Source organism: Sphingobacterium sp. GVS05A (genome assembly GCF_019969845.1).
Classification (GTDB): Bacteria; Bacteroidota; Bacteroidia; order Sphingobacteriales; family Sphingobacteriaceae; genus Sphingobacterium.
This window is the reverse complement of record NZ_JAHXYR010000005.1, coordinates 230,686-288,356: the sequence shown is the minus strand read 5'-3', so window position 1 is coordinate 288,356 and position 57,671 is coordinate 230,686. Positions and strand designations below refer to the sequence as shown.

General features: G+C 39.1%; 60 protein-coding genes and 1 pseudogene (2 of these 61 only partly in view). 27 read left to right on the top strand and 34 right to left on the bottom strand.

Annotated features, from left to right (window positions below):
• Together LC454_RS14695 and LC454_RS14690 are read right to left on the bottom strand one after the other, a co-directional pair.
• Positions 1-536: the 5' end (the start) of a response regulator gene (locus LC454_RS14695; protein ID WP_223583249.1), read on the bottom strand. The gene continues 3,064 nt to the left of window position 1, outside the view; 536 of the gene's 3,600 nt are visible here — the first part of the coding sequence; it begins with the start codon at positions 534-536; its stop codon lies off the left edge, out of view.
• Positions 526-2,010, bottom strand: a complete 1,485-nt coding sequence (locus tag LC454_RS14690) for an ATP-binding protein (RefSeq protein WP_223583248.1) — start codon at positions 2,008-2,010, stop codon at positions 526-528. Before LC454_RS14690 ends, LC454_RS14695 begins: the two co-directional genes overlap by 11 nt.
• 216 nt (positions 2,011-2,226) lie before the next feature.
• On the opposite strand from LC454_RS14690, the gene LC454_RS14685 reads away from it, so the two are divergent.
• The 4 genes from LC454_RS14685 to pdeM are packed head-to-tail and all read left to right on the top strand — an operon-like array spanning position 2,227 to position 7,904.
• Positions 2,227-3,210: a ligase-associated DNA damage response exonuclease gene (locus LC454_RS14685; protein ID WP_223583247.1), complete on the top strand. Its 984-nt coding sequence runs from the start codon at positions 2,227-2,229 to the stop codon at positions 3,208-3,210.
• Positions 3,207-4,787, top strand: coding sequence for an ATP-dependent DNA ligase (locus LC454_RS14680; protein ID WP_223583246.1), 1,581 nt, complete (start codon positions 3,207-3,209; stop codon positions 4,785-4,787). Before LC454_RS14685 ends, LC454_RS14680 begins: the two co-directional genes overlap by 4 nt.
• Position 4,788: 1 nt before the next feature.
• Positions 4,789-7,251: a ligase-associated DNA damage response DEXH box helicase gene (locus LC454_RS14675; RefSeq protein WP_223583245.1), complete on the top strand. Its 2,463-nt coding sequence runs from the start codon at positions 4,789-4,791 to the stop codon at positions 7,249-7,251.
• Positions 7,248-7,904, top strand: coding sequence for a ligase-associated DNA damage response endonuclease PdeM (gene pdeM, locus LC454_RS14670; RefSeq protein ID WP_223583244.1), 657 nt, complete (start codon positions 7,248-7,250; stop codon positions 7,902-7,904). Before LC454_RS14675 ends, pdeM begins: the two co-directional genes overlap by 4 nt.
• Here pdeM and LC454_RS14665 read toward each other — a convergent pair whose 3' ends face one another.
• From LC454_RS14665 to LC454_RS14650, 4 genes are all read right to left on the bottom strand, one after another.
• Positions 7,905-8,867: a helix-turn-helix transcriptional regulator gene (locus LC454_RS14665; RefSeq protein WP_223583243.1), complete on the bottom strand. Its 963-nt coding sequence runs from the start codon at positions 8,865-8,867 to the stop codon at positions 7,905-7,907.
• 120 nt (positions 8,868-8,987) lie between these two features.
• The gene (locus tag LC454_RS14660; RefSeq protein ID WP_223583242.1) at positions 8,988-9,779 is read right to left on the bottom strand and encodes a heme ABC transporter ATP-binding protein; all 792 of its coding nucleotides are present in this window, start codon (positions 9,777-9,779) and stop codon (positions 8,988-8,990) included.
• Between the two features lie 32 nt (positions 9,780-9,811).
• On the bottom strand, positions 9,812-10,843 hold the full coding sequence (locus tag LC454_RS14655; RefSeq protein WP_223583241.1) for a FecCD family ABC transporter permease: 1,032 nt from the start codon (positions 10,841-10,843) through the stop codon (positions 9,812-9,814).
• Between the two features lie 5 nt (positions 10,844-10,848).
• Positions 10,849-11,706: a hemin ABC transporter substrate-binding protein gene (locus LC454_RS14650; RefSeq protein WP_223583240.1), complete on the bottom strand. Its 858-nt coding sequence runs from the start codon at positions 11,704-11,706 to the stop codon at positions 10,849-10,851.
• Between the two features lie 311 nt (positions 11,707-12,017).
• Between LC454_RS14650 and LC454_RS14645 the strand changes: the two genes are divergently transcribed.
• The 9 genes from LC454_RS14645 to LC454_RS26430 all read left to right on the top strand — a co-directional run bounded on the left by LC454_RS14645 (position 12,018) and on the right by LC454_RS26430 (position 20,541).
• Positions 12,018-14,396: a TonB-dependent receptor gene (locus LC454_RS14645; protein ID WP_317196262.1), complete on the top strand. Its 2,379-nt coding sequence runs from the start codon at positions 12,018-12,020 to the stop codon at positions 14,394-14,396.
• Positions 14,397-14,446: 50 nt separating this feature from the next.
• Entirely contained in the window at positions 14,447-15,202 is a 756-nt protein-coding gene (locus tag LC454_RS14640; RefSeq protein ID WP_223583239.1) for an HmuY family protein, read from the top strand.
• Positions 15,203-15,231: 29 nt separating this feature from the next.
• Positions 15,232-15,819: a hypothetical protein gene (locus LC454_RS14635; RefSeq protein ID WP_223583238.1), complete on the top strand. Its 588-nt coding sequence runs from the start codon at positions 15,232-15,234 to the stop codon at positions 15,817-15,819.
• A gap of 292 nt (positions 15,820-16,111) precedes the next feature.
• Positions 16,112-16,900 carry an HmuY family protein gene (locus LC454_RS14630; RefSeq protein ID WP_223583237.1) on the top strand — a complete coding sequence of 263 codons (789 nt, stop codon included), beginning with the start codon at positions 16,112-16,114 and terminating at the stop codon, positions 16,898-16,900.
• Between the two features lie 124 nt (positions 16,901-17,024).
• Positions 17,025-17,735 (top strand): hypothetical protein, encoded by a 711-nt coding sequence (locus tag LC454_RS14625; RefSeq protein ID WP_223583236.1) that lies wholly within the window; start codon positions 17,025-17,027, stop codon positions 17,733-17,735.
• 82 nt (positions 17,736-17,817) lie between these two features.
• Positions 17,818-18,621 carry a hypothetical protein gene (locus tag LC454_RS14620; RefSeq protein WP_223583235.1) on the top strand — a complete coding sequence of 268 codons (804 nt, stop codon included), beginning with the start codon at positions 17,818-17,820 and terminating at the stop codon, positions 18,619-18,621.
• An 83-nt stretch (positions 18,622-18,704) separates the two neighbouring features.
• Positions 18,705-19,712 (top strand): hypothetical protein, encoded by a 1,008-nt coding sequence (locus tag LC454_RS14615; protein WP_223583234.1) that lies wholly within the window; start codon positions 18,705-18,707, stop codon positions 19,710-19,712.
• A 102-nt stretch (positions 19,713-19,814) separates the two neighbouring features.
• On the top strand, positions 19,815-20,378 hold the full coding sequence (locus tag LC454_RS14610) for a biliverdin-producing heme oxygenase (RefSeq protein WP_223583233.1): 564 nt from the start codon (positions 19,815-19,817) through the stop codon (positions 20,376-20,378).
• A gap of 28 nt (positions 20,379-20,406) precedes the next feature.
• On the top strand, positions 20,407-20,541 hold the full coding sequence (locus LC454_RS26430) for a hypothetical protein (protein WP_262903083.1): 135 nt from the start codon (positions 20,407-20,409) through the stop codon (positions 20,539-20,541).
• 461 nt (positions 20,542-21,002) lie between these two features.
• On the opposite strand, the gene LC454_RS14605 is transcribed toward LC454_RS26430, so the two are convergent.
• The 6 genes from LC454_RS14605 to LC454_RS14580 form a co-directional block, all read right to left on the bottom strand.
• A complete protein-coding gene (locus tag LC454_RS14605; RefSeq protein WP_223583232.1) occupies positions 21,003-21,392 on the bottom strand; it encodes a hypothetical protein in 390 nt (129 codons plus the stop codon).
• Between the two features lie 91 nt (positions 21,393-21,483).
• Complete coding sequence (locus LC454_RS14600) at positions 21,484-21,738, bottom strand: hypothetical protein (RefSeq protein ID WP_223583231.1); 255 nt, start codon at positions 21,736-21,738, stop codon at positions 21,484-21,486.
• A gap of 621 nt (positions 21,739-22,359) precedes the next feature.
• Positions 22,360-23,865 carry a hypothetical protein gene (locus tag LC454_RS14595; RefSeq protein WP_223583230.1) on the bottom strand — a complete coding sequence of 502 codons (1,506 nt, stop codon included), beginning with the start codon at positions 23,863-23,865 and terminating at the stop codon, positions 22,360-22,362.
• Positions 23,866-23,924: 59 nt separating this feature from the next.
• On the bottom strand, positions 23,925-24,434 hold the full coding sequence (locus tag LC454_RS14590) for an STM3941 family protein (RefSeq protein ID WP_223583229.1): 510 nt from the start codon (positions 24,432-24,434) through the stop codon (positions 23,925-23,927).
• A gap of 133 nt (positions 24,435-24,567) precedes the next feature.
• Positions 24,568-25,227, bottom strand: a complete 660-nt coding sequence (locus tag LC454_RS14585; protein ID WP_223583228.1) for a hypothetical protein — start codon at positions 25,225-25,227, stop codon at positions 24,568-24,570.
• A gap of 272 nt (positions 25,228-25,499) precedes the next feature.
• Positions 25,500-26,798 (bottom strand): GH36-type glycosyl hydrolase domain-containing protein, encoded by a 1,299-nt coding sequence (locus LC454_RS14580; protein ID WP_223583227.1) that lies wholly within the window; start codon positions 26,796-26,798, stop codon positions 25,500-25,502.
• A 697-nt stretch (positions 26,799-27,495) separates the two neighbouring features.
• On the opposite strand from LC454_RS14580, the gene LC454_RS14575 reads away from it, so the two are divergent.
• The 4 genes from LC454_RS14575 (at position 27,496) to LC454_RS14560 (ending at position 30,626) form a co-directional block, all read left to right on the top strand.
• Positions 27,496-27,816 carry an ArsR/SmtB family transcription factor gene (locus LC454_RS14575; protein ID WP_120257324.1) on the top strand — a complete coding sequence of 107 codons (321 nt, stop codon included), beginning with the start codon at positions 27,496-27,498 and terminating at the stop codon, positions 27,814-27,816.
• Between the two features lies 1 nt (position 27,817).
• Positions 27,818-28,282, top strand: a complete 465-nt coding sequence (locus LC454_RS14570) for an SRPBCC domain-containing protein (protein ID WP_223583226.1) — start codon at positions 27,818-27,820, stop codon at positions 28,280-28,282.
• Positions 28,283-28,310: 28 nt separating this feature from the next.
• A complete protein-coding gene (locus LC454_RS14565; RefSeq protein WP_223583225.1) occupies positions 28,311-28,892 on the top strand; it encodes a YdeI/OmpD-associated family protein in 582 nt (193 codons plus the stop codon).
• A gap of 174 nt (positions 28,893-29,066) precedes the next feature.
• Positions 29,067-30,626 (top strand): sulfatase, encoded by a 1,560-nt coding sequence (locus LC454_RS14560; RefSeq protein WP_223583224.1) that lies wholly within the window; start codon positions 29,067-29,069, stop codon positions 30,624-30,626.
• A 160-nt stretch (positions 30,627-30,786) separates the two neighbouring features.
• Here LC454_RS14560 and LC454_RS14555 read toward each other — a convergent pair whose 3' ends face one another.
• The 3 genes from LC454_RS14555 to LC454_RS14545 all read right to left on the bottom strand — a co-directional run bounded on the left by LC454_RS14555 (position 30,787) and on the right by LC454_RS14545 (position 32,462).
• Entirely contained in the window at positions 30,787-31,476 is a 690-nt protein-coding gene (locus LC454_RS14555; protein ID WP_223583223.1) for a hypothetical protein, read from the bottom strand.
• A gap of 117 nt (positions 31,477-31,593) precedes the next feature.
• Positions 31,594-32,118: a hypothetical protein gene (locus tag LC454_RS14550; RefSeq protein ID WP_223583222.1), complete on the bottom strand. Its 525-nt coding sequence runs from the start codon at positions 32,116-32,118 to the stop codon at positions 31,594-31,596.
• Between the two features lie 44 nt (positions 32,119-32,162).
• Positions 32,163-32,462, bottom strand: coding sequence for a hypothetical protein (locus LC454_RS14545; RefSeq protein WP_223583221.1), 300 nt, complete (start codon positions 32,460-32,462; stop codon positions 32,163-32,165).
• 138 nt (positions 32,463-32,600) lie between these two features.
• On the opposite strand from LC454_RS14545, the gene mazG reads away from it, so the two are divergent.
• The 4 genes from mazG (at position 32,601) to kdsB (ending at position 35,945) form a co-directional block, all read left to right on the top strand.
• Positions 32,601-33,413 (top strand): nucleoside triphosphate pyrophosphohydrolase, encoded by an 813-nt coding sequence (mazG, locus tag LC454_RS14540; protein WP_223583220.1) that lies wholly within the window; start codon positions 32,601-32,603, stop codon positions 33,411-33,413.
• A gap of 77 nt (positions 33,414-33,490) precedes the next feature.
• Positions 33,491-34,489 carry a tryptophan--tRNA ligase gene (gene trpS, locus LC454_RS14535; protein WP_223583219.1) on the top strand — a complete coding sequence of 333 codons (999 nt, stop codon included), beginning with the start codon at positions 33,491-33,493 and terminating at the stop codon, positions 34,487-34,489.
• A gap of 15 nt (positions 34,490-34,504) precedes the next feature.
• On the top strand, positions 34,505-35,122 hold the full coding sequence (locus tag LC454_RS14530) for a deoxynucleoside kinase (protein WP_120257315.1): 618 nt from the start codon (positions 34,505-34,507) through the stop codon (positions 35,120-35,122).
• 79 nt (positions 35,123-35,201) lie between these two features.
• Positions 35,202-35,945 carry a 3-deoxy-manno-octulosonate cytidylyltransferase gene (gene kdsB, locus LC454_RS14525; RefSeq protein ID WP_223583218.1) on the top strand — a complete coding sequence of 248 codons (744 nt, stop codon included), beginning with the start codon at positions 35,202-35,204 and terminating at the stop codon, positions 35,943-35,945.
• A gap of 4 nt (positions 35,946-35,949) precedes the next feature.
• Here the strand turns inward: kdsB and LC454_RS14520 are convergent, their stop codons facing one another.
• The 3 genes from LC454_RS14520 to LC454_RS14510 are packed head-to-tail and all read right to left on the bottom strand — an operon-like array spanning position 35,950 to position 38,570.
• Complete coding sequence (locus LC454_RS14520) at positions 35,950-36,855, bottom strand: aldo/keto reductase (RefSeq protein WP_223583217.1); 906 nt, start codon at positions 36,853-36,855, stop codon at positions 35,950-35,952.
• A complete protein-coding gene (locus tag LC454_RS14515) occupies positions 36,842-37,576 on the bottom strand; it encodes an FKBP-type peptidyl-prolyl cis-trans isomerase (RefSeq protein ID WP_223583216.1) in 735 nt (244 codons plus the stop codon). The genes LC454_RS14520 and LC454_RS14515 overlap by 14 nt, the downstream gene beginning before the upstream one ends.
• Positions 37,577-37,583: 7 nt before the next feature.
• A complete protein-coding gene (locus LC454_RS14510) occupies positions 37,584-38,570 on the bottom strand; it encodes a glycosyltransferase family protein (protein WP_120257311.1) in 987 nt (328 codons plus the stop codon).
• Positions 38,571-38,744: 174 nt separating this feature from the next.
• Between LC454_RS14510 and LC454_RS14505 the strand changes: the two genes are divergently transcribed.
• Positions 38,745-39,698 carry a zinc dependent phospholipase C family protein gene (locus LC454_RS14505; protein WP_223583215.1) on the top strand — a complete coding sequence of 318 codons (954 nt, stop codon included), beginning with the start codon at positions 38,745-38,747 and terminating at the stop codon, positions 39,696-39,698.
• Between the two features lie 227 nt (positions 39,699-39,925).
• Entirely contained in the window at positions 39,926-41,812 is a 1,887-nt protein-coding gene (locus LC454_RS14500) for a TonB-dependent receptor plug domain-containing protein (RefSeq protein ID WP_223583214.1), read from the top strand.
• Positions 41,813-41,982: 170 nt separating this feature from the next.
• Here LC454_RS14500 and LC454_RS14495 read toward each other — a convergent pair whose 3' ends face one another.
• The 3 genes from LC454_RS14495 to LC454_RS14485 form a co-directional block, all read right to left on the bottom strand.
• Positions 41,983-42,696: a ThuA domain-containing protein gene (locus LC454_RS14495; RefSeq protein WP_223583213.1), complete on the bottom strand. Its 714-nt coding sequence runs from the start codon at positions 42,694-42,696 to the stop codon at positions 41,983-41,985.
• Between the two features lie 135 nt (positions 42,697-42,831).
• Positions 42,832-43,899, bottom strand: a complete 1,068-nt coding sequence (aroB, locus tag LC454_RS14490) for a 3-dehydroquinate synthase (protein WP_223583212.1) — start codon at positions 43,897-43,899, stop codon at positions 42,832-42,834.
• A gap of 50 nt (positions 43,900-43,949) precedes the next feature.
• The gene (locus LC454_RS14485; RefSeq protein ID WP_120257306.1) at positions 43,950-44,156 is read right to left on the bottom strand and encodes an RNA-binding S4 domain-containing protein; all 207 of its coding nucleotides are present in this window, start codon (positions 44,154-44,156) and stop codon (positions 43,950-43,952) included.
• 95 nt (positions 44,157-44,251) lie between these two features.
• Between LC454_RS14485 and LC454_RS14480 the strand changes: the two genes are divergently transcribed.
• The 3 genes from LC454_RS14480 to xpt all read left to right on the top strand — a co-directional run bounded on the left by LC454_RS14480 (position 44,252) and on the right by xpt (position 48,165).
• Complete coding sequence (locus LC454_RS14480) at positions 44,252-45,448, top strand: proline dehydrogenase family protein (protein WP_223583211.1); 1,197 nt, start codon at positions 44,252-44,254, stop codon at positions 45,446-45,448.
• Between the two features lie 308 nt (positions 45,449-45,756).
• Complete coding sequence (locus LC454_RS14475) at positions 45,757-47,535, top strand: AMP-dependent synthetase/ligase (protein WP_223583210.1); 1,779 nt, start codon at positions 45,757-45,759, stop codon at positions 47,533-47,535.
• Between the two features lie 54 nt (positions 47,536-47,589).
• The gene (gene xpt / locus LC454_RS14470) at positions 47,590-48,165 is read left to right on the top strand and encodes a xanthine phosphoribosyltransferase (RefSeq protein ID WP_223583209.1); all 576 of its coding nucleotides are present in this window, start codon (positions 47,590-47,592) and stop codon (positions 48,163-48,165) included.
• Between the two features lie 69 nt (positions 48,166-48,234).
• Here the strand turns inward: xpt and LC454_RS14465 are convergent, their stop codons facing one another.
• Positions 48,235-48,720, bottom strand: a complete 486-nt coding sequence (locus tag LC454_RS14465) for a hypothetical protein (RefSeq protein WP_223583208.1) — start codon at positions 48,718-48,720, stop codon at positions 48,235-48,237.
• Between the two features lie 179 nt (positions 48,721-48,899).
• On the opposite strand from LC454_RS14465, the gene mnmE reads away from it, so the two are divergent.
• Positions 48,900-50,279: a tRNA uridine-5-carboxymethylaminomethyl(34) synthesis GTPase MnmE gene (mnmE, locus tag LC454_RS14460; RefSeq protein ID WP_223583207.1), complete on the top strand. Its 1,380-nt coding sequence runs from the start codon at positions 48,900-48,902 to the stop codon at positions 50,277-50,279.
• Positions 50,280-51,555: 1,276 nt separating this feature from the next.
• On the opposite strand, the gene LC454_RS14455 is transcribed toward mnmE, so the two are convergent.
• The 12 genes and pseudogenes from LC454_RS14455 to LC454_RS14405 form a co-directional block, all read right to left on the bottom strand.
• Positions 51,556-52,014 carry a tetratricopeptide repeat protein gene (locus LC454_RS14455; RefSeq protein ID WP_223583206.1) on the bottom strand — a complete coding sequence of 153 codons (459 nt, stop codon included), beginning with the start codon at positions 52,012-52,014 and terminating at the stop codon, positions 51,556-51,558.
• 33 nt (positions 52,015-52,047) lie between these two features.
• Positions 52,048-52,173 carry a hypothetical protein gene (locus LC454_RS26425; RefSeq protein ID WP_262903082.1) on the bottom strand — a complete coding sequence of 42 codons (126 nt, stop codon included), beginning with the start codon at positions 52,171-52,173 and terminating at the stop codon, positions 52,048-52,050.
• A 210-nt stretch (positions 52,174-52,383) separates the two neighbouring features.
• Entirely contained in the window at positions 52,384-53,028 is a 645-nt protein-coding gene (locus LC454_RS14450) for a hypothetical protein (protein WP_223583205.1), read from the bottom strand.
• Positions 53,010-53,249, bottom strand: a complete 240-nt coding sequence (locus tag LC454_RS14445; RefSeq protein ID WP_223583204.1) for a hypothetical protein — start codon at positions 53,247-53,249, stop codon at positions 53,010-53,012. The genes LC454_RS14450 and LC454_RS14445 overlap by 19 nt, the downstream gene beginning before the upstream one ends.
• 215 nt (positions 53,250-53,464) lie before the next feature.
• Positions 53,465-54,109, bottom strand: a pseudogene (locus LC454_RS14440) (IS3 family transposase); the annotation flags it as partial.
• A gap of 123 nt (positions 54,110-54,232) precedes the next feature.
• Positions 54,233-55,030 carry a DKNYY domain-containing protein gene (locus LC454_RS14435; RefSeq protein ID WP_223583203.1) on the bottom strand — a complete coding sequence of 266 codons (798 nt, stop codon included), beginning with the start codon at positions 55,028-55,030 and terminating at the stop codon, positions 54,233-54,235.
• Position 55,031: 1 nt separating this feature from the next.
• A complete protein-coding gene (locus tag LC454_RS14430) occupies positions 55,032-55,430 on the bottom strand; it encodes a hypothetical protein (RefSeq protein ID WP_223583202.1) in 399 nt (132 codons plus the stop codon).
• The gene (locus LC454_RS14425; protein ID WP_223583201.1) at positions 55,420-55,887 is read right to left on the bottom strand and encodes a hypothetical protein; all 468 of its coding nucleotides are present in this window, start codon (positions 55,885-55,887) and stop codon (positions 55,420-55,422) included. The genes LC454_RS14430 and LC454_RS14425 overlap by 11 nt, the downstream gene beginning before the upstream one ends.
• Positions 55,888-56,025: 138 nt before the next feature.
• Complete coding sequence (locus LC454_RS14420) at positions 56,026-56,649, bottom strand: hypothetical protein (RefSeq protein WP_223583200.1); 624 nt, start codon at positions 56,647-56,649, stop codon at positions 56,026-56,028.
• Between the two features lie 5 nt (positions 56,650-56,654).
• Positions 56,655-56,996, bottom strand: coding sequence for a hypothetical protein (locus tag LC454_RS14415; RefSeq protein WP_223583199.1), 342 nt, complete (start codon positions 56,994-56,996; stop codon positions 56,655-56,657).
• Positions 56,978-57,484 (bottom strand): hypothetical protein, encoded by a 507-nt coding sequence (locus tag LC454_RS14410; RefSeq protein WP_223583198.1) that lies wholly within the window; start codon positions 57,482-57,484, stop codon positions 56,978-56,980. The genes LC454_RS14415 and LC454_RS14410 overlap by 19 nt, the downstream gene beginning before the upstream one ends.
• Positions 57,485-57,598: 114 nt before the next feature.
• A protein-coding gene (locus LC454_RS14405; RefSeq protein WP_223583197.1) for a hypothetical protein crosses the window boundary here: on the bottom strand, positions 57,599-57,671 show its final stretch. 149 nt of this gene lie beyond the right edge of the window; only the last 73 of its 222 coding nucleotides appear in the window; its start codon lies off the right edge, out of view; it ends in the stop codon at positions 57,599-57,601.

Genomic DNA, 57,671 nt, shown 5'->3' with positions numbered 1-57,671 from the left:
GTTATAAACGAAGAATTATCTAAATTGATAGATTTCTGATCGATACCATCATCTTCGTAATGAATAATATCCTTAATGATGCTACGGCACTTGTCCATCGCGGATTTGCTCTCGTCCAGCTGCGCCAGACTAACAGTCCCACCGTTCCTTTTGACATTCACCGACTCCTTTAATACGGCTAACCTTTGCTGGGCCGCTGTAAATAAACTATCTACACGAACATTTTGCTCAGGATCTGCTTTCGTAAGCTCCTTTATTTCCTTCAACTCACCCGGCAGGCTCGCTAAAGCCTGATTGAATGGTTCCAGGTAATTCTCCTTCCCCGTGAGCAGATACCCCCTGTTTCCCGTTTCTGCCCCTTGCAGAGAGTTAAGGATAATATTTGATAAACTGATTATTTTTCGGGTAACGGCCAGCTCCTGACGGTGTTTATTCTGTTCTTTAATCCCCAGATACGATGCTGTAGAACTCACCAACAGGGCAAGTAGTGAAAAACCAATTCCTATAGATAAGTTATTAAGTGTTTTATTTGGCATCTGTAGGCAGATTTAATGGTAATGTAAAATAAAATGTGGCCCCTTTGCCGGCAGAACTTTCAACGGCAATTGTACCTTGATGACTACGGATAATTTCCGAACAAATATAAAGGCCTATCCCTAAACCTTGGAAGTCAAAAGAAGTCTCTTCTACACGATAAAACTTATCAAAGACTTCAGATAGTTTGGTTTCAGGTATACCAATTCCAAAATCTATCACACTCACTTTTACAGCGTCATTCATTACGGTACAATCAACGATCACTTTCTCTGTTCCGGCTGCGTATTTATAGGCATTTGTTAAAAAATTGACAAGAACCTGCTCCAGGCGTATCTCATCACCATAGACCATTAAACCCGAGATATCTCCTTGTCTATGTAGTTCCATATTGCTCTGATCATGCGTCTGAACAATAGAATCAATGGCGTTCTGAACCATGCGCTCAAGCGAAAACACCTTTTTATTGATCCCTAATTTTCCATTGTCGATCTTCGATAAATCGAGTAAATCTGTGATCAAACTATTGAGTTTTTCTACCTGATCCTTAACTCTGCCAACATACTTAGCCTCCGCGCAACTTTCGTCGAGACTCAATTTGCGGTCAAGCAATTGCATATAAGCTTTGATGCTCGTCAGCGGCGTTTTCAATTCATGACTTGCAATACTTAAAAACTCATCCTTTTCTTTCTCAGCTTTTTTTTGCCCATCAATATCAGTGAATGTTCCTACCCAATTATTTTCACCGTTTTCTAAAATAGGCCAAACTCTCAACAATTGATAAGAATAACCCAATTCATCCCGCTTTTTGACTCGCACCTCCATTTCCAGGGGTTTGCCGGAAGCAAGGCTCTCCTGCAATTCAGCTGTGATCGATCGGTCATCGGGATGCGTTTCCGGGAATGTGCGCTCACTATCCGAAAATTGAAACCAGCGGCCATTAACAAAACCAATATTCCCCCTATGATCGCAAGTAAAAGCAATTTGCGGTAGTGATTCTAGTAACGTATGTAAATAATCTACTCTTGAAAGAAGTTCTGATTGCGCCTGTTTCCGTCTTTCCACCTCCATTTCCAAGGTTTGTTGGATATCCTTTAAAGCCTGCGTCTGCTCATACAGCCGATAGAATGTCTTGACTTTGAGCATCAGGATATCCGGATCAACAGGTTTGGTTACATAATCCAAACCGCCAGAATCATAACCCTTTGTAATAAAGCGTTTATCTGTATTGACGGCAGACAAGAATATGATAGGCGTCTCCTTGGTCTTACTAAATCCAGCAATGTTCTCGGCAACTTCAAAACCATCCATATCAGGCATCTGCACATCCAATATGATCAAGGCATAATTATATTTTAAAATCTTCTTTAAAGCCTCTTCACCAGATTGGGCAGTATCAACTTTAAAATTTTTGGATTCTAATAACTTTTGTAACGAATAAATATTATCTGGGTTGTCATCGACTATTAATATCATAGAGAGCTAAAACTAAGAATCAAAGTAAACAAATGTAAAAAAATTAACCGAATCCACCCTACAATCACTTCAGGCAAAAAATTTCATTATACCCGCAATTTAAAAACTAGGATCGACTTTCGCTAAAAAATAAACAAAACTTTAACTTATCAATACCTGTTTGAATACATAACATGCTATAAATAGAAATCATGTAGTTAAAAATAAGAGCTCGATATGATTCAATTCACATCAAAAGGACTTTACTGTATTCCGGGTAAATTTTACCTTGATCCATGGCAACCAGTTGATCTTGCCATCATTACGCACGGACATGCAGATCATGCGCGCCCAGGTATGAAAAAGTATCTCTGTCATCATTTCACGGTTGGAGTCCTAAAAAGTCGCATTGGACCTGACATTCAAGTTGAAGGGCTAGCTTACAACCAAGCCATTCAGATTAATGGTGTAAAAATTTCTTTACATCCTGCTGGGCATATCATTGGCTCGGCGCAAATACGAATGGAATACAAAGGCAAAGTAATTGTTTTTACTGGTGATTACAAGATCCAGGAGGATGGCCTCTCCACCCCATTTGAACCCGTAAAATGTCATGAGCTAATTACTGAAAGTACCTTCGGTCTGCCGATCTATCGCTGGGAAAGTGTTGAAACGCAAAATCAACGCTTGAATGCATGGATCACACACAACCAGGGATACAAAAAGACATCCGTATTTATTGGTTATTCATTAGGCAAGTCCCAAAGGATATTAAACGCAGTAAAGGATATGGGCGAAATATATGTACACTACAGTATCGCCAAATTAAATATGGCCTATAGTGATGCTGGTATAAAATTACCACCTTATCAATTGATCGACCCGATGACAGACATGAAACAACTAGACGGCAAGATCGTATTGCTACCACCGGCATTACTCGATACGCAACTGCTCCAAAAGATACCACATGTTGCCTATGCGATCTGCTCCGGCTGGATGCAAATCCGTGGTGCACGAAGATGGCGCAGTGCAGATGCAGGTTTCGCCATCAGCGATCATGCGGACTGGAACGGATTGCTGCAGGCCGTGAAGGAAAGTGGCGCCGAAAAAGTGTATGTAACCCATGGACAGACAGCCTCATTCAGCAAATATCTGAATGAAATAGGTATTGAAGCCGAAGAGGTAAATACAAATTACGGAGAAGAATTAAGCGTATGATAGAATTTGCAACATTGGTCAATGCGCTGGATAGCACCAATAAAGCCAGCTTAAAAAAAGAAGCGATCATCCGCTTTCTAAGCTTTGCACCTGAGAAAGACAAACTTTGGTTTCTAGCCCTAATGACTGGCAAAAGGCCTAGGCGTCCAATTTCCACCAAAGAACTTAAAACTTGGGTACTGGAAATTACCAATATCCCAGAATGGTTGTTTGTAGAATGTTATGCTGCTGTCGGTGATCTCTCCGAAACCTTAGCACTAATACTGCCCCCCGCATCTGAAAAAATAAGCAAAAGTCTCAGTGAATGGATGGAAGACATCCTGCAGTTGGCAAATGCTTCAATGGCAGAAAAAAAAGCATTTGTGCTCGCTTCCTGGAATAGGCTAAACACTATTGAGCGTTTTATTTTTAATAAATTGCTTGGCGGCAGCTTCCGCTTAGGGGTTTCTTCCAAAGGGCTAATAAATACGATTGCGACACATTTCCAGATCGAACCAAGCATTGTCACCCATAGTATTATGGGTGAATGGAACCCTCATGACTACGCATTTGACAAACTCGTCCGAGGTGAATATAGCAATACAAACCTTTCAAAACCTTATCCCTTCTGTCTGGCGTACCCTATTGAAAAGGAAGTGGAAGAACTCGGTCTGATCGCGGAATGGCAATACGAATACAAATGGGACGGTATACGCGGACAGCTGATCAAACGAGGCGACGAAATCTTCATTTGGTCAAGAGGCGAGGAACTTGTCAACATACAGTTCCCCGAGATTACTGATGTGCTCAAAAAATGGAAAGGGAGCTTTGTTCTAGATGGCGAAATCTTGGCTGCAAAAGACGGTCAAATATTGAATTTTAATGAACTACAAAAAAGGATCAATCGTAAGCTAATTTCCAGGACTTTACGTGAAGAAGTCCCCATTGTTGTATACCTTTATGACCTATTGGAATTGGATGGTCAAGATCTCCGATCTGAGCCGCTGCAAGACAGACGCAAGCTATTGGAACAGTTGTACCAACACAATGTTGGTCCTACGATACTATTGTCTCCGCTTATTCCTTGCGAAAAATGGGCTGATCTACGGATCTTACAAGCTGCATCGCGTGAGCTAAACAGTGAAGGTATTATGCTTAAAAAGAAAGACTCCGTTTATTATGTTGGCCGAAAAAAAGGTGGTTGGTGGAAATGGAAAGTCAACCCCATGACCATCGATGCGGTGTTGATATATGCGCAGAAAGGCAGTGGACGAAGAAGTGCGCATTATACAGACTATACCTTCGCGGTTAAAGATGGTGATCATTTAGTAAGTATCGCAAAAGCATATTCAGGCCTTACAGATAAAGAAATACTTGAGGTTAGCCGCTATATTCGGCAAAATGCACTGGAGAAATTCGGGCCAGTAAGAACTGTCAAACCGGAGCTGGTATTTGAAATTGCCTTTGAAGGAATAGGCTACAGTAAACGCCACAAATCTGGTGTAGCTTTGCGTTTCCCACGAATTTTGCGTTGGCGTAAGGACAAGAAGGCAGCCGATATAGATACCTTGGAAAACATCAAAAAATTAATAACATAAATTGAGTCAGAAGATAATACATAGTGAAGGATTCAAGATCGTCAATCGCTATTTTGAATCCTTGGGTAATACCCCTTTTGGCTTCCAGATTAGGACCTGGGATCGGTACATGCGGGGATACAGCGGAATGGTGATTGCTCCTACAGGATTTGGTAAGACATTTTCGGTATTTATGGCTGTCTTGATCGACTACATGAATCATCCTGAACGTTACCAAAAAGGATTAAAGTTACTTTGGATCACACCTTTGCGCTCCTTGGCAAAGGATTTGGCCAAAGCAATGCAGACCGCTATAGACGATATCGGATTAGATTGGATTGTACAGGTACGTAATGGGGACACTGACCCAAAGGTCAGAGCGCAACAGACCAAAGCAATGCCCGATATTCTTTTGGTGACTCCTGAAAGCCTTCATCTCTTGCTCGCCCAAAAACAACGTGACAAATATTTCAAGAATATACGCTGCATTACTGTAGATGAATGGCACGAACTTATTGGAAATAAACGTGGTGTCATGGTAGAACTGGCATTATCATACTTAAAACACCAACATAAAAATCTCCAGATTTGGGGCATCACCGCCACCATAGGTAATCTGGACCAAGCAATGGATGTACTGTTGCCAGGAGAAAAAAAGAGCGTGCAGATTGTCGCAAAGGAGAAAAAGAAAATTGTAATCAAATCGATCTATCCAGAGAAAGTTGAACTTCTTCCCTGGGCAGGCCATCTTGGTGGCAATCTCGTGAATCAGGTCATCCCTATCATCCTGGAAAGCAAAAGCACCATCCTTTTCACCAATACTCGTAGTCAAAGTGAACTATGGTATCAGCTATTGCTGCAAGCACATCCAGATTTTGCAGGACAGATTGCGCTGCATCACAGCTCAGTAGATGCCCACATCCGCGAATGGATTGAAGAAAATCTGAGCAGTGGAAAGCTAAAAGCAGTGGTATCTACTTCATCCCTGGATCTGGGCGTGGATTTTAAGCCCGTGGACACTGTGATTCAAATCGGATCAAGCAAAGGGGTAGCCAGATTTATGCAACGCGCCGGAAGAAGTGGCCACAGCCCTTTTGAAACATCGATCATCTACTTTGTCCCGACACATTCCCTGGAGCTCATTGAAGTGGCCGCATTAAAGGAAGCTGTCAAAACCCAAACGATAGAAAACCGCGACCCCATGGTCCAAAGTTTTGATGTGTTGGTGCAATTTATGGTCACGATCGCTCTCGGGGGTGGCTTCCAATCAACAGAACTTTATCAGATCGTTTCCAAGACCCATGCCTTCAACTACATGGAAGATGAGGAATGGCAGTGGTGCATGTACTTTATCACCGCAGGTGGCAAAATCGGCAAGCGCTATGAGGAATTTCACAAAGTAGTACAAGACGGTGATGGCAACTGGATTATAAAAAATAGACGCATTGCCCTTCTCCATCGATTGAATATCGGTGCTATTGTTGGTGACGCCATGATGCGTGTAAAATTCCTCTCAGGTGGATATATTGGTATGATTGAAGAATATTTTATCAGCAAATTGAAGAAAGGCGAACGATTTAACCTTGCTGGGCGAATTCTTGAACTTGTTATGGTCAAGGATATGACCGTATTTGTAAAAAACTCATCCGGTAAAGCCATCACACCAAGCTGGCTAGGAGGTAGATTGCCCCTATCTTCAAATCTGAGCCATTTTCTTCGCAAAAAACTTGCAGAAGCTATAGCTCCCAACAATGCCGAAAAAGAACTACGCTTCCTTTCACCGTTGATCCAGAAGCAGCAAAGCCTTTCGGCTGTGCCTAATGAATCAGAATTTCTTGTCGAACACATCAAGACCAACGAGGGTAATCATTTGTTTTTCTATCCACTGGAGGGTCGATTGATCCATGAAGTCATGGCCGCCTTGATCGCTTACCGCATCAGCAAACGTTATCCCATTAGCTTCTCCATGGCAATGAACGACTATGGTTTTGAACTCTATTCCGACCAAGAAATCCAATTGGACCAAACGCAATTAACAGAGATCTTGAGTCGGGAAAATCTTATGCAGGACGTGATCAGTAGCATCAACTCCGCGGAAATGGCGAGCCGTAAATTTCGCGATATTGCTGTAATTTCCGGATTGGTAGTACAAAACTATCCCGGAACACAACAAAACAACAAATCCTTACAAGCTTCCTCCGGAATTATATTTCGTGTTTTGATGGATCATGATCCTGACAATCTATTATTAAAACAGGCTTTTACCGAAGTGTTCAATCAACAACTCGAAGAATACCGTCTGATAAAAGCATTTGAAAGGATAAACAATAGCCAAATCATCTATACCTTTGTAGAGGAATATACACCACTAAGTTTTCCGATCAAAGTGGACAGTTTACGTCAGTCCCTTTCTAGTGAAGCGTTGATCGAACGAATTCAACGCATGGAGCATGCAAATAAATCAAACCGTGGACGAAGAAAATGAATATACAGGAACAGCACATTACATTCAATAAACAAAAACTTATCCTTAATAATCAACGCACTATCTTTTGGCCGAAGCAGAACACCCTCATTCTATCTGACCTTCATCTTGGTAAAGCTGCGCATTTCCGTAAAAATGGAATTCCGATTCCTTCAGATATAGCTAGCCTCGACCTGCAAAGACTAGCTTCTTTAATTGATTACTACCGAGCAGAAAACATTTTGGTTGTCGGTGATCTTATTCATGCGGGCATCAATCAGGAAGTCCTTCTACTGGAAGAATTTAAACAAAACCATGCCAGTCTCAATTTTCATTTGGTCATAGGCAACCATGATAGACAGGTGGAAAAATTAGCTAAGCAGATTAATATAATCTATCATCACGACAAATTCGAAATGGAGCAAATCCACTTTGTACACGAACCGGCAATAGATCGTTCGGTTTTCACCATCAGTGGACATATTCATCCAGGCGTCAGTATCAAGCTTCCACCGAACAAGCATCTCCGTCTGCCCTGTTTTTGGGTTTCAGCGCAACAGATTATTCTACCTGCATTTAGCAAGTTTACGGGACTGGATAGCCGAAAAATGTCAGAAGAATACGCTTGCTATGCTTTGCACGAAGAAATAATCCTCCCACTAAAGAATAGCTAGTTACATTTTAAGTTCACCTGGGGAAATTCCATAGTATTTTTTAAAGGCGCTACTAAAGTTATTCTGATGGCCATATCCGGTCAACAAAGCAACCTCATAAACTGTCATCTTATCATCCAATAGGTAACTTTTAGCCTTTTCCATGCGGATTCTCGTTAAATAATCATGGATGGTCACCGAAAAATATTCCTTAAAATCCTTTCGCAGCTTACTTTCACTTGTCAATACCTCTGCCGCCAGTTCTTTTTGTGTCGGCGGATTGGCAATACGCTGTTCGAGAATCTGCCGCGCCATTTCTAGACGTTGTACATCCTCTTCGTGGAATAAAGAGACAACCTGTTCACTTTTCTCGTTGTACTGCTCAAATTGATACATCAGCAACTCAACAATACGAGATTCGGTATGAAGCCTTCGTATCTCACCTTTTTTCTTGGATTCAATAAGTTCTGCTATAGTATGCTGCATCTCATAGGTTGCCATCAGATCTTCTTCTGAAAACGATGTATACTCCCCTTTTTCGATTTCATGCACAAACTGCTGGTGTAATAACGAATCCCGCTTAATAAGATTCAGGTAATATTCCTTGGATATAACAGCAATAAAATACGTATAATCAATACCGGGTTCCACTTGATGAACCGATTTAACAGAAGGAATATATCGGATATTATGCCTACTCATCCCATAGGTCAATTTACTGGCCGCAGGTTTAAAAAATATAAATTGACTGGTAATGGTCTCCCCTTCGATCTCGGTCAATATTTGAACAGGCCGATCAAATTGCATTTTCGAATGCAATATAAATAAGCCCGATGTAGAGAGCTGAAAATTCTCCATGTGAACGGGCTCCGTATGGATTGTGATTTTATTTTCAACCAAAGGCTTGTCAGGCACATAGCCATCTGGTATTTCTTCTTCAAAAAGCCAATCACCCAACTCAACTATTTTACTTTTCACCAACATGATTTCAATCCAAATAAGCCCGAAGCAATTAAAATTAACAAATTAGAGCGGTAATTAAAAATTATTTATAATCTATCTAAATAATTTTTTTAAGAAATAAAAAAATAGAAGCCATCGGATCTACTCTAGATCAATCTCCATCTCCTCCAATTGAACATAAGGTTTCAATGTACGTGGATTCATGATCACATTGGATTCAACCGAAAAAATCGTATAGATTTCCTTTTGCGCTAAAACCTCCACGGGCGTTCCATGAAAGAGTTTACGTCCATGTTTAAGCATCAAGATCCGGTCGGCATACATTGCTGCAAAATTAACGTCATGGACAATCAAAATAACCATAAACCCCTTACGGGCCAGTGCTCTGGCTATAGCAAGCACTTTTTGCTGATAATGTAAGTCTAAGGCAGAGATAGGTTCATCCAATAATAAAAGGGCATCCGGATTATCCCATATCTGTGCTAAGACACGGGCAAGATGAACCCTTTGTTGTTCCCCTCCTGAGAGGCTCAGAAAATCCCGATCGGCAAAAGCGGTCACACCACAGAGTTCCATCGTCTCGGCCACCACCTTATAGTCATGCGCTGTAGGAGTATTTCTATAATGGGGATATCTGCCCATTAAAACAATCTCTTCCACCTTAAAACTCAATGTCATCTGTTGCTGCTGACTTAACAGCGCCCTGCATTTGGATAAGGTTGCTGCATCATACGCAGACAACGGCTTTCCATTAAAATGGATCTGCCCAGAATCAGGTTTTTTCTCCCCACATAATACCCCCATCAGGGTGGACTTCCCTGCCCCATTGGCACCAAGTACAGCCAAAATCTCACCTTTACGTACCTGAAAGGTAATGTCTTTTAGCAGTTTTCGGCCTTTCAGCTCATAGTTGATTTTCTCTACACGCAACATAAGACAATATTATTTAGACAACCGAAAGAAGACTATTTATCCTTGATTAAAATATACAAAAACACTGGTGTCCCCAGTAAGGCCGTAATCACACCGATAGGCAATTCTATCGGCGCTACTGAAACCCGGGCGATAACATCAGCCAGGGTCAGCACCAAGGCCCCAAGGATCAATGAGCCCGGAAGCACAAAACGGTGATCCGGTCCACCCATCAGGCGTACGGTATGCGGAACAATAAGTCCTACAAAACCTATAATTCCCGATACAGCCACTGATGCCCCAACGGCCAAAGTCGATAATATGACCACCCATCTTTTTACGCGATCACTACTCATCCCCAATAAATCCGCTTGGAGTTCGCCCAGCGCAAATGCATTCAAAGATTTTCCAAAAAATGGAAGAATAAGCAAGGAAATACATATAAATGGGCCTACAGCTAATAAATTATCCCAGGTTGCAGCGCCCAAGCTGCCCAGCATCCAAAACGTAATGGTGCGGAGCTGCTGTTCTGTAGACATGTAAGTCATCAAACCTGTAAGTGCACCCGCAAATGCATTAATGGCTATTCCCGCCAACAGCATCGTAGTCACATTGGGGCGACCATTTTTACTGGCAATACGATACACCAAAAAGGCGGTTAATCCGGCTCCTACAAAAGCACCAAAAGCCAAAATATAATAACCTATCCATGCTGAAAGTGAAGTCAGCAAGAGCGTTTCAAACGCAATAATCAATACCGCAAACAAGGAGGCACCAGAAGAAATACCGATTAATCCAGGTTCTGCAAGCGGATTTCGAAAAATCCCTTGAATGGCAGCACCTGAAATCCCTAAGGCGGCACCGACCAACAACCCCAGTAACAAGCGTGGCATGCGGATCTCAAATAAAACATTGGTCTGCATGCTATCCTGATCTGATGCTGTAGACAGATGCAGCTTCTGCATGAGCATGGATAAAATATCTCCTGCCGGTATATGATAAGCACCTAAACCTAATGCGACAATACAAGTAATAAATAATATCAGGCTCAAAGCCAGCAATATTAACTTTTGTTTCTTCTGCACCTGATCTATTTTGAATCCATTACTTTTCCAAATCCACGGTGCAGTTCCAAGATCGCATCAGGCAGCCGATTACTGAAGTTAACGAGCAAGGAGGCATTCATTACCAATATACTGTCGTTTTTACCCGCATTGGTAATTCGCATCCCTGGCAATTTAAGAATAGCTTCCTCCCCTCCCAGGCTACTCGCACCAAAATCAAACAATAATATTATATCTGGATTGGCCTGAACTAATGCCTCTGTCGTATAGGGCTTAAAATCCGAAAACTCCTGTATAGCGTTCTTTCCACCGGCTAAATTGATCATCGCATCCAAGCTACTACCCTTTCCTGCAACACTCATTGTTCCTGTTCCGCGTGCATACAAAAACAACACTTTGGGAACAGCTTTTCCTTTATTTTCCTTTTTTACCAGCTCCAAGGTGCGATCCAGGCTTATTTTTGTACGGGATACCAAGGCTTTTCCCGAAGCGGGTTCACCGACACCATTAGCGACTTCCTGAATATAGCGCAAAGCCCCAGCGGCAGAATAATCTGGTTTAACTGCAATAAATTTTACGCCAGCTGCTCGGATCTGCTGAATTACGGCATTGGCCACATCGCCCTCATTTGCCAGAACAAGCGTAGGCTTAAACGACAATAAACCTTCAGCCGAAACAGAACGGTTTTTGCTTACCCTTGGCAATGCCGCCGCAGCCTTTGGTGATATACTGGTCACATCTGTCGCAATCATACGATCCCCTATCCCGAGCCCGTAAATTGTTTCTGTCAGTGAACTGTTCAATGTAATAATCCGTTGCTGTACACTTGCCCATCCTCCAAGATGTAGCAAACAACAGAGCATAATTAAGTAAATTCTACGCATCTCTTTCTGTTAACTCCATTAGAACCACACAAGATTTTGTTCCTTGTTTTCTTGTATGGCAATTGTATTTGATTACAAAACAAATCAATAATCAGTCTAAATACAAATTATTTTCAATTCACCTAAATAAAGGCATACAGCAGAATAAACAAGCTATCACACTATCATACAACAAAGTAGCACACAAAACTAAGCTCATTATGAATAACAAAAATCGGATTAAATAGAATTTATGACAATTTGCATATAGAAAAATCCAATAGTATTGCCTTTTTTTGTAACATTATTTAGAATGATTAAAAATAAAAATAGTGTCTAAAAGCTTCTCTTCTATTCGAATAAGTACAGTAATCGCCCTGTGTTCCTGCCAGATCTTAATGGTGCAAGCGCAGGAAAAATGGAAGCTATCCGGAACCTTAAAAAATGAGTCCAACAAAGCGATAGCCAATGCAACTGTTTTCCTCTATCCGGATAAATATGCTTTCAAAACAGATACCGCTGGAAAATTTCAATTCAATAAACTTTATGCTGGCCGTTATGAACTTGTCGCACAAGCGTTAGGCTATAAGGAGCTGCGTCAATTTGTAGACTTGACGGATGAGAACCAGGAACTGACCCTTACGATACAGGCAGATAGTCGTCAAATCGGCGAGGTTGAAGTAAACCGTAAATTGGAGGCCGTTGATAATCTTATCAAAGCCGAAAACGCTGCTATGCCGGTCAAGGTCATCACAAAAAGAGAGATTGAGCTTATGGGAAGCCGTAGGTTAGACGAAGTCCTGAAAGAGCAGACTGGTATTGCTATCGTCAATGATATCGCCGGTGGCTCTAGAGCTGTTGGCGTTCAAATTCAAGGTTTTAGCAGCAACTATGTCATGGTATTGGTAGATGGGCAACCCATGCTTGGCCGTAATAGCGGTAATTTTGATCTTTCCCGTATTTCAGTGACCAATATTGAACGTATCGAGATTATCAAGGGTGCATCCTCCTGTCTCTACGGCAGTGATGCACTTGGTGGCGCCATCAATATTATTACCCGTCATGGCGCCATAACCCCACAAGTACATGCTTCCCTCCTCTATGGCAGCTTAAACACAGTTGACGCAACATTAGAAGGCGAAACACCATTTTCCAATCAACGGGGTAGCGCCGTTGTTTCCGGAAATTATTACCGTACAGATGGATTCAATACGGACAAACAATATCTCAACTCAAAAAGTACAACATTCCCGCCTTATACCAATTACAGTTTTCAGGGGCGAGTACGCTATCGCACGAGCAAAAATGGTACAGTGGGAATGACGGGCCGGTTTGCTGCCCGCGAATCTGAAATGATCAATGCCTGGTCTGAAGACCGCACCTTGCAGGACAAGCAAAAAGATCAAGATATCAATCTGTCAGCCAGCTATGACCATAATTTCGAATCAGGACTACGCAGCATGACACGCTATTATTTTTCCAGGTTCCATTCCCAGATCGCGGCACAATGGTTACGACAAGGGGTTTTGGCCAGCGCTGAAGAGTTTGGTCAAGATGTACACCGCATTGAGCAGCAGTTCGCTTACAGTCCAATCCAACAGGTCAAGTTTACGGGGGGAATTGGTGGTAGTCTAGAGCAGATGGATAATCAAGACCTAGATGCCAAACGCTCACTCAATAGTGCATTTGCCTACCTCCAGACCGAGTGGAAACCGGTAGACCGCATGCTGACGACACTAGGGCTACGTTATGACCAAACCAATGTTTATAACGGGCATCTGAGTCCAAGTCTAGGTTTACAGTATCATATCAGTCCAACATTATTGGTCAAAGGAGGTGTTGGCGCCGGGTTCAAAGCGCCGGACTATAAGATGCGTTATCAGGTATTTTTCAATCCTGCCGCCAATTATCTGGTTGTAGGCACCGAACGGGTAGCCGATGTGGTTGCTGCCATGGACCAAGCGGGTGAATTAAGTTACAAGAACAGCTATATGCTGAATTTAGTCGCAGGCAACTTAAAGGCCGAAACTAGCCTCTCCAACAATATTGGGCTTACCTGGAATCCTTCAACCAAATTTCAGGCAGATTTTTCTCTTTTCTATCACCGTATCAACAATCAGATCAATACGGTCAGTGTAGGTAATGGTACAAGTATCGCGCAGATCTATAGTTACCGTAATTTACCGAAAGCGATGAATAAAGGCTTTGAAGTTTCAATGAGTTATCAGGCTACAAGGGATCTGCAATTATCCATGGGTTACCAATATCTTATTGCAAAAGATCTTAGTGTATTGGATAGTATCGCAGCGGGTAACTACCCTTATAATCAGATCAATGATGCTGCAAGCGACCTCTATCGACAGAGCAAAAAATCAGACTATTGGGGCATTGAGGATCGCTCGCGCCATATGGTCAATTTCAAAGCACAATACGAATACAAACCCTGGGGCGTCAATGTCAATGCCCGTGTCAATTTCCGCGGCAACACCCCTTTTCAGGAGAATAATGGAAATCAATTTATTGACAAGTATGACATCTTTATCCCCTATCATACACTCCTGAACATGACAATCGAAAAAAGCCTGATGAACCGGAGGCTAACCTTTCGTCTGATCGGCGACAACCTGTTCAATTTTACCAGTCGCTACCTATTGGGTCAGCCCGGTAGAGTGATTATGGGTGGAGTCAGTTATCGATGGATGAAGGATTAGAGATTGGAGATTGGAGCTAAAGAGAAGTACACAAAATAGTAGATAAAACAATGAGAACAATTAACATCATTATAGCGGAATGCAGCATCTGGCTTTCATTTCATAAGATTGGACGTTGTATTTTTTCAGGTTTTCTGGCACTTATGTTCCTTTCCTGCGGGAAGGACAAAGACTATACGATTGGACTAGAAGATGGCAAGAGTATTGTCATCAAAGATCTTGCCGGTGACACCGATGCCGCCATGGGTGACGGTGCCGAGGGTAAAGAAAAACGACCCTTCAACATGTTTCTTTTCCGATTTAAGGACAAAAAGCAAATCTGGATCAAGACAAAGGCCGACTCCGCACAATGGTTGAAAACAAAAGACTGGGATATTGCCTTTACGGGCCCCTACAATTCTGAAGTCTTTGTTAACAATGCTTTTGATGAGTTCAATCCAGGTTATCAGGGAGAAGCCAACAATACGGCTGTCATGCTATTAAAGCAATCATACCAAAGCCTGACTGTTGCACCTTCGGACGAAGAATTTAATAAGAACGGAACGGGCAAAATTGGTTGGGCATCCAACTCGGAGTCTCTAGGCTGGTTTCAGTATAGCCTGAGTACCCATATTATGCAAGCGCTGCCCAATCGCACCTATGTTATCCGACTTCCCGATGGTAAATATGCCAAGTTACAATTGATCAATGCCTATAAGGGAAATCCATCGGCAGTGACCAATATGAACTGGCCTGCCCCCTACTACACTTTCAAATATTACGTACAGGAAGATGGTAGCAAAAACTTAAATACAAACACATTATAATAAGGAAAAATTACACAATTAAATTAAAGATGAACAAATTATTTACAACAGCTGCACTTTTATGTGCATTAAGTTTAGGTTTTACTTCTTGTAGCAAGGATGATGATAAAGTTGAAGAAAGCAAACTTAACGATGCAACGGCTATAACTGCAGTTGCAAAAATTGAAGTTCCCGCAGGCGCAAAAGTTTTTTATGATTTCAAAACAAATAGTGTTCAGGAGGAAGCAAAAAGTATGATAAATCTATCTGGCATGTATGGTTCTACTTTGCAAAATACATCAACTGAAAACTATAAACTGGGATATTTCGATCAAGAGAATACAAATATTGAAAAATTGACATTAGCGGCAGTATTAGGTGCCAATATAACCTCCACAGAAAAATTAGGCATAGATGCTTCCAGTGCTGGTGCTCCAGCGACAGGACCCACATGGATAATCTATGACTTTAAGAATAATCATGCAGTATACCCCACCCCTAACCGTTACATCGTAATGTATAAAGGGGAAAAGCTAAGCGATAAGAGCGACGAGCTTTTCGTTATTCAGGCAGCTGGAATTACTGCTCTCAATGGAAATGCAACGTACAATATTAATTTTAAAAAGTTTGTAAAATAATTTATTAAAAGGTACGATCAATCTACTCAAGTAGATAATGTCTCCAAATATATTCAAATCAAAAAATCAACATGAATTAAATTTGGAGACATCATTATTATTTTTCCGATCAAAAGGCTCCTAATTGAAGTTCCATTAACATTATATGCAAAGAACATATTATATATTAAGTCAAACGGTTAAAATCAAAATTAATATATAAAATATCATTTTTCATACACAAGTAATAGGGTAAACTCTTTACCTTTACCATTATTTAGAATGATTTTAAATAAAAACAAAAACACAACAAATGAATATAGCAAGACAGCTCACCAGAACAAAATATATTGCATTGCTTTGCATTGGTCTAGCAATCCATACTTCTTGCAGCAAATCGGATCCAACGGTAGAACCTGTTGTCGAACCACCCAAAGAAGAAGAGAGCAATACAGGGCTTTATAATAAACTGATTCAAGTCCGCAATTTTGCTGGTACAGATAAAAATGACGGCAACAACGCTGCTCCTACAGTCTATTATAGCCTAGAGACAAACAAAGGTATTCCTGAAACACACCGTCAGACCCGAAACTGGGATATCGCATTCAGCAATATTTTCAATAGTCATGTATCTGGTAATAATGGTTCAAACAATTCCAATTTTGGTTATGGAAACAATGCGACGGGCGGTATTCTGATCGTCGAAAAAGCATTTGATGAAGTCACCGAAATTCCCGATGATTCCCAATTTAAACTTATAGGCGATGCAATCGGTATGGATCAAAACGGGGACGAAGGAAATGGTATGGGTTGGTTACTCTACGATTTTTACGGCAAACTGGTACGCGATCATACCATTCAGAACGAGCATGTTGCTTATGCACTAGGAAACGGATTGACACTAAAAAGTGGAAAAGTGATTAAACCCCGAACGTTGATTATCCGCACAGCAAAAGGAAATTATGCCAAGATTAAACCCGTTTCTATGTATAAAGATCTGTATACATCGGATAAATGGTTTAAAGACTCACCCCATGTATTTATCTCATTTGATTATGTCCTTGTGCCCAAAGGGAGCAAAACGTTTGAAATAAAACCATAAATCGTACAATTCTTATTCAAAAAAAACCGGATATACGGTCGAGGTACATCCGGTATCAAATTGACTAATTAACATATATTTATTAACTAGCCCACTGTAGAAGTGGCAAAATTACGAAAAAGAAATGAAAATCAAATTCAGAACTTTATCAATTGCCTTAGGTATTGCCGCGATTGGCATGACCGCATCATGTAGCAAAGACAATTCACTTGCACCTAGTGTAGAAGAGCAATCATTCAGCAAACGCGCTGCCACACCTTCAACAACCATAGGCGGTACAGTAAACTTTACTGCTACTGGCACAAAAGGATATTTAAAAACCCTCGCTACAGGCACTTATGGTGCACGTAACTTCCATCAGGGTACAGTACCTGACCTGGTTGATACAACGCAATGGAAAAACCCAGCGAGCACTTATTATTATGATTTGATCAATAACGATGGCGGCACATCGGCTGGCTACGATTTTCAATTCAGTGGCACAGCCAATGCAAGTCTGACTGTAAATACAACAAAATACAATCTGTATTATGTCAATACAGCTTTTGATGCTGTGACAGCAGCGACCACAGGTACATTAATTTCAACAGGTACCGCAGGTTCTAACAGCATCAACGGAACAGGAAACCCATCAAGCGCAGGTTGGTATATCTATAACATTAGCAATCATATCATGAGCAGCTATGGTCCAAGAACGTATATCCTTGTCAATAAAACGACAAATACAAAATGGAAATTGCGTTTGAATAGTGTATACAAGGATGAGGTGCCTAATGCCCCTTATGCTGCAACCAATTTCCCTTTTATGAGTTTCGACTACAAAAAGCTGAATTAATAAGCTAAGTACTTTTTGATAAGAATTGTAAATTTTAAACCCGGTATCAGCTACGCTGATACCGGTTACTTCCCCGATAATAATGAAAACTCAATTATTAACCCTACAAAAATCAATATTAACTTCAGGTGTTTTAATAGGCAGCCTATTCATCTCTTCCTGTACGAAAACTGAAACTCAGCCTTATGAAAAAGAAGAAATGGCTCGAATCAGCAGTTTCAAAATTATTAATACCAATAAGGAAATTATTGGTGCTATTGATAATAGTAATAAAACCATTACGGTCACTATTCCAGCAAGCCTTTATATGACAAGTTTAGAACCAGAAGTTAAGGTCGCTTCTGGGGTTACTTTAAAGCAAGGGACAGATACTTTAATCACCAATATGGTGGACTATTTCACCAATGGTCGCATCATACAATATCCTGTGACAGCCACAGATGGAAGTAGTGCGACGTATACCTTAACCATAAAAAGCGATCAAATCCCGCTTAATCCACAGGAAGTCAGCACAGATTTAAATAATCCCATCGCATATGATCAGACCTTCTGGTATACCAGAAATGACATCTATGTCTTTAATACGCTCAGTTCATACCCTTATATCGCTACACCAGAAAGTGATCTCGAACTGGCAAAAGCAAGTTTAGTCGATAAAAACGGAAAGGAATACCCATTTAAAAGTATCTCATCTGCAACTTCTCCATCGGTCGAAAAAGCCTACATGTTGCTTAATCTAAACGACATAGAGGGACGCGTAACAGGAAGTGGACGGGATATTAAATATAACAAAGTACCTGCTGCGGGCGACTATTTTATTAAGCTTCGTTATTACAGCCGCGAAGTCACTTTAAAAAATCCGATCCGCATTTTTTACAATAACTGACCATTCTGAAGTAAACCAATAGATCGTAGTCAGATCAATTAAACTAAGAATATTTTATTCGACTACCGAAAGTCATGATTAATATGAAAACAAGATACACCACATATACCTTCCCTGCTCTGTTGCTATTGGTAGGAATACTCTTCTCGGCCTGTAAAAAAGAATATGAGATTGCTCCTACTCCTTATGCCGAAATTACTTCCTTTAAAATACCTTACAATGCAGGTAAAGATACGATTGTAGCCATAGTGAATGGGGAGAACATCTATGTCTCCTGGCCGGGATCAACAGAATGGCCTATTCCTGAGACGATCAGCCCTGTTATTAACATATCAAATAATGCCAGTATTAGCCCAGCCTCAGGAACAGCAATTGCACTCAATGACGGCGCTCAGTATCAAGTAAAAGCTCAGGATGGTACGACCAAGGTCTATACAATAAAGCTCTCCAACGGAGCCGTACTGCCTTCCTTTGTGGATGAAGAGACAGTGCTCCCGCTTGCAGTGGGCGGTACCTATTCGATTCCATTTCGTAATCTTGCTACTGATGGCAGTGATAGCCTTTTCCTGGTAAATGATCAAAATAAATTATTCAAATTGATCGCTGCGTCACAAAACCAGCTCAGTAGCTTTCAATTTATTGCGGACCAATATGATGGTACAGGCATTCCAACCGGTGATTATTATGTTCAAGTAAACAATAAATACCGAGTCCCCGTCAGAAGCAGTAAAAAAATAGTTAATATTACCTCCGGAACAGCCTATCCCTATCCTTATTTCAATCATACGAAAACTTGGGAAGTAAAAAGAGGTGATATTATCAGCATCCCCGTTCGACATCTATCTAAACAACTTTTATTTTCCAGTGTTTCTTTTAATTTTATAAACGAATCGGGTTATCCTGACGCTTTTCCTTTGGAATTTTTGGCTATTTCCGAAGACCTAAAGTCAATTCGTGTCAAGATTCCGAATGATGCTCCTACAAATGTATCAACTCCGTTCAGTGGTGGAATATTACTTAGTTTATCGGGTGATTGGTCTACTTTCTTAGCATCACCATATTATCAATATCCGATCAAAATCGTAGAATAAAAATCCTGTCGTTTTTCATAGATGATAAATCAGAAAACAGCATAAATATTTGGAAATAAATACGAATCTTTGTATAGAATCGTTATAAATAAAAATAAGAACATGTTAAGTCAACATATCAAAGAGCATACGCACGCTGCTCACCAAAACGTAGAAGGAACGATCGTGCGCCAATTGAAAAATATTCGTTCTGAAGCAGATTATGCTGAGGTATTAAAAGGGTTCTATGCTTATTTCCGTGCTGTAGAAGATAACATCGCTCCTTTCGTCACGGCTGAAGTATTACCAGATCTTGCCGAACGTCGCAACTCGTCTTATATTAAAAATGATATTGAGACGCTAGGTGGCAACGTCGATAGCCTGCCTGAAGCCACAGCACCTGCTGTTAACAATGTGTTGGAGGCGTTAGCATCTTTATATGTGCTGGAAGGTTCTATCATGGGTGGTCCGTATATCGTACAGATGCTGAACAAATATGGTGTCAACAAGGGAACCTCTTTCTTCGAAGGTTATGGTGAAAATAGCCGCGAGATGTGGGCTGGCTTTACGGCTGTATTAAATAAATATGCTGAAGATCCTACAACTTATGATCGTGCAGTGGGAATTGCTAACCAAACTTTTTATAACTTTGGGGACGTATTCACTCCGATCACAAGTGTAAACTAAAAAGGCGTGATATTGTTTAATCCTTCAGATGGAGCAAAAAGGCAATAAATCAAAATGGTTGAAGCGTGCCGGCATGGGGGCATTCCTCTTCTTCCTGGCAAAGGGACTTGTATGGCTTGCGGTATTTTTCTTCGCCGCAAAGTCCTGCAGCGTATCTATTTAGTTTTAAATAAGAAGCAGTCTCCGAAATTGTTCTTTAGTACAATTTCGGAGACTGCTTCTATTTTGTTACCTCATTTTGTCGATATTTCTTTAGATACATCATAAGTTCATCAATATTCATTACGCATATTACATTCTCTAGCCTTTTTTATTTAGGTACAGCACACGGTTTATTGATTCTCTCAATACCCAGCAAATTCCGTTCTTGCGTGTTATTTAATCTGTCAAGAATAATAAAAATAGATGAAACCGATTATGATCAAGATAACCATCTTTTGTTTCATTTATAGCCAGTATTTGTGAATTTTCGCTTTAACTATAAAGTAAGTTATCTTTAATAAAAGATCTATATCAACAATTAACATCAATTGGCATATCAAAAGGTTTATTACCAGTCCTCCTATCAAAAATATTAACTCTTGAAGAATTTGAAATGCTCCGGGTATGCTTCTTACCATATCCTTAGTATAGCTGAAAAGCGGCTAGAATCGAAGCTGGATTAAAATCTATTTCATTGAGTACATTCGACCAACAGCTATTTTTTTCCAGATACAGAATGGTAAATCCGACAAATATAGACCTGTTTATAAATTCCCAACACTTTATCGTCAAGGTTTTTGCCGGTATCGCATCCTGTTTATATTCAACATCGTATTCCCACTCTGTATCTTTTATCTCTGTAGGCTCAAACTGATCGAAATCGAATGAGACTGCATGAAATTTGAATACTATCGCATTACATTTTTCAGGAAGGACCAACGCTCTTTTAATATCAAACTCCGGAAATGATATTTTAAGCTCATTCTTCTTGTTCAAGGAGATTACCGGATCGATAAAAAGATAATCCAGCATATGACAGTCTTCATTGAACTGAAAATTTACCAACCGATCCAATACGCAGTACTCAGTGTACGGCTACCCTCTTAACAATCAAGATTTGTCTTTATTGCCCGGTAGATCTGCCCATTGAACCGATTGCCCATCTGTCCATCATGGAGATCCTGGTGGACTGCCCGAAACACGTCCGGATCAAAGCACCTGCGCGACTTACCTTTCCAAAATCTTTACCTGCCCTTTTGGTATCATCCGTCTGTTTGACGCGATATGGGCTGCTTTGCAGGTAGTTTTTGTTGCCAACTTTTCTATCCACCAGCGAGCCAACCAGACCTCTGATAAATCCATTATAATTTATTCCCACACCTAAAGACACCACAGTAAACGCCTGACATAAAGCATCTTATTATTTTTTTAGCAAATTTCAAATTCGAATAAAATGAAAATTATAAATATTGCAATTTCCAAGGGACTTTGTTGTAAATAACTTATGGACAAGTTCGCCCCAAGCTCGCTCCCCTCCCGATTTGTAAAAAACATGCAGGCACAATGAAAGCACCTTAAAAGGTGGACTCAACGTGGACTCACTGTGCATTCAATCTGCTTACAGGTCGAACTTGGTAATAACTTGGTCTTAACTTGGTCACTATAAGTTCTCTCTACCGACCAAATGCTACCAACAAACATTCCCAAGAAACCTGTTTTCCCTTTTCTTATCTGAATCCTCTAAAGCTGTCATCTGACAACTTCATTGACACTCTATCACGTTTACCCTCAGGGTAAAAAAGCTTCTAGAGTGTCCTATACTCAAATTGTGAGTTCCTTTTATTTCTCTTATTTTGAAATTTTTAATAAAAATAGGCTTCGAATAAATAACATCCAGTTTTTTAAGCCAATATAATTGGACAACCTAAAGAAGTCAACCTATCTCAGACCAATTTAGCAATGGCGGCATTTCAAAGTAAGGAATAAGAGTATCGGCGAATCAATTTTTCATTTTTTTCTGCAATTCCCTCAACTGCTCATAATTATCTTTTTCTATAGTATGAGGTGGAATAGCCTTAATCACTCTCAACGCCTGGTCACCGGAGTGGTAAATATAGATATGATTTTTATCGCGAAAAAAATAGTTGTACTCAATCACCACGGGTATCTGTCCCCTACCGCCATCGCAACCTTCAATAACATCCACAGTAGAACCGAGCAATTCCATGCTTTCCCGATCCGCACTATTAGGAATCTCCTTATTTTCTATCAGCAATTTGTCGTCGTAAGCGTAAGCTAGTTTCAGATCTTTTAAAGTGGACTGATGTGTTATTGTTCTTTTCTTTGCCAAGGTATTATCGTCAAATATCAATTGCCTACCATCATCAAAGAAATTAGGAATTCCTTTTTGATAGGAATAGACTCCATTGACAAACTTGCTGTCTTTACTTAGCCATGTCACAGGCTCTAGCGTTCCCGCTCCATCTTGGTCCTTATAAAAAGCTGTGCCATCAAAATAGAATCCAGAGGCGGTAATCTCCAATGACCTTGGCTGTGCAACAGCGGTCAGGTTCACTGGTGGCTGATCATTGATCAGATCCCAACCATTATAATATATCTTACCTTCTTTATCAATAAGTTCATGTTGTTTATTCAGCCATTGTGCTTTTACTGGATACAAGTAAGCAGTTGTACCGTCCTGTAGATCCAATCCCGCCGAAACATAGCACCAGATATTTCCGTCATTAAAATCAACAAACGAATTCAGCCAGTTTCGGGCCACCTCTTTAATTGTAAATGGCCGTTTCAGATCAAGACTCAGAAGTGATTCGGTAATATCCATTTTATCAAAAATACTGACATCATAAATGTAGGCCGTATTCCCATCCGTAAGCAAATATTTATCCTCATTATTTTCTAGTTTGAGGCATTGTATGGTCGCAGGGTTCAGTCCCTCAATTATTTCAGCCGTTAATTGTCTGCCTTCATAGCAATAGACATGCTTATCGTCCTTGAGCAGATATCTACGTTTTTGGAATTGAGCGAGTACAATAGGTTTGTCAGGAAACAACTTGGTTGCTGTCTTGGTTATTTTTTTTACGTATGGATCAAAGGAAAAAGAAAACCATTTTCCATGCATATAAAGTAGATCTGCGTCAAATGTAGCTTGCACATCTTTTCTAGCTGCAATTTTTACTGGCGTTACTTGATTAACATCAGAGAATTCGGCCGCAAGTAAATAGTAGGCACCATCATCCATCAGGAGCATATTATCTCCATTTCGATTGATCATTTTCACATCCTTGCCTACCTGTAATATGGATATACATCGTTGATGCGCCATACTAATACCATTAGGATCCATAACAGTAATCTCTAAAAAAGGGCTACCTTTTACCAGAACAATTTTATAGATTGTCTTTGTATGATAATGATAACATTCGCTTGCCCATAGCACAACCTGGGCGAGCAGCAAGAATAACGAGATTACAATTACTTTTTTCATTTCCTAAAGCTATTATTTTATCAAAATTACTGCCCAGCATTGGCTAATCACGCTATTCATTATTGGCGATACCGTTGGTGGTAATCTGCAATCAGGTTTTTAAGTTCATAGAAATCAACAGACAATTGATCGGCCGTCACGGCTATTCCATTGCTGATAACAAATTGTTGCAACTGCGATGAAAGATTTTGAATATGATCTTCTGGATTCCGCAATTTCAATGAGACAAATGGAGCACGATGGGCAACTCCCTCCGATACAGACTGCACTGCAGTCCATTTTATTAAGCCAATCGCTTTCCCCAGGGGTGTTCCCTTAAAATGGATACCATCTGCATTCAAAATAAGACCTGTTCGGTCTTTATCAAACATACTCTTTGTACCGGAAATTAAACCATAACAACCAAGGCAGACCATCATAAACATCAATGTACCAAAGGTTATATTTATTCTTTGAGCGACAAAGAAAATGTAATAAGCAAAGGTCAACGTCGCCACAGTAAACACAATACCGAATACGACTAATTTCAGGCGCTTTTTGTTGTCAAATTCTATAATAGTTTCATTCATATATCTGTTTTTTAACCTTGTTTACAGGTCACTATTTCCTTATTTGGATTTTCACTAATTCCATTGACCGTATCTTTCAATTTTGATCTATTTGAAGGAAAACGGTTCATCTCATATCGGCTTCATGTTCAATTTATTGACCAATTAATGAAGCATCCCAACCAGCAAGCCAAATAAACAGAATAATCAACCACTGCATAGCGATACAGATCCAAAAAGGTCTATTGTTAGCCTCAGTCAGCATTTCCAATACATCGATGAATTTGGACTTTACAATATCGTAGAAGTTGTTATTATTGTCGAGATCTAAGCTGTCAAAGCTTATTTTGTTCAGGCCAAATACCACAATACGCTTGATCCATGGATTTTCAATCTTTGTGTTTTTCACTTCGTTGATCAACTTGAGTTTCGCAAAAGTATAATCACCCGCATTCTGAATAAGATCAGGCTGGTTAGACTGAAAAATAAGTAACACCTTGTCCAAAACAGGAATAATTAAATCATCCTGCCGCTCTTCAACAACTTTACTGGCAACAGTCGAGAAAACATATTTATTGCTAAATAGGAAAAGCAAGATCGGCAACAAGATCACCCCAATCAACCACAGAAACTTTCCAACAGTCTGTATAGACCCGTTCATTGAAAAAAAGGCACCCTCCGCATTGCTCCTGAGCAATAGGTAGCCGACTATGAGGTACAATACTGTTGACAGAATAGCCAACAAATAGCACTTAAATAAGGTTTTTGTCCCCAGAATTGTTAATTTTTTAATATAGGCCAAATGTGTGTTCATAAAGTTGTTTTATAATTTATAGTACTAAATTAAAACTATTCCCTTCAAATTGATAAGCCAACTCCAATTCGCCTGGAGCCATTTTAAATTCGCTACAATTTCACGTCTATTCGCATTTCCCCGATCCGCATTTGGGTAAAATAGCATAAGGTCCAAATTCATTAAGAACTTGGACCTTATCCATTAACTAAACTGAGATTCCAAAATTTTATCTGCTCATATATACCAATATTTGTTTTTTGGATAGTCGTTCCGTTAGTGCTTCGAGACTATTAACTCTTTTTTTTCTCAAGATCTGTGATCGCGGTCCATAAAACACCGGCTTCTCCCCTGAAACTGGCTGAACCTTGTGGTTTGTTGTCCGGCGTATACCACTCATAAAAACCTTTATTTTTAAGTACACGATCCAACATTGGTTCAAGTGCCTCACAGGCTTCATCAATAAGACCATAACGGATCAATTGTGAGATCATACGTCCACCAAACCAGGTCCAGTCACCGCCATTCTGGTAGGAATATGGTCCCATACCGCCGTTTTTAAAGAAGCCCTGTGGATATACCGGATAAATTGTCAGTCCTATGGTTGCCGCATTTGCTTTCTTGACGTTCTCCTGCATCTTTCTATACGCCACTTTTACCTCAGCCTTACTGAGCAATCCCGCTTCTATTGCCACAGCTGTTCCGCCATGATAGTAAATTTCGGACTCATTGAATGAATCTGGAAAAGGCGAACCGTTCAGATAAATATGTGGTATAAATTTCTCATTCTTTTTATCCCAAAGGTGCTTACGGACATTTTTCGCAATCTTGTCTTTAATATCCTTCCAATGTTTCTGTTCAGCCTTGCTCAGGTCTGCAATCTCCAGAAAATCATTAATGGCAATGATAAACATCGCATTATCATAGATGTCAAGTGTCAGGTGGGAATTTTCATCCAAAACAACCCCCCAGTCGTGTTCCGGCTGGACATCACCCCAATCGACAGTTGTCGCTCCCCATAATAATCCATATTTTTCATTATATCTTTTGGTCAATAGAAAATCCATTGCCCGCTCAAGCCCCTTTTGTACAGAAACTCCACCAATCTTATTATTCAAAATACTTTTGTCTCCGGTACTTCTGACGTATTTTGCCACTGCTTGGATCAATGAAGTTTCCTGATCAGTCTCCACCGTATTCTTATGTCCGGCATACTCTGGCGCTAAAGCGGAATGATAATAATTGTAGGGAACAGCGCCTTTCTTGACGGGTACATAGCCATCCAGAATACCACCGTCAGGCTGTTGAAACTGAAAAAAAGTAAGCAAATGCTTTTTTATTAACTCTTTATCATTAACTGTACTGGCAACGGTGACAAAAGTATTCAGGTCTCTTATCCAGACTTCACCATAGCCATCACCTGCGGTAAAGCCTTTTTTAACCAATTGCTCCGCCATTGTTTTTACAACATCCGCTTTAGGTTTAATTTCAACTCTTCTTGAGTTCTTCACGGTTTTCACATCCTGTCTATAACTGCTTTTACTCCAAGTAATAGCACACAGCCCCGCTAGCACTAACATTTTTACATTCATCTGTATCTGATAATTTATAATTGATTTAAACTTTTTATTTATTCCTGTCTTTGGCGTATACATTCAGTTCCCCTATCGCGGCAAAACTATTCCAGCACCTTGATGCGACGGAAATACGACAGCATTATCTTCCCTTCTGACTTCCCCTCCCATTCTAATTATCAAACGAGTAAACAAAACATATGCACGATTGTATATATTCACGATCAAAAAACAAACGGCGGAATAATCCCATTCTAATATAAGAAATGATACTTTAGCGCTTAATTCTGGCTGGGTTTAACTTGGTTTTCATGAAACAAATTTTAATTTGTATATACATAGTTACTCATTAAAGTTTTAATTTCAAATTTTTTTTATGTTTTTTAACAAAAAAACTCAAGCAAGCTTTTAGACAAAAAAACGCATTCAGCTAAACACAAGCACATTAATATAAAAAAACAGTTGCTAACAAGATAAATTCAAATCAACCTAGCTTCTTATTAGCTATTCTATGTGAATTATGTAAAAAATCAAATTGTACATACATATATGATATTTATAGCTGCTAGTGTCTTTTTAATCTTAAAAACAGACAAGACATTGGTCAGTTTAACCAGATCATCTTTTCCTGAAGTACTGCGAATTTCAAAAAAACACAAAAAACACTTGCGTAGTTAAACGGCAACATATAAATTTGTAGTCAAATAACTTCACAATGAATTTAAGACGAGATGTTTTTCAAGCTATTGCGGATCCAACTAGAAGAGCCATACTTCTTCTTCTGGCTTCACAAGCGATGACTGCAGGGGCTATTGCCGCAAACTTTAATACCGCAAGGCCAACGGTTTCTAAGCACCTGCAGATTCTAAGCGAATGTGAGCTACTAAAATCTGAGCAAAATGGCCGTGAAATTTACTATCAGCTCAATCCATCAAAATTGAAAGAAATAGCTGATTTTATTGAACCGTTCCGCGACATGTGGGATGTGCGATTTAACAAATTAGAAGAAATTATGAAAAACTATAAAGACAAATAAGATGGAAAAGAAAACAAAAATCCATGCCGAAGAGGGTAAACAGGAGATTTTGATCACCAGAGAATTTGACTTACCGCTAACACTCTTATTCAAAGCATATGAACAACCTGAAATCTTTGAACAATGGATGGGAACCAAGGTTTTAAAATGGGAAAATAGAAAGCATGGCTCTTATGCCTTCGAAACCTCCCATGACAACCATGTTGTATTTAAAGCGAACGGAACAATACACGAATTTATTCCCAACAAGAAAATCACACGAACATTCGAAATGGAAGACAGCCCCTTCCCAGTGCAATTGGAATATCTGAGCTTCGAAAAAATAACCGACAATAGCAGCGAACTTCTCATGCACATTGTATTCCAATCTGTGGGATTCCGCGATAAGCTTCTTCAGATGCCCTTTGCTCAGGGTATCAATATCGCACATAACAGGCTTCAGGAAATCGCGACCAAACTTATCTAACCCTCAATTATCTAAACCAAAATAGAATATGAACCTAAAAGCAGAACAATTCTTCGAGAATACCAAAAGATGGAACGAAGAGTTCAATTTACTACGGGAAATTGTCCTAGAAAACCAATCACTCGTAGAGGATTACAAATGGATGCACCCATGTTATACCTTTGAAGGAAAAAATGTTGTCTTGATCCACGGTTTTAAAGATTACTGCGCCTTACTATTTCACAAAGGCGTCCTTTTGAAGGATACGGCGCAATTATTAATTCAACAGACTGAAAACGTCCAGTCAGGCAGACAGCTCAGATTTACACATATCGAACAAATTGCAAACTTAAGGGAGACAATCGCAAATTATATTCAGGAGGCTGTGGCGATTGAAAAGTCTGGTGCAAAAGTCAATATGCGAAAAACGGATGACTACCCCGTTCCCGAAGAATTCACGAAAGCCTTAAATGAGGATAAGGAATTGCAACATGCATTTCTATCGCTAACTCCCGGTCGTCAAAAAGGATATCTATTTTATTTCAATCAGGCAAAACAGGCAAAAACACGTGAAGCAAGGATTGAGAAATATTATCAGCATATTTTGGATGGGAAAGGCATAGATGACTAAAAGAATGGAAAAAGCTGGAGTCAATACAGACGCAACCTGGACTTTTGGCAGTCACAGCACGAATATGACTGGAATTTGGTAGCTTTGTTATACAACATTAAACAGAGCCTAAACCAGTATCTGTACTGTTGATGCACTACGCGGAATTACATAGCACACACAAGGAGAATATACATGAATAAAAAACTATTTTTGTTTATCTGTGGCTTACTACCATTTATAACACAAGCCCAGCAGAAAATCGACAACAAAACTCGTCCCAACATTATCTTTATCCTAACTGACGACTTCACTGCGCAAGCTTGGGGTGTTTATGGCGGAATTTTAAAAGATATTGTAAAGAATCCAAACATTGATAGTCTTGCCAAACAGGGTGCAATACTTAACAACGCATTCTGTACAAATTCCATCTGCACACCTAGCCGGGCAGCAATTCTTACGGGGCAATATAGTAACAAAAACCAAGTTTACACGCTCGATGATGCACTGGATCCAAACCGAGCGAATATCGCCAAAGACCTACAGCATGCGGGCTATCAAACGGCTGTTTTTGGGAAATGGCATCTTAAAAAGAAACCTTCAGGATTTGATGATTTTAAAGTATTGCCGGGACATGGTGTTTACCACAATCCAACATATCTTTCCAAAGACAACTGGAATGACAATGAAGAGGCTGGCACGCCATACAAAGGTTATGTAGATGATATTACAACACAGCTGAGCCTAGATTGGTTGTCCCAGCGCAATCCGGACAAGCCATTCTTTTTGATGTGTCATTACAAAGCAACCCATGAACCTTTTGACTTCGCAGATAGATTCAAGGACTTGTATCACGATATTGAATTCCCCTATCCAGCAACTTTTCTGGATTCTGGTGCAACAACAACCGGACGGTCCTTTGAAGGCCAGCCGCTCGAAGAGCTCGGCAACCGTTACGAACAAGCGTCTACTGGCCCCTTCTGGACTTCCTACCCCGATCTTCCCTTCTCTACCAAAGGCATGAGTTCACTCGACGCCCGCAAAAAGATCTATCAAAAACTTATGAAAGATTATTTACGTTGTGTCGCAGGTGTAGATGATAATCTCGGAAAAATTATGCGCTATCTGAAAACATCCAAAATTGACGAAAACACAGTGATCATCCTTGCATCCGATCAAGGTTATTTTCTTGGGGAACATAATTTTATGGACAAACGCCTGATGTATGAAGAATCGCTACGCATGCCATTTGTTATCCGCTACCCAAGGGAAATTAGGGCAGGTAGTAAAATTGATGATATGATCCTTAATATTGACTTTGCAGCGCTATTTGCAGACTATGCCGGTATAAAAAAACCAGCTTATATACAGGGAGAGAGTTTTCGCAAAAACCTAGCAGGCCACACACCAAACAATTGGCGTAAATCTATGTATTACCGATATTGGCAACACGCTCCTATACGCCCGGCTCACCTTGGTGTGCGTGACGAACGCTACAAGCTCATCTATTTTTATGGACAACCACTGGAAATGACTGGCAGTGATAAAAAAACTACAGCGCCAGCTTGGGAATTTTATGACCTACAAAATGACCCTATGGAAACACATAATGCGATCAATGACAAGCAATACATAAAAGAGATTAGTCGATTAAAAAAGAAACTCATTAAACTTAAAGCCGAAGCTGGAGACAGTGATGTAAACCGTCCTTCTTTCCAGCGGCTGTTGATCAATGAAAATTTAGTAAAAAAATAACAAGATCATGAACTAACACCTTTCGTTAGTTTTTTATTGATTACCTGAATAATCGACTATTGGAGAAGTCGATTAAAAAGTGCGGCGCCATGAAGAAAGATGGCGCCGCACTTTTTAATATTATAGATACAATAAAGAAGTATCCTCACAGTTAGTTTAACTAGTTTTGATCCTGAAGCTGTGGGTATTTTTGATACAACCTGTCCAGAAAAAAACGTCCCATCAGCTGAAGCTTCGACTGTGTTTCAAACATACCGGAACCGGGAGATATGATACCATCAGGCATTCGTTGTACAGCACCATAATAGATGATGTCAAGGCCATTCCCATTGATATCAAGATGCATTTTCTTAGGTTTTAATCCCATAATGGACCCCATACGGGTGACCTTTTCCGAATTACTGATTTGAGCAGGACGCGCATTCAGTAGAGATTCCTGGTCAAAAACCAAATGATCTTTGGCTTCACCATCGTCAAAAAAGACATAATGCAGTTCATTGTTGCTAAGCACTAGATAGGAAGCATTGTCACGTTCGCTATATCTCGCTTTTACCCCTACTGCGGCCCAAGCTACAGTTTTAGCTGCCGTCGCTGCAGCTGAAGCCACCTTATCACCGACTGTCGCAATGTAGGCACACTGTGTAAACGCCTCGATTGGAGCTCCATTCATTTGTTTGGTTAATTCATGAAACTCTTGACGCAACAATTCATCTTTGATACCCGGAGCCAAAGCAATCCCAGCATCTCCTTCATACTTCCGAGCTGTCTCCTTTTGCTTTTTCATCATCATAAGAGAAATAAAAACACAGACAACTACGATCACAGCAAAAATACCGATGTATAAAATCATATTAATTATAATTTAGAAAATTGTTAATAATTCAACAATAAATTTAGCGTCAAAAAAGAGGATACTGAAAATCATTATCCTCTTGTCGTGTTTGTTAATAACAAAAATTTTGCCAAACTAGAGTATCCGATCCGGATAGTGGATATTATTCAACGCAGTCTGATGCATATCTACCCAAATATCATTATAAGGCTGCTGTAACAACCAATTTGGGGAACTACGCATATCCGCATCTTGATCATTGTTGTAAATAGAAGGAAACTCTGATTCCTTCGCACGGAGCAGCACCACTATTGTTCCTTTCATATGTAGTGGCAGATCTCCCAAAATGAGATTATAAAACCCTTCTTCGACCAGCCTCGGACTAAATCGTTCAAGGCTATCGTAACTCCTTTCCAGTTTACCAATGAGTTTTTCCAATTCCTGCGGATAATGTCGTTCGACATAAGATTCAAAAAGTCCTGTACCCTTATTGTAAAATCCTGCTTTCATTAAGTTGAGCGCCTCATTGCGGTATACCTGCAACAGACGATCCCCATTTAGATCGGTATAGCCTCCATCCAAAGGTTTACCATCGCGACGCAAAGCCCATATCTTAAGTTCTTTGAGTCTTTCAGATTCAGTAAAACTACTTCCTTCCATACCTTAATTATATTAATAGCTACTATTTTAGGATAGCTTAATTGCTAATGTTCTCTTTCTTTTAGTTCAAGCTGCAGTAGAATATCCCGCTTCTTTCCTTCAATCAGTGATAAATTTCCCGCTACAAAAACACCTTTTTCTCCTGAATTTCGGCTTATTCCATATACAGTAGACTCATCATCTGGATCTGACGCTCCCTCATAACGAAATAGGTAATCAATCTTAAACTGCTCTGCATGGGCCAATAAATCATCAAATTCGATGTTGTAATCTATTTTATATCCCAAACCGCTTAACTTTTCCAATGCCACACTAGCTGACGAGTACCCGTGCATTCTTTCCATAACTAATTCTTCTTAAGTTGATCTAAATAATCCATTTTTATTATAAAACGACCATTTCCCCCCTTTTGTTTTCCTCAATTTCAAATAGTTTATTCAAAATCATATTTCTATTTTTGTAAGACAAAAACTCAATATCATATGGCAAATCTAGCAGCTCCGGCTTATCAGTACACCCCTCAACTTGCATTCCAACGTTTACTCGATGTTTTGTATACCTTAAGGCTTGAATGCCCCTGGGACAAGAAACAAACCATGGAATCGTTGCGTCACCTGACGATTGAAGAGTTATACGAGCTTACAGACGCTATTCTGGAACAGGATTATCCCGAAATAAAAAAGGAACTTGGTGACGTTCTGATGCACCTCTTATTCTATGCCCGTATTGCGGAAGAAGAAGGACATTTTAATATTGTTGATGTCCTGAATGCAATCTGTGACAAGTTAATTACCCGCCATCCCCATATCTATGCAGATGCGAGCGCAAGCACTGAAGATCAAGTGAAATCCAACTGGGAAGCCATCAAGCTTCAGGAGGGCAATAAATCGGTCCTTGCAGGTGTTCCAAAAGGACTACCGGCTCTTGTCAAGGCCTACCGTATTCAAGATAAAGTAAGAGGTGTTGGTTTTGACTGGGAAGACAAAAGACAGGTGTGGGAAAAAGTTGAGGAAGAACTTGCCGAATTTAAAACAGAATTCAATATCGAAACCACTGAAGCCATAGACCGTGAAAAAGCAGAGGCTGAATTTGGCGACCTATTATTCTCGCTCATAAATTATGCAAGGCATATCGGTATCAATCCGGAAAATGCCCTGGAACGTACCAACAAGAAATTCATCACCAGATTCACCTATTTGGAGCAAAAGGCTGCGGAAAGCAAGCAACAATTGCAGGATATGAGCCTTGAAGAAATGGATGTTTATTGGAATGAAGCAAAAAAACTAAAAAAATAACGACAATCCATTAAAAGGCACGGGACTCACGGAATTTAATTCTACTTTGTCAAATTTATCCGTAAATTCGCAGGAATATGGAAACAGTTGTTAGTGGTATCAGAAGTACCGGAAAATTACATTTAGGAAATTACTATGGCGCATTGAGCAATTTTGTGAAAATGCAAAATGAATATAATTGCTTTTTTTTTATTGCGGATCTGCATTCTTTGACGACACACCCTACACCACATGGTCTTCAGGGCACTGTACGTCAAGTTATCGTTGAATATCTGGCTGCGGGTATAGACCCCGAAAAATCAACTATTTACGTGCAGTCTGACGTCCCTGAAGTTGCTGAGCTTTACTTGTACATGAACATGAACGCTTACTTAGGCGAACTTGAGCGAGCGACAGCATTTAAAGATAAAGTGCGCAGCAACCCCGACAATGTCAACGCTGGCTTGCTCACCTACCCTGTGTTAATGGCTTGCGACATTCTGATCCACCACGGAACTAAAGTTCCTGTTGGAAAAGACCAAGAGCAACATCTGGAAATGACACGTACATTTGGTAATCGCTTTAATCGCCTATATAATGTAGATTATTTTAAAGAAGCTTTTGCTTTCTCCTACTCGGACAAATTGGTTAAAATACCAGGGTTGGCAGGTCAAGGTAAAATGGGTAAATCCAATGGTGAAGCTGATTGCATTTATCTTTCGGATTCTGCTGACGCCATTCGTAAAAAAGTAATGCGCGCAGTTTCTGACTCAGGTCCAACTGAAATGAACCAGCCTAAACCCGAAGCGATCCAGAATCTATTCGATCTAATGAAGGTGGTTTCGACACCCGATACATTACAACACTTTGACGAGCTTTACAATAAATGTGAGATCCGTTATGGAGATTTCAAAAAGCAGTTGGCAGAAGATATGGTATTAGCTACAAATGATGTACGTCTTCGTATTGAAGATATATCGAACGATGACAATTATATTGCGAAAGTTGCAAAATTGGGAGCCGAGAAAGCCAGTGAGTCTGCACGCAAGACACTGAAAGAAGTTCGTGAGATTATTGGTATCAAGAGATTTTATTAAACAAGGAAAGAGAATATGCATATTGCTATCGTAGGAAATATAGGGGCTGGAAAAACGACGCTAACGGAATTATTGGCGAGTCATTTCAAATTTGAACCTCAATTTGAGGCCGTGGACAATAATCCCTATCTAGAAGATTTTTATTCAGACATGAAACGTTGGGCATTCAACCTTCAGATCTTCTTCTTAAATAGCCGTTTTAGGCATATTGTAAAGCTTCAGGAGACGGATATTAATATGATTCAGGATCGTACAATCTATGAAGATGCCTATATCTTTGCCGAAAACTTATATGATATGGGTTTAATGAGTGCCCGTGACTTTGAAAACTATAGCAACATATTCCAAAGTATTATTCACTACATCAAACCTCCCGATCTATTGATCTACTTAAAAGCTTCCGTTCCCACTTTGGTTAACAATATCCAAAAAAGAGGCCGTGATTATGAATCGGCCATCCGATTAGATTATTTGTCCAAATTAAATGACAAATATGACAAATGGATCAACAATTACAAGGAGGGTAAAGTAATGATCTTAGATAAAGATAATCTTGATTTCACAACTAATCCAGAGGATCTTGGTGGAATCATACAAAAGATAGAAGCCGAATTATTCGGATTATTTGAATAACAAGAGACAACAGATAGATAAAAGCCTGTAAATTGATAATTTTACAGGCTTTTTATTAAATAGAAATTCACAAAGTATCATGAAATTTTTAGGCATTATTCCTGCTCGATATGCTTCAAGCAGATTTCCGGGCAAACCTTTGGTTGATATTGAAGGCCAGACCATGATCCGACGGGTATACGAGCAAGTAAAGAAATCAAAAAAATTGACCGAAGTAATTGTCGCCACCGATGACCAACGTATAGCAACGGAAGTGCTCTCCTTTGGCGGCAATGTAGCCATGACATCCGATACACATCAGTCCGGTACAGACCGTTGTGCCGAAGTCATTGCCAATGATCGAGAATATGATGTCGTGATCAATATCCAAGGAGACGAACCTTTTATCAATCCTGACCAAATAGATCTTTTGGCAACTTGTTTTGAAAATCCGCAAACAAAAATTGCAACCTTAGTAAAAGAAATCGAGACTCCAGAGGAATTATTCAATCAGAATATTCCAAAAGTTGTCCGAAACACATTTGGGGAAGCAATTTATTTCAGCAGGCAAACGATTCCTTTTTTAAGAGGAGTTGATCAGGAACAATGGCTTAAGAAACAAACATTCTACAAACATATTGGTATTTATGCCTATCAAGTAGATACTTTAAGAGCTTTGACACAATTGCCGGTGTCTATACTTGAGGAAGCTGAAGCGCTCGAACAATTACGTTGGATAGAAAATGGCTACGCAATCCAAACGGCAGTTACCACACATGAAACTGTAGCGGTCGATACGAAAGAAGATCTCAATAAAATTTTAAAACTATTTTTTAATAAATAGATACTTACCGGTGTTCGGTGTAATACAAAGACCGGACGCCGTCCAGTAATTTCTTCTTGTCTAATTTATCCAATTGCTTAATCCGTTGTGTTGTCGATAGCAATTCATCCAACTGCAATTTAGTGCTCACACCTACTACAGCTGTTGCTACCGCGGGATTGGATAGCACATAGGATAGCGCTTCAGTCGCCCTATCTTCTCTTGAATTTTTTGCCATATTATCCAGATTGCGAAGTATATGCGTGACCTCTCCAGAACTATATTGAAGATAAGGTTCCACAGGCTTATTCATCAAGAGTCCTTTTCCTAAAGCTCCTCGCGCCAGGATACTGGTACCATTATTAGCCAATAATGCATCGATTTCCTCCTCTGGTCTCCTATCCAAAATACTATATTGCATCATCACTGACGAAATAGAAGATTTTGACAGAAATGCCTTAATGACATTTGGACGAATAGACGACAGCCCATAAGCACGGATCTTTCCTTGTTTCTTCAGCAATTCAAAAGCTTCAATGATTTCGTCGATCGGATCATCAATTGTACCACCATGTAATTGATAAAGATCAATATAATCTGTTTTCAATCGTGATAGCGATCCTTCAATAGTTCTAATGATATAATCTTTCGACGCTTTCCAATCCCAGCCCGAACCGTCAGCCCGCCAAAGATTACCGACTTTACTGGCCAAAACAATTTGCTTGCGAAAAGCCTGTACACTCTCACCAACAACGGTCTCATTTTGACCTTTGTCATAGAGATCAGCGGTATCAAAAAAGGTAATTCCCTTATCGAATGCTTTTTGGATAATATCTTTGGATTGTTTGGGTTGATTGCTTTTCAAGGACATACAACCCAAACCAATTTCCGAAACCGTTAGACCACTTTCACCTAATCTACGTTGTTCCATTCGTATTAAAATCGAGCAATTCCACTTCAAACACCAGCGTGCTATTCGCAGGAATATCATTGCCTTTTGCCTGCCCCCCATAGGCCAGTCTGCTTGGTATAAAAAACTTATATTTAGCCCCCTTAGACATTAATGGAATACCGATCTGCCATCCTTTGATCACTTGTCCCAGCGATAGTTTTAATGGTTCATTGCGATCATACGAACTATCAAATTGTTTACCGTTCAATAAGGTTCCTTTATAATGCACAGTAACTTCATCATTCACAGTAGGCTTCGCCCCTTCTGCCTGGGTCAAAACAAGATATTGAATACCCTCAGCCGTTGTTTTCATTCCTGCTATTTTCGCATTTTCAGCGAAGAATTTATCTTCTTGGGCACGACTTACGGCTTCTTTTTCAGCGCGTATATCCATAATGGCTTTTTGGATGACTTCTCTTGTTTGTCCATCTTCCAATAGGGTTTTCTCATTTTTCAAGGTGGCAGCAATCGCTTTTGCGATAACATCAGCTTTTAAATATTCTACTTCAGTAGATTTTAATGACTTTCCAATATCCATACCGAATGCATAGGATACAGAATCCGCTTTGGTTACCAACAGATTTGCTGAGTTTGTTTTTGTTGTCACTGTTTTTTTCTTGACCGAACTGGTCTTTTTTTTCTGCTGAGCAAATCCAGTTACGGTCGTCAGAGACAATAGGGCTAATGCGATGTACTTCATGTTTTATTTAACGGTGCTTTTGCACAATTTCTTCAATAATTTCCTGTGTTATATTAGGGTAATCAACTTCAACCCTTGATTTACTGTTGAGCCAAGCCTCAATAGCCAGCATATTTTTCTGTTTTAAACTGGAAATCACTGGTACCCCCATTTCTTCCAATGATGCTGCATTTAGGTGCTGCTCATACTGATTTTTCATCGGGACGACCAATAGTTTCTTTTTCAAATATAACGCTTCTGCCGGGGTTTCAAAACCTGCACCGCATAAAACTCCGGAAGAAGAAGCCATACTTTCAATAAAAGCTTGATTATTGATCGGTTTTATGGTCACATTCTTCATCTCAAAGGGTCGGGAATTGTGCTTGCTGAATACATCCCATTTCACGTCCGGAAATTTCATCAAGTGTTTCAACAGATGCGCATCATCATAAGCGGGCAAATAAACGGTGTAATGTCCTTGGTCAGTAACAGTAAGATCACGGACAGCATTACGGATAACTGGTGGGAAAATATTCTTGGCATATCTTTTAAAATGGAAGCCATATGAATGTGTCGCGGGAGCATAATTTTTCATAATAAACTTCCCCAACATATCACTTTCTTCCGGTTTAGGACTTGCAGGATCCAGAGCCCCAATCTGATGGCTTAGTCCAATGCATTCCAGATCCTTAGAGTGACAGGCCCATGCTGAAATAGGCTCAAAATCATTGATAACCAAATCATAACCTTCGATTGGCAGACTTTTGATCTCGTTGGTAAATTTACGAATGGTTGAACTCATAAAAGTTTTCCATAAGTCAACGCCTCCCGATTTTCCGAAAATAAAGCTTAAACCATGAAAACGATACTTTACTTCAAAAGGTAAGGAGAGATCTGCCTGGATTCCACTGACCAAAACATCCACTTCTCCCAAAGCTTTCAAACAGGGAACAATGTCCATGGCACGACTAAGGTGTCCATTGCCAGTCCCTTGTACGGCGTACAATATCTTCATAACGACTGTATTTGTGTTGGCAAATTAATGAATTTTAACGACTATCAATATTATTTTATTGTTTAGTTATATTAAGAAAAGATAAATTAATACAATGAATCTATAGAGTTAACACTATTTTTCTTCTTTTTTACGTATATTTAGTATTAACAATTATTTAATAACCAATTTACTATGACAAAGTCTCCTCTCCTTTGGACACTTTCCATTGTTGCACTGTTTACATTTAACTCATGGGGATTTTTTGCACATAAAAAAATCAACCATTACGCAGTCTTTGCACTCCCCGCAAAATTGGCCAAATTTTACAAGACCAATATTGACCTTATTACGGAGAAAGCCGTAGATCCAGATAAGCGTTGTTTTATTGACAGTACTGAGGGGCCACGGCATTTTATTGACATTGAAGATTACAGTGAAGATAGGCAGATCGACTCAATACCCATACATTGGTCACAAGCAAAGGATAAATTCCAGGAACGACAACTACTTAAAAACGGTATTATCCCCTGGCAAATTAACTTTACCTATATAAAGCTTGTTAAAGCCTTTCAATCCAAGGATTATAATAAAATCGTCAAACATTCAGCAGATTTAGGCCATTATATCGCCGATGCCCATGTCCCCTTACATACGACCAAAAATTATAATGGCCAATTAACAGGTCAGATCGGCATCCATGCCTTTTGGGAGAGCCGACTACCCGAAATGTTCGCCGGCAACTATAACCTACTTGTTGGAAAAGCCATTTATATCGTGGATCCTTTAAGCGAAGCCTGGAATATTGTTCGTGAAAGCAATCAGCTCGTCGATTCTGTACTCAGTATTGAATCGCTTCTCAACAAACAGTTTAAAGCTTCTCAAAAAAACTCATTTATCGAACGAAACAATCAATTGTTATGGACTTATTCTGATAATTATGCTAAAGCCTATCATCATGCATTGAACGGAATGGTGGAACGGAGAATGCGTAAAACAATTCTTCGGGTAGCCTCCTACTGGTACTCGGCCTGGCTTGAGTCTGGTCAACCCGACCTTTCTAGCACCTCCAAAATAAAAATTGAAAATAAAATGGATAGCATCACTACAAACGGTAAAAAGCCTATCGGCCGCGAGGAATGGATGTAAGCAGACCGCAGATAACCGACCGGACTACACACAATATTAGTACCGGACTATTTACTTCTTAATCAACTGAACTAGTTTTGCGGCATAAAACCTATGAACTGCCCTATAGTGATTTTGCAAAAACGTAAAATACGATAACGGCGCAAATCAAAAACAGGTAACAAGGATATATCGAATCCCTTTACGGACTACCAGTTTATGATTAAATAGGATAATTAAAAGAAATCATGTTGAATAAAAAAATAGCGTTAACAAAGCTCGCCATCGTCTTGACTGTAGGTGCTACCCATGCACAAATGAGGGACACGACAGCATTGAATGAAGTCATTATTAATCAGAACAGACTCCAGATCCCCTTTTCAAAGCAAAACAAAAACATACAGATATTGACACAAGAAGACATCCAACGACTCCCCAATCGTTCGATAAACGAACTGCTAACTAATATACCCGGTGTTGATGTACGTCAAAGAGGACCATTTGGTTCACAGGCTGATGTAAGTATAGATGGTGGCTCATTTGAACAAACTGCGATCCTATTAAATGGGGTTAAAATTACAGATCCACAGACTGCGCACCACAATATGAACCTACCCGTACCTGTGGAATCTATTGAGCGTATCGAAATTATCAGAGGACCAGCCTCCCGTATCTTCGGCATCAATGCACTAACTGGTGCAATCAATATCGTTACAAAAAAAATCGAATCCAATCAGATCAGTGCACAGGTATATGGTGGATCGTCATTTAAAGACAATGAACAGGCGAGCTCTGGTAAATATTACGGCAAGGGAGCCCAATTAGGTGCGCAGTTCAACAGCCGGCGCACCAGTCACGGCTTATATTTTGGACATGAAGATTCCAACGGTCAGCGTTATAATACAGCCTCCAATAATAACAAATTGTATTACGACGGAACTTATCAGCCCAATGAATCCAATCAAATAAAAGCAAACTTTGGCTATATAGACAATCAGTTTGGGGCCAATGGATATTATGCTGCCCCAACGGACAAAGAGGCCTATGAACAAGTTAAAACTGCATTCGCGTCCCTACAGTCTAAACATCAATTGAGCAAGGACTTTTCCATTAGCCCCCGACTCAGTAACCGATATAATGAAGATGAATATTGGTACTTGGGAAGGCAAACCAGCAAGGGTAGATCAAAACATTATAGCAATGTTTTTGGAGCCGAAGTAAATGCCGCATTAGAACAGCATTACGGAACTTTTGGTTTGGGACTAGAGAGCCGATTCGAGCGAATCAATAGTACCGCTATCGGATCCCATAACCGCGAAAACTACGGCGGTTACCTGGAATTCAAAACTGAAGCGATTACCAAACTAATGATCAATGCGGGAGCCTACGTAAATTATAACTCAAAATTTGGCTGGCAGGTATTCCCGGGCCTCGACTTAGGCTATAGTATAACCGAACGCTGGAAATTTGTCCTGAGTGCAGGATCTGCCCAACGTATTCCGTCATTTACAGACCTCTATACCAATCAAACTGCCAATATTGGAAACCCAGATCTAACATCAGAGAATGCGTATCAGATTGAGGGTGGTATCAAATATCTATCCAACCGTATCGTGGCTCAGGCGAGCTATTTTCACCGAAATATAAATGATTTCATAGACTGGCAAAAAACCGAGGGCGCTATTGCTGAGGGAACCGTGGTTCCATGGAAACCCTCCAATATTGGAAAAAATACTGTTGATGGCGTCAATGGATCTTTTCGTTATCAGCTCAATGATCCAATGGCCATCACACGATATTACACGACAATAAGTTACAACTACCTAAATCCAACGATCAAAGTTGAAGATGGCGTCCGCTCCAAGTATGCCATCGAAAATTTAAGACATCAGGTTATTCTCAATTTTACGGTGAATCATAAAAACTGGATGCTGACAACAGCTAATCGTTTCAACGAACGTATCAGTTACAAAAATTATTTTATTGCAGATCTAAGAGCTTCATATCAGTTTATCGACCTCAATATTTTTGCCGATATTCAGAACATTTTTGACAAGAGCTATATTGAAGCGGCGGCTGTACCTATGCCAGGAAGGTGGTTTAGTCTAGGTGCAAAATATAAATTCAGGTACTAAAAACTTAAAATCATCGCAAAGAGATACCCCTGCGTAAAAATACATACTATCTCTTATAACTAAAATACCCCATAAATGATTATCAATATGGGGTATTAGACGTTTATTGAATCTTTGGCATTAAAGCACGCAGACTTTTGGATGATTATTCTAACTTCGGGCTAATGACATTATTTTTTCGGAAGTACCGATAAAATCCCGCCAATCAAGTGTTTTTGGAATGCAGGTTCATCATAAGATTCTTCTGTATGCCCCAGTCCTGTATAAAAAACCTTTCCTCCATCATAATTTTGGCTCCAGGAAATCGGATGATGATCGCCCATTTTTCCACCATTATAACTCTTCTCATCCAAATTCATCAACACATGTAGACCTTCTTTCACATCTTTAAAATTGTACCATTCATCCTTATGCCACCATACGGGATCAAGATGTTTGGTAGCGATATTTTTTCTATCGACTACATCTATTTTAGCATTCTGCACAGCAGGATGTGATGCAAAATAGGCCCCCACCAAACCGTTATACCACGGCCAGTCAAATTCGGTATCCGTTGCGGCATGGATCCCCACAAAACCTTTGCCCGATTGGATATAACGGACAAACGCATCTTGCTGCGGCTCATCCAAAATATTACCAGTAGTACTTAAAAAGATAATGGCATCATACTTTTTCAAACCTTGGTCCGTAAACAGCCCCGCATCTTCTGAGTGATCTGAGGCAATCTTTTCTTTATCTAGCAGTTGTTTAAGGACCTGAGCCCCCTTTTCGATACTGCTGTGTCTAAACCCTTGAGTTTTACTAAAAATCAGCACCCTTTTTTGTGCAATGGCGGTCATAGTCATCGCAAAAAAGAAAAACAGAAAAATGAAGAATTTATTCATGATATAGTTGGTTATTATTAAAATTTAGTTTAGGCTTTCTATAAGCTAAGGTCGCAACTTTCTGTAGTACGTTTAACACTTAGATCATAATAGAAAAAGCTGTGTACTCTCCCCGTACACGGCTTTTTCAAAATTTCATCGTACGATTAGTTCTCGGTAGAAATCAAGACTTTCAATAATATCATCCTCTGAAACGAAAATATCATACTCACAGCTACCTATTTTATCTAGGAGCGCAAAGCCGATCTGATTAGATAGATTTTTCTTATCATTCCGCATCAGATCCAATAGAGTTGTATCGATAACCGAACTGAACGTATAATCTTCAAAGTATCTTCTGAAAGTAGCAATGAGATCATTTAATTCATCCAACGAAAGTCCATTCAATTTATGAGAAAGATACCCTTCACAGATCATTCCAACAGCAATAGCTTCCCCATGTAATAAAGGGTTGCGATCATTCAACAACGAATATCCTTCAATGGCATGACCAATGGTATGTCCGAAATTCAGGATCTTACGAAGACCTTTTTCTTTAGGGTCTTCTAAGACTACCTTATTCTTTATGGAAACAGAATGCTTCACCAATGCATTATCTATCTGCGTTATATCCAGTATTTTCACACGTTCATAATACGCACGGTCAAAGATCAGTCCGTGTTTAATAACTTCAGCAAACCCGGATATCAATTGCCTTCTATCCAATGTTTTTAAGAATTGACTCGAAATAAACACGGCTTGTGGTTGGGCAAACGTTCCGATTATATTTTTCACGCTTCCCATATCTATTCCGGTCTTTCCACCGACAGAAGCATCTACTTGCGAAAGTAAGGTTGTCGGAATCTGAATGAAGTCCATCCCCCTCTTAAACGTGGATGCCGCAAAACCACCCATATCAGTGACAACACCACCGCCGAGATTGATCAGCAACGAATGCCGGTCAGCTCCAAAATCAAGCATATTCTGCCACACTCCGATGCAGAAATCTATATTTTTATTCTCTTCCCCGGGATCTACCTCTATGACATCATAGTTGGATAAATTAGGTAAAGCTTGCTGAAACAATGGTAAACAATTGTCTAAGGTATTGGTGTCTACCAAAACTATAATTTTTGAATAATTCCGTTCCGCTAAAAACGTCTCCAAAGAGGCCAACGTATCATCAAAATATACTTGATAGCCCAAACTTTCTATGACTTCCATTCTACGATTCTTTAAGGTTTAAATTTTCTATTTACCAATATTGTTTAATATTACACCAATTTTACTTCCATCCCATCAAATTCAACAACATCACCAGGCTTTAATTTCAGTCTTTTGCGATAATCAACCTGGCCATTATACTTGACATACCCTTCAGCGACAACCCACTGAGCCATAGCACCATGCTCTACCCAATTTAAAGCTTTAAGTAACTGTATAAGCTGTATATATTCTCCTTCGATTTTAAATTCTTGCATTCCACAAAAATAGTGGTTTAACCGAGGAATACAAGAATAATCATCGTTTTAATGCTTACTAAATTACTACATTTGCCTTATTGCAAATAAAGATTATGATTGAGAATTCTGAGCCCAGAACATTGTCCTTTGATAATACAGAGATCGCTTTTAAAAGTAAAAGTGATAAGGATTTAGAAAGAGCGTATTGGTTATTCAAAATAATAGCGAATAACTTTTTAACTAAAGTAGGTCCATCAATGACCAACTTTGCGCTGAACATTGGATTGCCGATCCAGGGTATAATCCGTAGTACAATCTTCAAGCATTTTTGTGGAGGAGAAACCATTGAAGGCTGCGAAGCCGCCATCAATGAATTGGGTGAAAATGGTGTTGGAACCATATTGGACTATTCGGTTGAAGGCGAAGAGACCGAAAGTGCTTTTGATGCCTGTTGCGAAGAAGTACTACGTACGGTATCCGCTGCCAGCAAAAACAAGTATATTCCCTTTTCAGTTTTTAAACCAACGGGATTAGGTCGTTTTGAATTGTTCGAGAAGGTTAATGCCAAAGAAACATTAACAGAATCCGAACAAGGAGAATACCAACGCATGTTGGATCGCACAGACCGTATCTGTAAAGCTTGTCATGAAGCGGGCGTAAAGGTATTGGTTGACGCTGAACATTCCTGGATCCAAGATGCTATTGATGACATCGCACGCGAAATGATGGAAAAATACAATATGGAAAAACCTATTGTTTATAATACCTATCAGCTTTACCGCAGTGACAAATTAGCTTCTTTAAAAGCTGATTTTGAATATGCTAAGGTCAGAGGTTTTCACATGGGAGCAAAAATTGTACGAGGTGCCTATATGGAAATCGAACGTGCACGTGCTACACAAATGGGCTATGCTGACCCGATCCAACCGAATAAAGCTGCATCTGATACAGATTACAATGAAGCTATTGAGTTTATATTGGACCACTTGGACAATTTCGGACTGATGGCTGGTACACACAATGAAGACAGCAGTATGTTATTGGCCGAGGAAATAGACAAACGTGGTATCGACAGATCGACAGATCGGATCTATTTTGCTCAACTATTGGGAATGTCAGACAATTTGAGTTTTAATTTGGCTGCCCACGGTTATAACGTTGCTAAATATATGCCTTATGGACCAGTTAAAGCTGTGATGCCTTACCTATTCAGAAGAGCACAAGAAAACACCTCCGTTGCCGGAGCCACTGGTCGGGAACTTGGGCTGTTGATCAAGGAAAAACAAAGAAGAAAAGCTAGTCGTCGATAACGACTAGCTTTTTCTTATTCAGCTTGCATCCACCTGTTAGATTTCTACATACCCCGCCTTCGCTCAAAATATAAGCAGCGATTACATCGTGACTGCCCTCTCCCGCTCTATTTTCCTCATCTATTATAAATAGCGATAATGTTTCATAAAAACGGTGTTCCTATTTCAGCTTCTCGACATTGGTATAAGCGAATTACAAATTGATTCCAAATTATTGAAACAATTATTTATGTTTGCAAACTTTTCCCTTAAAATAAAGTTCATAGTGAAATGATGTTCCCCCGGAACAAAAAGTATATATATTTGAAATGGAAGAAAAACTTAGATTATTTGATCTTGCCCGTCACCAGATCAGCAAATATCCCGATCTTAACATGTTTGCCCACAAACTGGATGGCAAGTGGAACTATATCAAAACGGCTGATTTTCTTGAAAAAGTGGACAATCTGTCCAAAGGACTGATTGAACTCGGTGTCAAGCCCAACGAAAAGGTTGGTCTTATCGCAGGCAGTAGTATGGAATGGCACATGATAGATTTTGCTATTCAACAAATTGGCGCAGTGGTGGTAGCCATTTATCCCAATATTACCGACGCTGATTATCAATATATTTTTAACGATGCTGAAATCAGGGTCTGTATCGTCAGTAATAAGAGTCTATACGACCGCTTGATGAACCTAACGGAGTCCATCTATACATTAAAATATATCTTCTGCATTTCGGAACAGGAATCTACCCGAAGCTGGAATGAGCTCAATGATCTAGGGGGCAACTGTCCAGAAGATAGACTGATTCAGTTACGCGATCAGATCAAACCCGAAGATCTGGCTACATTAATTTATACTTCTGGCACAACTGGTAAGCCGAAAGGTGTTATGCTTTCCCATAATAATATTTTTTCGAATGTGCTTGGAGCAGCAGAAATCACCCCCTGCAAGGCTTATGATCGAGGACTAACTTTTCTTCCCCCCTGTCATGCTTATGAGCGGATGGTACTCTATACCTACATGCACCTAGGCTTTACCATACATATTGCAGAGTCTTTTGATAAAATTGGTGATAACCTAAAAGAAGTAAAACCACATATCATGACTGTCGTTCCCCGCATCCTCGAGAAGGTTTATGAGAAAATCATGAAAACAGGTCATGAGCTTACCGGATTCAAAAGAAAAGTATTTGATTGGGCCGTTAATATAGCTGAAGAATATGATCCTAATCCTATCAAGAGAAGTTTCGCGTATAATATGAAGCTTAAGCTTGCCAAACAGCTTGTACTCAACAAATGGTACGAAGCCTTGGGTGGCGAGCTGTTAACCGTTGCTTCTGGTTCGGCGTCACTGCATAACAGACTGACGCGCGCTTTTTTGGCCGCTGGAATTCCATTATATGAAGGATATGGTATGACTGAGGCATCACCTTTGATCTCGGTTAACCATTACATTAAAGGAATACGTATAGGTACTGTTGGGCTCCCCGTTCGATTCGTAGAAATCAAACTAGCTGAGGATGGTGAAATTTTGGTCAAAGGGCCTAATGTGATGATGGGCTATTACAAAAATAAAACCGAGACAGATAAAACGATTATTGATGGTTGGTTGCATACAGGCGACATTGGCAAATGGGAAGATGAGAAATTCCTAAAAATTATAGATCGCAAGAAAGAAATGTTCAAGATTTCAGGTGGCAAGTACGTTATCCCGCAACCTATAGAGACCAAACTTGTGGAATCTAAATTTATTGAACAGGCTATGGTGATTGGTGACGGGATGAAATTTGCTTCTGCATTTATTGTACCCAATTATTCTCACCTATTGGATTGGGCTAAAAATGATGCTCCAGAACTCGCAGATATGACCAAAGAAGACTTCTTGACTAATCCTGCAATTATCAAAAAGGTAAATCAGGAAGTACGTCACGCCAATCAGCACTTTGGCAACTGGGAGCAAATCAAAAAGCCTATTATTTTAAGGGATGAATTCACTATTGAAAATGGGGAACTGACTCCGACCTTAAAAATGAAGCGTAAAGTTATTCTCGAACATCATCAGGAAGAATTTAATAATCTATATCAAATGGAGATCGATTAACCGAAATCACTCCTATTTTAATATATCTTTGCACTTATTTATAAAAAGTATCACATGAAATTATTAAAGGATAGAATCCTTAATGACGGCAAAAGCCTCGCTGGAGGTATACTCAAAGTAGATAATTTTATCAACCATCAGATGGATCCTGTATTGATGAAATCTATTGCAGTAGAATTTGTACGTCGTTTTGCAGATCTACCCATCAACAAGATCATAACAATTGAAGCGAGTGGCATTGCACCAGCGATCATGTTGGGCTACCTATTAGAACTGCCCGTTGTTTTTGTTAAAAAGGCAAAACCTAAGACTATGGGTGATATGTATGTTAGTGAAGTACATTCTTTTACCAAAAATCGAACCTACGATATCTGTGTTAGCAAGGAGTTTCTTTCCACAGATGACAAAGTGCTCTTTATCGATGACTTTCTTGCCAATGGAAATGCAGCGTTTGGTATGCTGGATCTCATCCAACAGTCTGGTGCCGCATTATTGGGTATGGGTTTTATTATCGAAAAATCCTTTCAGGAAGGTGGCGAAAGATTACGGGAATTATCCGATATCCGAATAGAATCTTTAGCACGTATAAAATCTTTGGAAGTGGATAAAGTCAGCTTCGAAGAAGATTAACAAAACAAAAGCCTCATTTCAATAAAGAATGAGGCTTTTTAAGTTTAAACAACAAGATAAATTATATTTTTAATCCCAACGATAGTCGTTGTAAAAATCTTCTGGATGTCTGCTGATCGGCACATCCTTCACCACACGTATGTTGGCGGCCCCTAAGTTAACATTTAACATGAAAGAAGGTACATTAGCCGAAAAGCTCCAACGTCCGTTTCTCATATAAACATATCCATTGCGATAAGGATCATAAAATGTTTTATAGTCCCTAAAATAAACGTGATGTCTATTATCATATCGATGTGCTCTCGCCCAAGCTGGCGGACCATGCCTATATTCCTTACGATAATACTTGGCTACTTTTTTATGATATTTCCGATCTTCCTTATCTCTTTTTTCCCAGTATTTCCGTTCTTCCTTATCCCTTTTTTCCTCGTATTTCCGATGCTCTTTCTCATGCTTCCATTCGCGGTCATTTCCACGATGCTGAGCTGACGATTCTTTTGGAGTTATTAATGCAAGTCCTCCTATTGCTAGTGCGAAGTATATTATCTTTTTCATAACCAGACAATTTAAATTTATAAATCAAGTACGATATCGCCTATTTTTTCACCTTTTTATAAGCGTTTCTATTGGTATGACATGCGTGTCTAAACAAAGGTTTAATTGCCCATCGAAAATTTAATTTGCCAGGACATTTAGGCACTTTCATTCCAGCCAATTTAACGTATCTTTGCAGCATGTCCAATACAGGTTATATTACTGAAGATACAATTGTCGCATTGGCGACATCGGCTGGTGCCAATGGTGCGATTGCTGTGATTCGCGTTTCAGGTCAACAGGCCATTAAAATCACCAACGATATTTTCAAGGGTAAAGATCTCCTTAAACAAGCCTCCCATACCATTCATTTTGGAACCATTCGCGATGGTGAAGAGATTATAGATGAAGTGCTCGTATCCCTTTTTGTAGCTCCAAACTCTTACACAAAAGAAAATTCTGTAGAAATCTCTACACACAATTCCAAATATATTATTGAGCGTATTATTAATTTGCTCATCAAAAAAGGAGCTCGGGCTGCCCGTGCTGGTGAATTTACGCTTCGTGCTTTCCTCAATGGCGGAATGGATCTTTCACAAGCCGAAGCTGTAGCCGATTTAATTGCTTCCAATTCGGCAGCATCCCATCAAATTGCCATGCAGCAGATGCGCGGCGGATTTTCCAATCAACTGAAATCCCTCCGTGAAGACTTGATCCACTTTGCCTCTCTTATTGAACTAGAATTGGATTTTTCAGAGGAAGACGTAGAATTTGCGAATAGAGATCAGCTCAAAAATCTAATCAATAAAATAAAAGTAATTGTTCAAAAATTGGTTCAGTCTTTTGAACAAGGAAATGTGTTAAAAAATGGTGTTCCTGTAGTTATTGCGGGGAAACCAAATGTAGGTAAATCAACCTTATTGAATGCTTTCTTAAACGAAGAACGTGCCATTGTCTCAGACATCGCCGGAACTACGCGTGATACCATTGAAGATGAAATTAATATTCATGGTGTAACCTTCAGGTTTATAGATACCGCGGGTATTCGTGAGACTGCGGATATCATCGAAGCGAAGGGAGTTGAGCGTACACGCGAAAAAATGAAACAGGCTAGATTGATTATCTATCTTTTTGATCCAATGCAAGATAAAATAGATGAAGTTCAATCGCAGTTGCTAGAAATTGAAAATCTTCAAATTCCATTTTTGACCATCATCAATAAATCTGATTTGTTATCTGACAATCAAAAAGCTGAATATGAACCCCTTAATCCGCTTTATATTTCAGCAAAAGAGCAGATAGGCGTAGAAGAATTGAAGGATGAACTGATCAACAGAGTACAGCTAGGAAACCTGAATACAGACGATGTCATGGTAACTAACATCCGACATGTAGAAGCTTTGCAAAAGACATCAGATTCTCTGGAGCGTGTATTATTCGGTATTGATAATCCGGTTACTTCGGATTTCTTAGCGATGGATATCCGTCAGGCCTTGTATCATCTTGGAGAAATCACAGGTAGTGTATCTACAGATGATTTACTGGATAATATCTTTTCCAAATTCTGTATCGGAAAGTAATCAAGGTAAAACACTAAATACTAAACCAAATAAAATATACTTTAAAGCCCTTTGTAAGGGCTTTTAGCCTATAAAGACAGTAAATCTAATCTCTATCACTATTATATATAATATTTACTTATTATTTGTTGCGGTATGCCTACAAGCAACAGCCATACTCTAGTGTATTGAGCCAGGTCTTTGGTCAGCTTCGGCCTGGAAAAATTCTATAAAATTAGAATTGAATTTTGTTTTATTTATAAAGCCATAGTCGGTATTTTGTAGATCAATTTGTCGTTGGAGACGTGCATACTCTGCTAAAGAAACTGTTTCTTTATTATAAATTTTTCAGCCTCAGATTTTGGCCGGTTGTAAACGAATAATTTAAGATAGAATTTTCTAAGCAGTTTTCCGGTTATTTCACTTTGGATAGGGGGATGAATGTCTAAGAACAAACTTTGTCTTTCTTTGCTATCGGTTTATAGCGTAGCGTTGCGGTTGCGATGATTTTGATATTAAGGATTAGATTATGGTTGGTATTGTCAAATCGACTCATAGCAAAAGCTATTGAAGGCCTCTAAAATATCATCAAGCCAATTTTTTGTAATGGATGTTATTGATTGACTTTAATAAATTAGTACTAGATCCTGTAATTTGATTCTTGTTTTTCTCACGGATAGGTTAATGGCTTTTAGACGGCCTGTAGTGATTAGGAAATACACCATTTTTGTAATACATTTTAATATTGCGGAAGTTTCTCTAACCGTAAGGTTTACTGGAGGGCCCATAGACTGGTATTTTAGTTCTTCAACATTGCGAACTGCATATCTGGCATAGTCTATTTTTGTATTTCTTTGTTCGAGTTTATAGGCTTTTTATTGCAGCTATGACTGCAATATCTGGTAACGGTTGTTTTGGCGATAAATTTTGTACCACAATATTGACAGACTTTCTCAATTCTGATATTTGAGGTCATGATCAGATTTCTTTAAGTCAAGAAGGATGTTTTTTAGGCCAGAGGCTTCAATAATGACATTTGGGGTATCATTAAACTCCTTTTATTCAGGATAAATACAATTTAAACGAATGCAAAATCTATCCCAAAGAATAGATTAATTTGAGAAAAATAGCTAAACATTCTTTGCTCATTTTGATTGAAGGATTTTTAAATTAGACAGCAATTTTTACAAATCAGCACGTTTGGATGTGGAAAATTAATAATTTCTCCAAATTAAGAGTATATAGAATACAATAACCATTTGTCAACATTCGGTAAATCATTAAGCTTGATATATAGCTAATAAAAAGCCTCATCATCACCTTTAAACATACGGGGATATATTGGCGCCTTTGTATCAATATATAATTCCTTTCTTCTGCTTGTTTCTTTAACAGCATCTTCGTAATGATTTAGGTAAACCAGCGCCCAACCTTTATATAAGACGCAACTTAAATAGATTGAAGTCAACGTCCGTGCTTTAGCGGTCAAAACATCAACTGGGATATAACTCATGACCGTATCACAATGTGCTAGCACTCCTTCATAATTTCCGTTTTTTAGATACAATTGAATGAGCTTTTCGCATACAGATAAGTACTTATTATCCATTGAAAATACTTTCTTGTAAGATTCTACAGCTTTATCAATATCTCCTTGTTTTTCGTATGCATCGCCCAACAGCTCATAATTTTCCTTAGAGCCTTCATCCAGCACAATTGCTTCTTCAACATACCGTTGCGCAGCCTCGGCATTCATACTTTCATAGTATGTAGAAGCTAAAAGGTATCTCTAAGTTACATTTTGAGGAAAGTCATTGTTTACATGATGTAGAATCGCCAATGCTTCTGCAAACTCTCCATAATTTCTTTTCTTTTTTGCTTCTGAAAGCAGCTTTTTGACTTCTTTTTCTTCCATTCAATTTATTACAAATTTTAAAGATTAACGATAATCTATATTTAACTTAAATTCCATTTAATTCTGGAATATAGAACCTGCTACCTTTTTTAGGAATATTTTCACATTAAAATCATTCTACATTTTCGTTAAATAACCACTTCCAATCTGGATCATAAATAAATTGAAATGGATCGCTGATATGACCTATTATTTCAAAAATCAAACAATTTAATAGTCAATATCTGAATATTTTTTATTGATTGAGCTTTTAGCTAATTTTGCCAATGCACTGTCTCCAGAATTAATACAACCTTCTAAAAACATTTTGACAATATCATTTTTAGGCCAACCGGCTGCTGCAACAGCGAGGCCTTCTCTTACATCTGCATATCCAACCTCTATTTTTGGCTCAAAAGCATTTATAGAATCAATTATTGTATTAATGTTAGCTTCAGTAGGTATTACTTTATCAATCCCCATAGATCTCAAGGCTCCATCTACGACAGCAAATTTTCCAATTCCTAGTAACCTTTGAACTTCTTTAACATCATTTAAATCAGTTCTCCTAATTCTACATAATGCCATTGATGCTGCACTCGTTATCATATCATGTTCTTCATTTCTAGCGCAAATATTTTCTAGTATGGGAACCACTTTATCATATCCAGTTTTCCCCAGAACTCTTATAATATCGTAATTCAATTCCCACATTTTTTCGTCAGAAATATAATTGTCAAGAATTTGAAAAAGATCAGAATTAAAATCTGATAATCCATTATTTGCAATTACCTTAACGACCTTTCGTAGATCACCCTTCTTTTTAGAAGATAACAGCTGATTTATTTCTTCAGTTTTTATTGTATTTTTTGCCATGCACTGCTATTGTTTTCTCTATAGTACTTATTCGTCCAACCCACGATATGAGCCATTTCTCCAAGGTTGATTCCAGTTTGAAGATCAATTAAATACCTGTTGCATATTGCACATCTGCCTCCAGACCTAACATATAGCTTAAATTTCTCATCTTGTTTGATAGGTGGCCGATCTTCAATTATAAAATTTTCAGTTTCAATTTTAAGTTTTTTCTTTGCCATAAAGATTAATAGTTTTTCTTAAAAATACTAAAAATATTAGATGTAATTTGAATTTCCTACTAAATATGAAAACACTTTTTTGAAGGACTTTTATGTCTTGTAAGTATCCCATTTTTCCGACAGCTGAGATCGGACTTTTCTAATTTACGTTACTAATTAATTTATTTGTTATTTGTGTCTAATATTTTTTGATAATTCCGTTGGTGTGAGATTCCCTAGCCCTTCATGGGGTCTGTTGTTATTATATTCATCCATGCCTGGGTATGTTCTCTTACTTCTGACAAATTGAAAAATAAATAAGCATCCAAAATTTCTTTGCGATAACTTCGGTTGAACCGTTCAATATAACCGTTTTGCATAGGCTTACCGGGCTGGATAAATTGAATAGCGATGCCTTGATCTTTACACCAGAGCTCAAAATGATGACTGGTGAATTCGGGTCCGTTGTCTACGCGGAGACAGAGCGGCTTGCCCCGCCAGTCTATGATTTGTTCCAGTGTTCGAGTTACCCTCAAGGAAGAAATAAAAGTAGCTATTTCGATGCATAATATCTCACGGGAACAGTCATCCATCACATTAAAGGTTCTAAACCTGTTTCCGCTGGCCAAGCTATCGCTCATAAAATCCATGCTCCATTTTTTATTAATGCTGACCTGTTGTTCCAAAGGTTGTTTCTCCCGAGCAGGTAGACGACGCTTGCCACGCCTCTTCTTGTTCATATTTAGCAGCTTATACACTCGATAAACTTTTTTATGATTCCAGGGCTTCCCTGCTCTGCACAGATAAGCGTAAAGTTTTCGGAATCCATATACAGGATGTTTGGCGGACAGATCATCTAATGCAGAGATAACTGCACTGTCATCTTTCTTACTAACATATCTGGCTTTCTGTAAAACGTGTTTTTTTCATTTTATTACTTAAATCTAAACATTTATGTCCTGTTTTAAGCTGTTTGATTTTTTGGGATACTTACAGTCACCGCATTATTTATCCAATTCGCTGATCGCCTGTTTTACATATTCATCATTGAGATCCTCCCCGGTAATCCGATCTCCCCAGGACAAATAGCCATCTTTATCTTTGGCAAAACAACCGGACACCGTACTTTTTACTTTAAAGGTCTTATAGTCTACATGATCCAAAATACCTTGGCGATTTTCATAGATATGCATTTTATCCTTTGCATAACAATCACCAAGTGCTACAAAAGTTGTATGATCAGCCTCTTCAAAAGTAGAAAAGCTTCCACCATAAGCCATTGCATAATAGTGATAAATATGTTTTTTATCTTTATAGAATGCACTGTTTAGCTTTTGAAAGGTACTAGTATCAATAATTGCATTCAATGGTTCCTCTGTATTAAAGCCCATTCTTGTAAGATAACTATCAACAAAAGTAATACCCTCATTTCCCACAGGGATCATCTCCTTCAATCCGATATCTCCATTTTTATTAATCCATAGATCATCTTTCAAAAGCCTCCATTTTAAACTCCTATTTGTGCTATCAATAGCTTGGGCAAGCATTTTGTCCCGCTGTCTCTCCATCTCATTAGGGCACCTAATATTTTGGAATCCAGCAAAAGACAATAGCCCACCAAGTTTCTGCAGTTCCTTTTCTTTAATAATATTTGTATCTATCTGATAGATTCCCATGCGAAATCGGTATAGATTATCCTCACCACAGTTGTTAGAATAACGTATCGGCTTCAAAAATGAAATAAGACAAAAAATGCTAGCAAATAGTATCACCACCACAAATATAAATTTCAATAATTTCATATTAGGAAGTCTTTTGTAATGAATAGGGCTTCCGGCGTATCAATACCACGAAAACGATCAATATCAATTGCAATACAATTATCAAAAGAGCTAATATTTGCGTTTGAAAAGCCTTCCCCGAAATCTGCCTTTCATTGGCCCGTTTCAGATCTATTTGATTTTTGATAATTTGTTTTGCGCAGGAGTCAATATCATTCCGTTGATCGACCTGCCACTTTTGCTCACTTGCAAACTGATCATTCTTATTGGACGGAATATCCAAAGAGCTCATCAAACCAAGAATGAGCCAACCACAGATTAGAATGGTCATAGCAGCCAAAACAATAACAACGCTTTTCTTTATCATAAGACGGTACCTCCCATGATTTCGATCCATACTGCCATTGTTTTCATTTTCCATAATCATTAAGATAATAGAATAAATATTTTCGGTTAAACTGTCTCTTTTGAATCACTTTTCGGATGTATCGAATGGGCATTTCTGATTTGAACAGTTCAATTTCATCATTGGTAGCATATCTTTTCATACCTTCGTATTGTACTTCAGCAGCCTGATTCCACGCTGGTTCTAACAGCGTAAACGAAAGGGATGTTCCATTCTTATCAGCTCGCAAAAACTCTATATGGAACAGGTTGACTTCCAACATGCAATTATCTTTCAAACAATCTTCATATCGTGTTTTATACTGGTCAAAAGGGGTTATATCCCCCACTTTATCAATGCCAACAATATTTGGAAAATCCCTAATTCCACTAAATTGCGACTTGGCCATCAGATACAATTCGATAGCTTTTGTTTGTTGCCTGGATAGATTGAAATAGGACTTCCCAATATTAATAGTGGTATTATTATACATAGTATACTTTTGCTGAGAGCATCCAGCGATCCAAACGAAAAGAAAAATGCTACAGATAGCCCGTATGCTAATTTTTTTAATACATATAGCCTTCTTCATCACTAAATATGATTTAATATACATTGCTAGTAATCTCTACTAATTGTTAGTAAATGCTGAGTCTTCATCTGATTCAACATAGTCCGGATTGGTTAATATCAAATCTTTAGGTTTGCTGATTTCCACAAACTTTTCCTTTTCTAAGTCAATACGCCATATCCTGCTAATTTGATTAATTACCTCACTATCATTATTATAAAACGCTACGATATAGTTTTCTTCTCGGTCATCTTCTATTGCCAATCGGAAATTACCAAAGCAGATTGTCGGGTAGTTGGCCACCACATTCAGTTCGTCTACAATCAAAAACACAGCTCTACCATTCGCATCATGACGTAGAAATCGTTCAATTACAAATTTGCTCTGTCCGTGTTGGCAATGATCGATGATAGCGGAATACTGCGCAAGTGCATATTTATTTTTCGATGTATCTTCCGGAAATATCACGCCAAGACAGTCATGCATTTTTGACACCTCGATATCGTTGGTTGTTTTACCAATAAAAGAACGAATTTGGACATCTGTCTTTTTTATGGTATCAATTTGTATAACAGCCCTCTCCATTACTGGAACGGCATTTTCTTTGATATGATCTTGCGCGTTATAATTACAGGATTGCAAGAAGGTACCAACCGCTAAAGTCAATATGATGGCTGTTTTCATAGCACTCATTTTTTACTGGAATCTTTAATTCGAAACTCACCCCTGGACATCAAATTCCTCCAAAGAAATAGGAGAATTAATACAACAGAAAGCCCGACGATAATCATAGTTGACACATCAAACATAACCTGACCAAAGGCCTTACTATCGCCAAAACATTGCACCGAATCACCCCAAATATTAGTTCCTATTGCACCTTCTGTATCACAATTGACACAGGCTAGGTATTCAGGTACAATAAGGCCAAGATAAAGCAGAATAAACAGGACATAAATCCCTCCTACAATAACCTGAGCGACTTTAAAGATGTTGGTTCCTACCTTATCCTTTATTGGTCCTTCTCCCATAACTTTTCAATATCTTGAGGTGTCAATCTCCGTTTAAAAGTCAATGTTTCTCTTTCCGATGGAATTGCAATTACACGTTTAAAATATTGACCGCCACTATAAAAGTAGTTGGCCTTTCCCGCTAAAACCTCCACGACAACAGTCTCATCACCTAGGATAACAAGCTTCAATTTGACAGCCTTGCTTTCCGCACTCAATTCGTTATTGCGATGTTTAAGTTTCAAACGATAATCTGCTTGTATTCCAAAACTGGCTGCAGGTGTTTGTGTATTCTCTCCAATCTGATAGCAGATCGTATCATTCGATACAATAAGTGTTCTTCTGATAGTTTTCTTTTCAAAGTTTAGCAAATTCTCTCTGCCCTTGCCAAGAGTATCTGATGAAAAAATATGGGTAAATTCATATACTCCATTCTTTAAAGAAGCTTGGGCAAACGCTGCATTCGTTTCCATTATCACAAAAATCAATATGCAAAATATCCACTTCATACCAGATTAATTTTCCAGCAATATACAGTTGATTTTTGTAGTGTATAAGGTTATTTTATAATTCGTTAGCAGATATTTATTATTCGCTATGGCCTCATCATTATCCGTATAATCTCATTCTGGCAATTTTCTTCTAAAGACCAAACTGATCAACCAACATAAAAATGATCCGATACATAGATAAATA

Excerpts from the sequence above, each read along its gene's own strand:
- LC454_RS14595 (WP_223583230.1), bottom strand. The coding sequence starts at position 23,865 with ATGAAAAAAGTAATTGTAATCTCGTTATTCTTGCTGCTCGCCCAGGTT.
- LC454_RS14435 (WP_223583203.1), bottom strand. The coding sequence starts at position 55,030 with ATGAAATTATTGAAATTTATATTTGTGGTGGTGATACTATTTGCTAGC.
- LC454_RS14485 (WP_120257306.1), bottom strand. The coding sequence starts at position 44,156 with ATGCAAGAATTTAAAATCGAAGGAGAATATATACAGCTTATACAGTTA.
- LC454_RS14640 (WP_223583239.1), top strand. The coding sequence starts at position 14,447 with ATGAGAACAATTAACATCATTATAGCGGAATGCAGCATCTGGCTTTCA.
- LC454_RS14505 (WP_223583215.1), top strand. The coding sequence starts at position 38,745 with ATGACAAAGTCTCCTCTCCTTTGGACACTTTCCATTGTTGCACTGTTT.
- pdeM (WP_223583244.1), top strand. The coding sequence starts at position 7,248 with ATGAATATACAGGAACAGCACATTACATTCAATAAACAAAAACTTATC.
- LC454_RS14565 (WP_223583225.1), top strand. The coding sequence starts at position 28,311 with ATGAACCTAAAAGCAGAACAATTCTTCGAGAATACCAAAAGATGGAAC.
- LC454_RS14660 (WP_223583242.1), bottom strand. The coding sequence starts at position 9,779 with ATGTTGCGTGTAGAGAAAATCAACTATGAGCTGAAAGGCCGAAAACTG.
- LC454_RS14465 (WP_223583208.1), bottom strand. The coding sequence starts at position 48,720 with ATGAAAAAGATAATATACTTCGCACTAGCAATAGGAGGACTTGCATTA.
- LC454_RS14690 (WP_223583248.1), bottom strand. The coding sequence starts at position 2,010 with ATGATATTAATAGTCGATGACAACCCAGATAATATTTATTCGTTACAA.
- xpt (WP_223583209.1), top strand. The coding sequence starts at position 47,590 with ATGAAATTATTAAAGGATAGAATCCTTAATGACGGCAAAAGCCTCGCT.
- LC454_RS14615 (WP_223583234.1), top strand. The coding sequence starts at position 18,705 with ATGAAAACAAGATACACCACATATACCTTCCCTGCTCTGTTGCTATTG.
- LC454_RS14410 (WP_223583198.1), bottom strand. The coding sequence starts at position 57,484 with ATGAAGTGGATATTTTGCATATTGATTTTTGTGATAATGGAAACGAAT.
- LC454_RS14510 (WP_120257311.1), bottom strand. The coding sequence starts at position 38,570 with ATGAAGATATTGTACGCCGTACAAGGGACTGGCAATGGACACCTTAGT.
- LC454_RS14680 (WP_223583246.1), top strand. The coding sequence starts at position 3,207 with ATGATAGAATTTGCAACATTGGTCAATGCGCTGGATAGCACCAATAAA.
- LC454_RS14610 (WP_223583233.1), top strand. The coding sequence starts at position 19,815 with ATGTTAAGTCAACATATCAAAGAGCATACGCACGCTGCTCACCAAAAC.
- LC454_RS14420 (WP_223583200.1), bottom strand. The coding sequence starts at position 56,649 with ATGAAAACAGCCATCATATTGACTTTAGCGGTTGGTACCTTCTTGCAA.
- trpS (WP_223583219.1), top strand. The coding sequence starts at position 33,491 with ATGGAAACAGTTGTTAGTGGTATCAGAAGTACCGGAAAATTACATTTA.
- LC454_RS14500 (WP_223583214.1), top strand. The coding sequence starts at position 39,926 with ATGTTGAATAAAAAAATAGCGTTAACAAAGCTCGCCATCGTCTTGACT.
- LC454_RS14550 (WP_223583222.1), bottom strand. The coding sequence starts at position 32,118 with ATGGAAGGAAGTAGTTTTACTGAATCTGAAAGACTCAAAGAACTTAAG.
- LC454_RS26430 (WP_262903083.1), top strand. The coding sequence starts at position 20,407 with ATGGAGCAAAAAGGCAATAAATCAAAATGGTTGAAGCGTGCCGGCATG.
- LC454_RS14475 (WP_223583210.1), top strand. The coding sequence starts at position 45,757 with ATGGAAGAAAAACTTAGATTATTTGATCTTGCCCGTCACCAGATCAGC.
- LC454_RS14495 (WP_223583213.1), bottom strand. The coding sequence starts at position 42,696 with ATGAATAAATTCTTCATTTTTCTGTTTTTCTTTTTTGCGATGACTATG.
- LC454_RS14585 (WP_223583228.1), bottom strand. The coding sequence starts at position 25,227 with ATGAACACACATTTGGCCTATATTAAAAAATTAACAATTCTGGGGACA.
- LC454_RS14620 (WP_223583235.1), top strand. The coding sequence starts at position 17,818 with ATGAAAACTCAATTATTAACCCTACAAAAATCAATATTAACTTCAGGT.
- aroB (WP_223583212.1), bottom strand. The coding sequence starts at position 43,899 with ATGGAAGTCATAGAAAGTTTGGGCTATCAAGTATATTTTGATGATACG.
- mazG (WP_223583220.1), top strand. The coding sequence starts at position 32,601 with ATGGCAAATCTAGCAGCTCCGGCTTATCAGTACACCCCTCAACTTGCA.
- LC454_RS14590 (WP_223583229.1), bottom strand. The coding sequence starts at position 24,434 with ATGAATGAAACTATTATAGAATTTGACAACAAAAAGCGCCTGAAATTA.
- LC454_RS14425 (WP_223583201.1), bottom strand. The coding sequence starts at position 55,887 with ATGTATAATAATACCACTATTAATATTGGGAAGTCCTATTTCAATCTA.
- LC454_RS14545 (WP_223583221.1), bottom strand. The coding sequence starts at position 32,462 with ATGGAAAGAATGCACGGGTACTCGTCAGCTAGTGTGGCATTGGAAAAG.
- LC454_RS14530 (WP_120257315.1), top strand. The coding sequence starts at position 34,505 with ATGCATATTGCTATCGTAGGAAATATAGGGGCTGGAAAAACGACGCTA.
- LC454_RS14630 (WP_223583237.1), top strand. The coding sequence starts at position 16,112 with ATGAATATAGCAAGACAGCTCACCAGAACAAAATATATTGCATTGCTT.
- LC454_RS14625 (WP_223583236.1), top strand. The coding sequence starts at position 17,025 with ATGAAAATCAAATTCAGAACTTTATCAATTGCCTTAGGTATTGCCGCG.
- LC454_RS14635 (WP_223583238.1), top strand. The coding sequence starts at position 15,232 with ATGAACAAATTATTTACAACAGCTGCACTTTTATGTGCATTAAGTTTA.
- LC454_RS14430 (WP_223583202.1), bottom strand. The coding sequence starts at position 55,430 with ATGGAAAATGAAAACAATGGCAGTATGGATCGAAATCATGGGAGGTAC.
- LC454_RS14570 (WP_223583226.1), top strand. The coding sequence starts at position 27,818 with ATGGAAAAGAAAACAAAAATCCATGCCGAAGAGGGTAAACAGGAGATT.
- LC454_RS14455 (WP_223583206.1), bottom strand. The coding sequence starts at position 52,014 with ATGAATGCCGAGGCTGCGCAACGGTATGTTGAAGAAGCAATTGTGCTG.
- LC454_RS14445 (WP_223583204.1), bottom strand. The coding sequence starts at position 53,249 with ATGGCAAAGAAAAAACTTAAAATTGAAACTGAAAATTTTATAATTGAA.
- LC454_RS26425 (WP_262903082.1), bottom strand. The coding sequence starts at position 52,173 with ATGGAAGAAAAAGAAGTCAAAAAGCTGCTTTCAGAAGCAAAAAAGAAA.
- LC454_RS14560 (WP_223583224.1), top strand. The coding sequence starts at position 29,067 with ATGAATAAAAAACTATTTTTGTTTATCTGTGGCTTACTACCATTTATA.
- LC454_RS14450 (WP_223583205.1), bottom strand. The coding sequence starts at position 53,028 with ATGGCAAAAAATACAATAAAAACTGAAGAAATAAATCAGCTGTTATCT.
- LC454_RS14555 (WP_223583223.1), bottom strand. The coding sequence starts at position 31,476 with ATGATTTTATACATCGGTATTTTTGCTGTGATCGTAGTTGTCTGTGTT.
- LC454_RS14685 (WP_223583247.1), top strand. The coding sequence starts at position 2,227 with ATGATTCAATTCACATCAAAAGGACTTTACTGTATTCCGGGTAAATTT.
- LC454_RS14650 (WP_223583240.1), bottom strand. The coding sequence starts at position 11,706 with ATGCGTAGAATTTACTTAATTATGCTCTGTTGTTTGCTACATCTTGGA.
- kdsB (WP_223583218.1), top strand. The coding sequence starts at position 35,202 with ATGAAATTTTTAGGCATTATTCCTGCTCGATATGCTTCAAGCAGATTT.
- LC454_RS14665 (WP_223583243.1), bottom strand. The coding sequence starts at position 8,867 with ATGTTGGTGAAAAGTAAAATAGTTGAGTTGGGTGATTGGCTTTTTGAA.
- LC454_RS14580 (WP_223583227.1), bottom strand. The coding sequence starts at position 26,798 with ATGAATGTAAAAATGTTAGTGCTAGCGGGGCTGTGTGCTATTACTTGG.
- LC454_RS14415 (WP_223583199.1), bottom strand. The coding sequence starts at position 56,996 with ATGGGAGAAGGACCAATAAAGGATAAGGTAGGAACCAACATCTTTAAA.
- LC454_RS14575 (WP_120257324.1), top strand. The coding sequence starts at position 27,496 with ATGAATTTAAGACGAGATGTTTTTCAAGCTATTGCGGATCCAACTAGA.
- mnmE (WP_223583207.1), top strand. The coding sequence starts at position 48,900 with ATGTCCAATACAGGTTATATTACTGAAGATACAATTGTCGCATTGGCG.
- LC454_RS14515 (WP_223583216.1), bottom strand. The coding sequence starts at position 37,576 with ATGAAGTACATCGCATTAGCCCTATTGTCTCTGACGACCGTAACTGGA.
- LC454_RS14520 (WP_223583217.1), bottom strand. The coding sequence starts at position 36,855 with ATGGAACAACGTAGATTAGGTGAAAGTGGTCTAACGGTTTCGGAAATT.
- LC454_RS14605 (WP_223583232.1), bottom strand. The coding sequence starts at position 21,392 with ATGCTGGATTATCTTTTTATCGATCCGGTAATCTCCTTGAACAAGAAG.
- LC454_RS14480 (WP_223583211.1), top strand. The coding sequence starts at position 44,252 with ATGATTGAGAATTCTGAGCCCAGAACATTGTCCTTTGATAATACAGAG.